The sequence below is a fragment of the Bacillus sp. JHAA genome, assembly GCF_036961585.1.
Lineage (GTDB): Bacteria > Bacillota > Bacilli > Bacillales > Bacillaceae > Bacillus > Bacillus velezensis.
On the sequence record NZ_JBAMDE010000004.1, the window covers coordinates 57,672 to 114,833 of the forward strand.

Here is a 57,162-nt window from a genome sequence, read left to right on the forward strand (position 1 = left end):
GAGCGCGAAAGATTTGAAGTACTCGATTTTGTACTCAGGCATAAGATGTGTTAGGCCGGACTAAGAAAAGCGAAGGGAGTGCATCTGTTGATTGATGAATTGGATTTTGCGTTCGGTGTTCTGCCGCTTTGTATCATCATCTTGTCAGTCGCCGGAACGTACCTGTTTAAAAACGCGTTCATTATGCCGGCTGCCGCTTTGGCCGTTTGCCTTATATGCACCTTTACCGTATTGAATTTCTCGTTTATCGGGTGGGCCGTCGTGTATACGCTTGTCTCTTTCGCGTTATCGCATATTACGATGGTGGTGATCAGCCAAAATAAAAAATAGGATCGGCGGCAGCCGATCCAGCTATCATAAGCAGAGATGCGCTCTCTGCTTTGTTTTATTTATGAATGTGCAGGAATTCCTTGATGACCGCGGTCTGTTCTTCTTTCGGATAGCTTCTGTACAGATGGCTGGTTAAGCGGACGGGGTCACCGAAGAAGTACCGCTCATATTGTGTCTGTCTTGTTCCGAAGGGGCTCATGGTCAAATCCCATGCGAGGCGGAACACTTTTACCCGGTCCTCAGCGTTCAATTCGGCCGCCTGCAAATATTGGTCAAGGTCTCCTCTGATGTCAGAACGGAACGCTTTTTCAGTCGGCAAAGTCACCATTCCGCTTGCCCCGATCAGCTGAATGATTTCCGTGAAGCGCGGGTAGATGTCGGGAAAAATCGCGCTGACCACACGAAGCGGAGTGACACTCGGACGCATATAACCCCATTCATCTGTTTCCGCATCATTCTCCGACTTTTCCAAAAGGGCTTTCATCGTTTCCAGACCGGTGATGATTTCAGCCATCTTAGCCTGAATATGCTGATATTCGCCCACATCTATCGCTTCGACAAGCGTTTGGGCGAGGCCCAGGAGAAACTCCGTCTTTACAATTTGTCTCGTGATGACTTGATGAAATGCGAAGGCGTTAAAAGAGCTTTTCATATTAAAATCAAAAGCCGCCTCGTAATTATTATAAAAAAATACGCGTTCCCAAGGGACCAAAACGTGATCAAATACAACGATAGAATCCATTTCTTCATATCTTGAGCTGAGCGGATAATCAAACGATGATTTTCCGAGTACGAAAGATTCCCTGCAGATGAATTTTACTCCCTTTGTATTGGAAGGGATTGAAAAAGCGAACGCTTCATCCGATTCAAAATACATTTTAGGCAGAGAAACCACGAGCACTTCATCCGTCAGGCCGCCTTGTGTGGCTAAAATCCGGGCGCCGTGTATGATGAGGCCTTTTTCATTTTTATCGACGACTTTTGCCGAGATAGGTGTCGGCGATACGTTTACACCCATTTGTGAACGATTCACCTGAGGGGTGATAAACGTGTGCGTAAAAGAAAGATCCTGTGCAGCAGCGCGTTCGTACAGCGCTTGAACATGTTCCGGAAAACAATGATCGCGGTCTTTCAAAAGCGCGGCAGAGGAGGCGAAGCTCATCAGCACGGTATTCATATAATCCGGGCTTCGTCCCATCATTCCGTGCGTGTGTCTGGCCCAATGTTCGAACATGTTTCTTCTTCTTTTTACGTCTTCTTTCGTTTTCGGCTGCAGGTATGAAAGCCCGGCCCGTTCTTTTTTACCGGGAAGACTGTAAGTCATTTGATCTTTCATGTCCGGTTTCGTTTGCAAATCATAAAGAGAGCGCTTCGTTTCCAGAAGGCCCTTAAATGCGGGATGTTCAGAAATCTGTCCCTCGATCTTTTCACCATCAAGCCAAATCTCATTTCCAAGCTGATTTAATCGGTCAATGAACATTTTTCCATTAATGATACCCATCATGTCGCCCTTCTTTCTTTGCAGATCCACTACCTCATTATATTGAAAACGAAATTGGGTGTTCCGGTTATTTCCAAAGGGGAAGAGCCTTTTTTGATAAGGGGGGTGACGGGATTTCATAATAAAAAAACCCCTTAAGCAGAGGGGTTTTTAACTGATCATGTCTTTGTATCGTTGTTCGAGGACAAAGTCTATCATTCCGGTGATACGGGTGTTTTCAGATTTTTGTCTGAAACGGTCAGACACTTGGATTTTTCTTGAAAACGGAAATACAGCAATAACCCAAACAAGGCCGGCCAGGCCGAAAACCATCTGCAGAGCCATTTCAATCAAATCATTAAAATGAGTGCTGAAAAAAAAGATATATAACGTGATGAATGTGACTGTACATACGATTTTGACAGTATGTTGGAAGGTGAGGGGCGGTTCAGTGAAACACATTTTCATTTGATTCAGTGTGAGCGAATCTTGTTTCATTAAGTATGTAAGCAGTTCTTTGTCATTTTGACTTCGCGGAATCAAATCGGTTTCTATTTTTTGAACGGTTTCCTTGTATGTCTGCATATCAATCTTCATGCGAATCCTCCTTTAGAAATAACTCCAAGAACACTCATTGAGCATTCCTGGAGCAAGGAGCTGCCTGTTCAATTATAGAAATAGTGATAAAACCGTGCTGAACAAGGCTGCAGCTCCTCCTAATTCAGGTGCTAAAACGACTAGAGCACCGATCCCTACAATAACAATAATTCCTGCGCCTGCAATAGCCATGGTATTCACGACAGAATCCCAATCCGGAGAGTACACTTTTTCGGAATCCGGCAACCTGAAGCTCTTTTGTTTTATTTTAAATGTAATGGTAGTTGTTAGTCCAGTTGTAGCACTGTCACCGACCGGAATATCAGTATAAATTTTAAATTGAATATTCAGCGATCCCGCAGCCGGATTGACATACACTTCTAAATAACCGTTGCGGACTGACAAGCTCAGACTGTTAAGCAGGTTTTGATAGGAATCAATTTGTGATGCTGTAAAAGAGACTTGTGAATCCCCCATCAGACCGGTAATATAAGCTCCCGGTTTGCCATTTGTAATGGTAACTGTGTTGGGAGAACCTTCGCTTGGCACTGTTGCCAAAAGTGAAGTAGATAAAAGAATATCCATTTCAGGTGATGCATAAATGGTTTCTGTCTTGTCGAATTCAAACATGGCATTCGCAAGATTCGATATATTTTCTAAAGCAGGAATGGTTGTTAAAATATCCGTCAGTGTGCGCAGTCTTGCATCATACACAGGATCAGAAGGCGGATGGACGCTGCTTGCACCCGAGTCTTTCCCGGAGTATCCGTCTTTGTCAATGGCGACTTTTCCCGCTCCGCTTCCGATCGTTCCTTCATAAAATTGATCAAAAGCCCAGTTTTTCGGCATCGGGTATCCGAGGTTGCCGCTGAATCCGGTCGACATGTTAGCCGTAAAGCTATATTTGGTCAGACCTGCTTCTGACGTCCGGATACAAATGTTTCTCGGTCCGTATACCCCGATTTCATATTTCGGCGCAGTTGAGAACGCCTGCATTTTCATAAAAGCTGACTTGATTTCTTGGAAGTAAGGAATGATTTTATCCGTGACTTCATAATCATACGCATCGAAATCGACCGCAAAGTAAATGGTCGTTCCTGACGGAAAACCTAATCTTCGGGCGGCTGATGCAGCGCTGTACGCATCTCTCGTTCCTTGGTCTTTTACAAAATAAGAAGATTCATAGCCGCCGTCCTGATAAATCGGAAACACGCTTAAGCCGGCATTGAAAATCGTGGAAAGTTCTTTTGACGTTAACGCTTTCGATGTCAGTCCGCTGCTTGTCCGCACATTCCCGGTCAGATATCTTCCCACGATCTTATAGCCATTCTCACGCAAAGTTTTAGCCGTATCTGCCGTCAAAATGGTAGCGGTGTCACAAGCTGAAGCAGCCCGCGTTGTGTCGCCTGAGCTTGATAATAAAGCTTTAATCGTCGGCATGTCCGCATAACCGGTCTGCGGCAGGCACATAAACTTTTGGAAAGCTTTCACTGCCGATACAACTCCGACGCCGTATTTTCCGTCGAATTCACCGGGATCAAACGCTTCCCCATTACAGTAAAGCGCGTATTGGACAATCAAAACAAAGCCTGTCCGTGAATCGCCGGGAGTCAAGGTAGGGCATAAGCTGGTCGTGCCGTTTCCGAAAAATCCATTGGCGACGCTTGTGCTCATGCCTTCTTCTTTTTGCAGGGCATAAATGAGAGCCTTGTTTGTATCGCGGGCGTATAAGCCGTCACAAGGCATCAAGCCGATGTAGTCATTGTAATCCCGGTTCAGGTTCTGCTGGATTTGGCGGATTCTTTTGTCGCCTCCCGCTACTAATCGAAAAGCGCTCATATCCAGCAAGGCTTTCATAATGAGTGCCGTGACGATGCCGTCTTGCTTAGTGAGCCCGGCCGCTTTTTGAAACTCTTTTACAGCCCTTTCGGTATTTTCATAGAAAACGCCTGAAAATCCGCCGGGGTTAAAACCTTTACACCACAGCGCCCCCTGCAGAATGTAATTCATGTTTGTCGGCTTAGAATCGGGAGCCTGCTTTTTCAACGGCTTAAACAATCTTTGTGTCGTCGGTCCGAAGTTATCGGCAGGTTCTGAAATACCAAGCTCAATTTGAAGCGCCCGTGTCAGACCGTAAATGGTATCCCAGCCCGTTTTTCCGTTTTCCGGCACTTTGTTGTACCCGTGTCTGCCTTTGTACGTCTCATTCAGCCATTGTTGTGTTTCCAGGACCATTTCGTCCATTGCAATCCCTCCATTATGTGTATTGTGCGTTCATTCATAGGTGGCAAACGTATGACAGTTTGTCATGGGTGCAGGGGTTTATCCAAGGAGAGCCCCATCACGGCAGCAGAACAAACGCCGAAAGAGAGGCATTGATAGGAAAAGACCTCGCTATGACAATTGATACAAAAACAACAAAATGAATAGCGGTTTAAAGTAACTTTATCACTTAATCAAAAATGACAAGAATCATAAGTAGTAGTCATATAGTCATTTTAAGGGCTGTTCACATCTCCTCCTGCGGTCAAAATGGTTAGTTGGACGGATTTATGATTGGCTATATTGTCATTAACATAAATAGGGTAAATAGTTACAGGAAGGAAGGATTTTCTCGATGAAAAGCAAAAAGATTTTTAAGTCGCTCATCATTATTTTTACTCTTTTAATCAGCGGAATTGGTTTTATGGGTTTTTCTTCTCCGCAAAAAGCAGAGGCTAAAGACTGGCTTCATACTTATAAAAGCGGGTATTTCACTAACTATGTGATCAATACATATCACCCTAAATTCACTAAAACGACAAAAAAGTACACCTTGAGAGCCGTGACTTTTAAATCCAACAGTAAAGGGAAGGGCACGTATAAAATATACGTCCAAAAGCAAGTCAACGGCAAAGGTGCCTGGAAAACAATCAAAACCGCCAATGCAAAGAAAAATGGAACGACTTATTTTGAAACACCTTCGTTGAAAAAAGGAGATTCATACAGATTTAAATTGGTCAATCAGGGTTCGAAAAAACGTGTCAATTATAGTGCAAGATGGATTGTATTCGCTTCATAATGCTGATCTTCCGGTCTATAAAGTTTTAGCTGCTGCAGCTGCGGCAGCTTTTTATTTTGTCCGGAGCTCAACCGCCAGGGAGCCAGCACCTGTCTCTTCGGGCGTGCGTTTGTATTTCACCGCATCATTCTGGATTATGCGGAAAGGTACATTGCTTCAATGATAAGCCAATCCAGGGTTCTTTTGATTCGTTTGAAAATGTTCTGATATAAAAAAGGCGTGCCGCGGTGTAAAATGGCTATATTGATAAATATGGAGGTTGAGATGGATCAAGATTATATGACTGAGCTTGTCTCAGTCCAGCTGAAGAAAATCCGGTCGGAGAGAGGCTACACACAGGAGAAAATGGCGGATGTGATCGGTCTTTCTAAAAAGTCGCTGGTGCAGATTGAGAAAGGGCGGGCGCTTGCGGAATGGCCGCATGTTGTGGCGGTTTGCGCGCTTTTCAGATCAAGTGAAACACTGCAATCCGTATTAGGAGATGATCCGCTGGAGGTCATTGAAACGGTTGCTCACCGCACAATTGACAGGCCGAAGGGGAAGACGATGGGCGGCAAGGTGTGGTGGAAAGCCATCGAGAAAAAAGGCGAGTTCCGCTTGCAGCAGCATTTGATTTCCCACCATTACCGCATCCTTGATTCTTATGATGATCTGTGGTTCAGCAGTTTTGAAAAGGCAGAGGCTTTGGAGCGGCTTGATGAGCTGTTTTTGGAGGCGGAAGAAACGAAGCGCTAAGCACCTCCGGTTGATGTATTTTCTGACAAGTGGGAAAATATATATAAATTCCAGCCAAAGGAGAGATTCGAATGAAGCCTGAAGATATCGTCCGAAGCGGCCCGAATCAGTACATATGCAAGGAAGGAATCGCAAAAGAACTTCCGGGGCTGCTGGAGACATTCAGAAAACCCGTTATTGTGACCGGAATCAAATCCTATCAGGCGTTCTCCGATTACGGCGGCGGTTCTTCCTGGGATGTGATTCAGCATAAAGGATACTGTTCACCTGAGGCGGTGCGTAAGGTCTGTGAGCAGGCGGAAGACGCGGATGTGATCATCGGTATCGGAGGCGGCACGATATTGGATTTGGCAAAAGCGGCGGCAGACCGGCTTGATATTGAAGCTGTGATGGTTCCTTCCATTGCGGGGACGTGTGCGGCAAGTACGCCGTTGAGTGTCATATATGATGAGAGCGGCAATTTTATCAGAGTTGATTATCATAAGCGTTCAAGCTATTTGACGCTTGTTGATCCGCTGTTTTTGCTTTCCTCTCCCATTGAATATATGAAAAGCGGGATCGGTGATACGCTGGCGAAATGGTATGAGGCCGAGGCGGTCATCAGAAATACGGAGGCGGCGCCGCTGATGGCGCAGGCGGGTCTGAGACAGGCGGAATATATCCGTAATCTGTTATTGCGTTACAGTGAAGCGGCCGTCGGAAGCATGGAGAAAGGCGAGCTGTCCGTGCCGTTCATCCATACGGCGGAAACGATCATTATGCTTGCGGGGACGGTCGGCGGGTATGGCGGCCGTTTGTGCAGGATGGCAGGGGCGCATGCGGTCCACAACGGACTCAGTTTTCTTCAGGAGACACATCAGGTGCTGCATGGCCAGAAGGTTGCTTACGGCATATTGGTGCAACTCGCGCTTGAGAATCGGAGACCTGAGATTGAAGAGCTGCTTCCGTTTTACCGCCGGCTCGGTTTCCCCGTCAGTCTCTGTGATCTCGGTATCCTTGACAACCATGAGGAAGCCAAGCGCCGCATTGCTTCTCACGCCTGCCGGGCGGAAGAATCGTTATGCTTAATGGGGCAATATCGCGAGAAGGATGTGTCAGCTGCGATTGAATCGCTCGAATCAGCGCAAAAGACAGGATAGAGCTTGTTATCTATCTTGTCTTTATTTTTTGAATATTTCCGTTATAATGAGTGGGGTATAGAAAGGGAGGGGCCAAAGGACATGTATCAGGCGAAGAAGATGTTGTTATTAGGATCAGGCGAGCTGGGGAAAGAAGTCGTCATTGAAGCGCAGCGGCTCGGGGTTGTCACTGTAGCCGTTGACAGCTATGAGCATGCTCCCGCCATGCAGGCCGCGCACAAAAGCTATGTGATTGATATGCTTGATAAAGCGCAGGTCAGAGAAGTCATTGAGAAAGAAAAACCGGACTTGATCGTGCCGGAAGTGGAAGCCATTGCGACGGATGAGCTGCTGAAGCTTGAGGAAGAAGGTTTTCACGTCATTCCGAATGCGCGTGCGGCAAAGCTGACGATGGACCGTGAAGGCATCAGACGGCTTGCGGCAGAGACGCTTCATCTTCCGACTGCCGGCTATGAATTCGCGAATACATATGAAGAATTTAAAGAAGCGGCGGAAACAATCGGCTTTCCGTGCGTGGTAAAACCGCTGATGAGCTCTTCCGGAAAAGGGCAAAGCGTGTGCCGCTCGGCTTCCGGGCTGAAAAGCTGCTGGGACATGGCGATGGAAGGCGGCCGGGTGAAAAACGGCCGGGTCATCGTTGAGGAATTCATTCCGTTTGAATCAGAAATCACTCTTCTGACAGTGCGCGCGGCGAACGGTACGTCCTTTTGCGCGCCGATCGGACATGAACAAAAAGACGGTGACTATATTGAATCATGGCAGCCTCATCATATGACGGAACAGCAGATCAAAGAGGCGAAACACATTGCGAAAAGCATAACGGACGAGCTCGGCGGATACGGTTTGTTCGGGGTGGAGCTTTTCCTTACTGAAGATAAAGTATATTTCAGCGAGGTGTCTCCCCGTCCGCATGATACGGGGCTCGTTACGCTTGTAACGCAAAATTTGTCAGAGTTTGCGCTGCATGTCCGCGCGGTATTGGGATTCCCGATTCCGGAAATCACTCAGCTGTCGCCGGGGGCAAGCCGTCCGCTGAAGGCGCCAAAAGAGCTTGCTGATTATGCGGTTGAAGGTTTGGAAAAGGCTTTGGGGGTAAAAAGCACTCAGGTCCGCGTATTCGGTAAACCCGTCACGAAAGTAGGACGCCGTATGGCGGTTGCGCTTTCTGCAGCTGAGACCGTTGAAGAAGCCAGAGAAAGAGCGGCCGAAGCACTCAGTCATTTATCAATTACATAAAATGATCTTAAAAGGCGTTTTTACCGTAATGGTAAGGCGCCTTTTTTGTTTGGCAGACTATATACTGGAAAACGGGGTTGTGAGATAATGTATGAGGCCGTTTTGTGCCGGCTTTTTAATTCATGAAACTTTTTATGTCCGCAATCGTTATATGTAATGTTCTCATTTCACGGAGAAGGAAATAACAATACATCATACGGCTTTTCATTCATCAAGAACGGACAATCCGGATCGCGGCATGGAATATTTAAGCAGGGTAATCCGGAATAGAGGAATCCATGATTGCTTACCTTAATATGAACGGCGAAAAAACAAAAATCACCAGATTAGATTGTTCAAATAACACCAAATGCTGTATAATAAAAGAATTTGAATGATAGCATTGAAAGAATTTCATTTTATGTTTCCGTAAAATGGAGCCTTTATGTATACGCAGTCCGATTTGATATGGTTTTAATTGGAGGTTTGTGTAAACTGTGAATTATATACCTAGTATGATTACAATTGGAAATTTTATTTGCGGGCTCTTATCGATTCATTCCCTTTTGTATCATAATATACACTCTGCGGTGATCTTTATTTTCACCGGGATGTTTCTTGACTTCTTTGATGGTTTGGCCGCCCGTAAGCTGAACGCGGTATCGGAGATGGGAAGGGAGCTTGACTCTTTTGCTGATCTCGTGACGTTCGGCGTTGCGCCGTCCATGCTCGCTTACAGTGTTTCACTATATACGATTCCGTTCATCGGAATTTTAATCGCGCTTTCCTACAGTATCTGCGGGATGATCCGTCTTTCCAGATTTAATATTGAACAAAGCAAGCTGCCGACGTTTATCGGGATGCCGATTCCGTTTGCGGGTATGTGTCTTGTCATTTTGAGCTTTATCAATAACGCTTTTCTTCTGGGGGCGGGAACGATCGCGCTCGGTTATTTAATGGTCAGCAACATTAAATTTCCGCACTTTAAAAAACAGGCGCCTGAAAACCTGGAGAGCAGAAGATGGAATTAGTTCAGCAATTAATATCCGATTACGGATATATCGCGATTTTTCTTATGCTGACACTCGGTATTATCGGATTGCCTATTCCGGATGAAGTCATGATGACGCTTGTGGGCTACTTCGCTCATTTAAACGTGCTGAATTACGGGCTCTCCATTCTGATCAGCTTTATCGGAGCGCTTCTGGGGATGATTATCAGCTACTTCATCGGCAGAAAAGCCGGCCGGCCGTTTATTAATAAGTTCGGGAAATGGGTCGGCCTGAAGGAAAAGAGGATGGAGAAAGTAGACAGGTGGATGAAGAAGTACGGGCCGTACACCATTATTTTAGGTTATTTCATCCCCGGCATCAGACACGTGACCTGCTACTTTTCCGGAATCGGCAGAATGGAATTCAAAACCTACTTATGCTTCGCCGCCATCGGAGCGTTTTTATGGTGTTTTATTTTTATTACTATAGGAAAATTCATAGGAGTAATCAATGTTTAATACTGCCGCTAAAGTTCTCTACCGTTCATTGATTGAACTGACTAATAATCGATTGACGTCTTATCTCATTAAAAACTTCTGTGAATCGAAACTGAGCAAGCCGATGATTCCGCTGTTTTCCAAACACTATCGCATCAACTGGAATGAAACGGAACGTACGGCTTCTGACTTTGATTCACTGGCGTCATTTTTCATTCGTGATATTAATTTAAATCTCCGCCCCGTGGCAAAAGAAAAGAACGCCATCGTCAGCCCGGTGGACGGTGTCGTTCAGACGGTTGGCATGATTAAACCCAATCAAACTTTCATGGTAAAAGGGAAGGATTATTCGTTCGCCGAACTGACGGGGTTTAAAAGCGCCGATCACAAGTATAACGGCGGGTGTTTTGCCGTGCTTTATCTGAGCCCGAGACATTACCACCGCTTCCATTCTCCCGTCAGCTGCACGTATCAGAAGCTGGCCGAGCTGGGGAAACGCTCCTATCCCGTTAATACGATGGGGTTAAAGTACGGGAAAGACGTGCTCTCAAAAAATTACCGTTATGTGTACGAGCTGACCCGTGCTGACCAGCAGATGCTCATGATTCCGGTAGGTGCGATGAATATTAACTCGATCGTTCAGACAAACACCGGAAACAGGCTTGAGACGGGGGAAGAGCTGGGCTATTTTTCATTTGGATCGACCGTTATTTTAGTATTCGAGAAAGATATGTTTACCCCTTCGGATAACCTGACTGAAGGCCGTGAATTACAGGTCGGCCAGATCATCGGTTATGCGGAGTCACAGGAGGAGGCGTCCGCTTTATAAAAGCTGCTCCTCTTTTTTATATGGTGTAAGGAAGTGAACATTATGGAAGAAAAGGATTTGGCAAAGCTGATAGAGCAGTACCAGCATACAGGGGATCAGCAAATTCTTGAAGCCGTGCGGGACGCATGCCGGCCTGTCGTTGAGGCGCTCATCTCAGAACTGGCTGAAGACAGCGCCGATCTTTTGCGGGCAAAAGGCCGTGACCGTTTTCCGTTTATTATCGGCAAGTATCAGACCGCGGCCGGCCTTTCGCTTGAGACCTTTTTGCGCAATACGTATCGGTTTTATTTTCAGCAGGTTTTAAAAGGCGAAGCGTGACTGGAAGAAAGAGTACGGACGGAAATGTTCATCTTTCGCCCGTTTTCCTGTATGATATAGTAGAGTGTGCGATCATTAATATAATTGAACAGGGTGTATAAATCATGGAAAAACAATATAGAGTTTTACTTTATTATAAATATGTAAAGATTGATGAGCCTGAGGAGTTCACGGCTCAGCATTTGAAGTTTTGTAAGGAGCTCGGTCTGTTAGGCCGTATTTTGATTTCTGAGGAAGGCATTAACGGTACGGTGTCCGGAACGGTTGAACAGACGGAACAATACATGAATGCGATGAAAGCTGATCCGCGCTTTGCCGACATGCCGATCAAAATTGACGAGGCTGACGGACATGCATTCCGCAAAATGTTTGTGCGCCATAAAAAAGAATTGGTGACGCTTCGTCTCGAAGATGATGTTGATCCGAATGTCACGACGGGCAAGCATTTGAAACCGAAAGACTTTTATGAGCAAATGCAGGATCCTGACACGATCGTGATTGACGCCAGAAACGACTATGAGTATGATCTCGGTCATTTCCGCGGAGCGGTCAGACCTGATATTGAGGCGTTCCGTGAGCTGCCGGACTGGATTGAAGAGCATAAAGACATGCTTGAAGGCAAAAAAATACTCACGTACTGCACAGGCGGCGTACGCTGTGAAAAATTTTCCGGCTGGCTGCTGAAGAAGGGCTTTGAAGACGTGTCCCAGCTTGACGGCGGTATCGTCACTTACGGTAAAGATCCTGAAGTGAAAGGGCAACTGTGGGACGGACAGTGCTACGTGTTTGACGAAAGAATCAGCGTACCGGTCAACCGTGTAGAGCACGTTATCATCGGAAAAGATTATTTCACGGGCGAGCCGTGCGAGCGTTATGTGAACTGCGCAAATCCGGCATGTAATAAAAAAATGATCTGCACACCTGAGAATGAATACAAATACATGCGCAGCTGCAGTCACGAATGCCGTACGAACGAACGCAACATGTATGTGAAAGAGCACGAAATGACTCAGGAAGAAATCAATGAACGCCTTGCTTTGATTGAACAAGAGGATCATGCGGCGATTGATTAATAGAAAAGACCACCAATAAGGTGGTCTTTTTTGTGTTTACATACTTTCTGTCCGGGCGGTCTGGTCTGCCGTGACGGGTCCTTTATATTTGAATGCTTTTTCCCACTTGGACACGACAATGCAGGCGACCGCATGGCCGGGCACGTTAACGCCGGTTCTCGCCATGTCCATGACGCGGTCGACACCGGCAATGATGGCGACGCCTTCCGCGGGGAGACCGACGGCATTCGCTGTCGCCAGAAGCACGACGAGTGAGCCTGACGGGACGGCGGCAATGCCTTTGCTTGTCATGACGAGCACAAGCATCATCAGAAGCTGCTGAGAAAGCGGCATTTCCACATGAAACGCCTGTGCCAGAAAAATACAGGACACCGATAAATAGAGGCTTGAGCCGTCACAGTTCAGCGATAAACCTGACGGAACCACAAAGGAGACGACCCGCTTCGGACAGCCGTATTTCTCCATCCGATCCATAAGCTGAGGCAGAATGGTTTCTGTGCTTGTCGTGGAGAAAGCGATCAAAAACAGATCCCAAATCATTTTCAGCACTTCAAAGTATTTGATTTTAAAGATAAGCCCCACGATCGGAAACAGAACGAAGAGTATCAGGAACAGCCCGAGGAACACAGTGCCGATCAGCTTCAGCATCGGAAGCAAAAGCGCGATTCCGAATTGCCCGACAGAGGCGGCCATCAGGGCGAGAACGCCGATCGGAGCGGTGACCATTACCATTTGCGTCAGCTTGAACATAATATTTGCCGTGGATTCGAAGAAACTCATGACAGGTGCGGAGGCTTTGCCGATGCCGGCTGCGGCAACACCGAATAAAATCGCGAAAAAAATGACGGCGAGAAGATCGTTTTTCGCCATGACGTCAATGATGTTAACGGGGATAATATCAAGAAGCATTTGTTTCAGGTCGACTACTTTTTCCGTATAGCCGGAAAGCTCGTGAATATCTTTTTTAGCAAGATGAGAGAGGTTAAGTCCGACTCCCGGCTTCAGCACGTTCGCCAATAACAGACCGAGCGCCAGAACAAGCGTCGTAATCACTTCAAACCAAATAATCGTTTTGATGCCGAGACTGCCCATCTTTTTCATACTGCCGCTGCCGGCGGCTCCGATAACAATGGTCGAAAACACAATCGGCACGACAATCATTTTAATCAGGCGGATAAATCCGTCTCCGACGGGCCGCAGCGCCATCCCGAAATCCGGGAAGAAGTGGCCGATCAATGCTCCGATGGCTAAAGCGATCAAAATCTGGAATGCGATAAATTTTTTCAAGCGAATCCCCCTTTTACTTGCGCATTTCATACGTAATTCGTGAAGCAGGCGGCAACCACCTTCCTATTCGCCATAAATTTGTCACATGATTGACTGTGCGAAAGAAAGGATTGCTTTACATTATGTAAGCGCAATCATTTAATATGACAGAAAGTCCTCATTGAAAAAAATCAAGCAGAATAAAATAAAGTTAGATTTTCGCTTGAAAATATCAAAAATTTTGATAATTATCCTCTTATAAGTGGTATATTTGATATGATACGGTCAACTGCATCCTCATATATCTGTGCATACACGATTCAGGCAGAGAAAACAGGCAGCTTACAAAAGACTGAAAATTTGAACAATTACAAGAAAGGTGTGCTTTTGTTGAATCAACTGATTGAAAGACGTAAGGTCACAGCAAGAAAAGAAAAACCGGACTCCGCTTCATTGGGGTTTGGCAAGTACTTCACAGATTACATGTTTGTCATGGATTACGAAGAGGAGAGAGGGTGGCATGATCCGAGAATCACCCCTTATGAACCGGTCCATCTGGATCCTTCCGCATCGGTTTTCCATTACGGGCAGGCCGTATTTGAAGGGCTGAAGGCTTACAGGTCAGAAGACGGCCGGGTATTGATGTTCCGTCCTGACCAAAATATAAAACGGCTGAATAAATCGTTACGGCGGATGAGCATGCCGCCTCTTGACGAGAAGCTGGCGCTGGAGGCATTGATACAATTGGTGGAGCTGGAGCAGGAATGGATACCGATAGAAAAAGGAACCTCTTTATATATCCGTCCGTTTGTAATTGCGACTGAGCCTTCTTTAGGCGTCCGGCCGTCAAAGCGTTACAAGTTCATGGTAGTTCTGACGCCTGTCGGTTCGTACTACGGCGATCAGCTGAAACCGATCCGTATTTATGTGGAGGATGAGTATGTGCGTGCCGTCACCGGCGGAGTGGGCGACGTCAAAACGTCCGGAAATTATGCGGCCAGCTTACAGGCTCAGCGGAAAGCCGAAGAACTGGGGTATGATCAGGTGCTTTGGCTCGACGGGGTGGAAAAGAAATATGCCGAAGAGGTAGGGAGTATGAATATCTTTTTCATCATAAACGGAGAGGCCGTAACGCCGGCGTTAAACGGAAGCATTCTCGGGGGCATCACACGCGCATCTGTGATAGAGCTGTTAAAAAGCTGGGGCATCCGCGTCAGGGAAGAACAGGTCGCCATTGATGACATCTATGAGGCTGCGATGAGAGGCGAGGTGTCAGAGGTATTCGGTACAGGAACCGCGGCCGTCATCTCGCCGGTCGGCGCGCTGCACATTCACGGAGCAACGATTGAACTGAATAACGGTTTGATCGGTGAAGTGTCAGAAAGGCTCTATGAAACGATTGCCGGCATCCAAGTCGGGAAGGTGCGGGATTCGTTCAGATGGGTGGTTGAAGTATAAATGAAAAAAGAACCCTTGCGCTGCAGGGTTCTTTTTTTGGTTATTGGGATTTTACGGCTTGCACGCGGGCTCTGCTTTTCCGGTTTTTCAAGTAATAAGCGGTGTAGCAAACGGCCATAAATGCAATTCCGCAATAAAGGGCGATGGCCTGGTTCGGATCAAAAGCGATGCCGATACAGGAGGCGAGGCATAGGAGAAAGGCCGCTATCGGTACGGCCGGATATCCCGGTGTCCTGTATTTCAAGTCTGAAAGCTGGTGCCCTTCTGTAAGAAACCGTCTTCGGAACAAAAATTGCGATGCGGCAATGCTCATCCACACAGCAACTACCGCAAATCCTGAGACGGAGACGAGAACAAGATAGACTGTATCCGCTGCAAATACGCTTGACAACAACGACAGAATGCCGCCGATCATACTGAAGATCAGAGCGTTAAAAGGAATGCCTTTTGAGGTCAGCCTGGCAAAGGCGGGATGAAGCTCCCCTTCTTTAGACAGGGACCACAGCATACGTGATGACGCGTACAGCCCTGAATTGGCCGCAGACAGAAGCGCCGTTAAAATGACGAAATTCATCAGATCGGCCGCATAAGGCACGCCGACTCTGTCAAATACCGTGACAAACGGGCTTTCAATCACACCGGCTTCCTTGATGGAGATCATCCCTGACAGCACAAAAATCGTTCCGATAAAGAAAAGCGCCAGCCGCCAGACTGTAGTCTTAATGGCGCGCGGAACGGTTTTTTCCGGATCGGCGCTTTCCCCTGCGGCGATTCCGATCAATTCCGTCCCTGAAAAAGCGAAGTTTACTGAAAGCATCGTCATCAGTATCGGGAAAAAGCCATTTGGAAAAAGGCTGCCGCCATCCGTAAAGTTCGACAGCATAGGTGCGGCCTCACCGCTTTTCATCGGGACGATGCCGAACATCGCCGCTCCGCCCAATAAAATAAACAGTAAGATGGCTAAGACTTTAATGCTTGAGAACCAAAACTCCGATTCAGCAAAAAATTTCACGGAGAAGGCGTTTAATAAAAAGATGAAAAGAGCGAATACCGCACTCCACATCCAAACTGAAGTATGCGGGAACCAGCGCTGCATGAAAAGCCCGGCCGCCGTGAATTCAGAGCCCAGCGCCACCGCCCACGTCAGCCAGTACAGCCATGCGACCGTAAAGCCCGTCGCGGGCCCGATATAGGTCTTCGCATAGGTGTGGAATGCGCCCGTCACCGGCATGGCCACTGACAGTTCACCGAGGCAAAGCATGACAAGATAGACGATGCCCGCGCCCAAAAGGTAAGCGAAAATGGTGCCCGCCGGACCCGCCTGATGAATGGTATACCCAGAGCTTAAAAACAGCCCCGTTCCGATCACACCTCCGAGTGATAGCATAAAGAGGTGTCTGCTTTTCATACTTCTCTGAAAATTCGTCTCGTTCTTGTTGTTCATTGTTTTCCAACTTTCTGCGAGAGCCGTTCTAATAAAAAATCTCATGCCGGCGAACGGCACGAGATTCCGGCGAACCGGCTTTTTGAATAGAATATACAAACTATTCCGATTAGTCAAGTTGTTTTTAAGGTCTTGGCCCAATCGGCAATGGCTTGGATGTCCGCGGGTTTCGTCCGGCAGCAGCCTCCGATCAGGCTCACGCCGTTTTCGTACCAGCTTTGCGCGCTTTTTCCGAAATGGTTTTCGCACGCTGCGCCTTTCCAGGTTTTTGTCACTGGGTCATATTGTTCGCCGGAGTTCGGATAGGCGATAATCGGTTTGGACGTTGCCCGTTTGATTTCTTCTATCAGCGGCGGAATATGTTCAATCGGTGTGCAGTTGATGCCGATCGCTGCGATTTGGCTGCAGGAGTCAAGCAGGGCCGCACATTCGGAAATAGGCGTGCCTTCGCTGATATGCCGTCCGTCTTTGGCGCTGAAGCTCATCCATGCATAAGTGCCGGGGAATTCCTCCAGCAGCCTTGTGATCGCTTTTGCTTCTGACAGACACGGAATGGTCTCACAGGCCAAAAGATCGGCGCCGGATTCTATAAGGGCTTTCATCCGGGGGCGGTGAAAGCTGATCAGCTCATCCTCCGTCAGTCCGTAATGCCCGCGATATTCTGAGCCGTCAGCGAGGCTCGCGCCGTAAGGTCCGATAGAAGCGGCGACCAAAGGTTTGGGCCGGTGTAAACGGTTTTCTTCATGCGCCCAAAATTCATCGCGTGCTTGTGCGGCAAGTTCAACAGATGTCTGAATGAGACGTATCGCATCGGTTTCCGGGATGCCGCGCGCTGCAAATCCTTCGATTGTCGATTGATAACTGGCGGTGATCGCGCAATCAGCGCCGGCGGCAAAATATTCTGCATGCACCTGTTTGATCAGTTCTGGCCTCTCCAAAAGAATTTTGGCCGACCACAGATCGTCATGTAAATCACAGCCCATCCGCTCAAGCTCGGTTGCCATCGCGCCGTCTATGATCATAACCGGGTATTCATTTAATATTTGTGTAATGGGATTCATAGGCCTTCCTTTCTGACTTTACTGAAAATATATAAAAAGGGTAATGGATGCTATTCTCTTTGTCAATGAACCGGCAGAAAAAAGGTGTTCAGGACGCTGCCCGAACACCTTTTGTTTAGGAAATGTGTTTGCCTTTCGCACTTTTCGCGATGTCTGAATACTCCCAGCAGTCGATCCCGTCATCATCAGGGAGCACATCTCTGTAAAAGACGGGGTCCTTTCCGGCTTTCTTTTGCCGGACATAATCGCTCAAAGCGGCAAACGCTTTTTTCGACAGAAGGAAAATCGCGATTAAGTTCACGACCACCATTAAGCCCATGAACAAGTCAGCCATATCCCACACAAGCTGGACTTTGGAAATACAGCCGAACAGTACCATTCCGAGCACGCAGATGCGGTAAATGAACAGCCATTTTTTGTTCTGGCTTAAAAATCCGATATTGGTTTCTCCGTAATAATAGTTGCCCATCAGAGCGCTGAAGCCGAACAAAAGCATTAAGACGGCAAGGAAACCTGACGCCCATGCGCCGACATGATCGCTCAAGGCGGCCTGAGAAAGCGCGATGCCGCTCAGTCCCGGCTGGTGATACGCGTCTGAAAATAAAATGATAAGCGCCGTGCTTGTACAAATGACGAGCGTATCCGTCAGGACGCCGAATGCCTGAATGAGCCCCTGTTTCACCGGGTGGCTCGTCGTAGCTGTCGCCGCCGCGTTCGGAGCGCTTCCCATACCCGCTTCATTTGAGAAAATCCCGCGTCTTACACCTTGCATCAAGGCCGCACCTAAAGCGCCGCCCGCTGCCTGATCAATGCCGAACGCATTTTTTACGATTAGCGACAGAACGCCGGGCAATTGGGTGATGTTCGTCAGAATGACAAAGAAAGCGACACCGATATATAAAACGGCCAAGACGACTACGATGTATTCCGCCATTTTCGCAATTCGTTTGACGCCGCCGAAAATCACGCCGCCGAAAACCACGATTAAAATAATGCCCAATGTAAGCCGGCTGGTGCCGAATGCGTTTTGAAAGGCGACGCTGATCGTATTGGATTGAACGGAATTAAAAACAACCCCGAATGACAGTGTGATTAATACGGCGAACAGCGCGCCCATCCAGCGTTTCTTCAGGCCCTTTTCCATGTAATAGGCCGGGCCCCCGCGGAATCCGTTTTGATCTTTTACTTTATAAATTTGGGCCAGCGTGCTTTCAACAAAGCTTGAAGCCGAACCGATGACTGCGATAATCCACATCCAGAAAATAGCGCCCGGACCGCCGAGTGAGATCGCAATGGCGATTCCGGTAATATTCCCGGTTCCGACACGCGCCGCCATACTGATGCAAAATGCCTGAAACGGGGAAATGCTGTTTTTTGTCCGGGCGGCCGCGCCTTCCTTCAAAACCCGGATCATTTCCTTCAGCATGCGGACTTGCAGACCCTTTGATCTGAACGTAAAAAACAGTCCCAGAGAAAGAAGCAGTACGATTAACAGTTTTGACCATAAAAAATCATTTGCCGAGCCGATTACATTTTCAAGGAATTCCTGCATCCAATCACCTCTTGGTTCGTTTGATTAAAAAATACTGAGCTCCCACTCCTGTGCGATATGTTTCAGCAGCATGCCGCCGGTCAGGCTGTTGCCGTATTCATCAATGGCCGGACCGTAAATGCCGATGCCGCAGCCGTTATGAAAAGGCTGTTCTCTTCTGGCGCTTGGGGGAACCAATGCCATAATGCCGCCGGATACCCCGCTTTTGGCCGGGACGCCGACGAAAGCCGCATATTTGCCTGACGCATTGTACATTCCGCACGTCAGCATCAGGGCTTTGGCGAGTTTCGCGACATCTTTCGGAATGACCTGTTCCCGTCGGATCGGATGGTATCCGTCATGCGCAAGTATCAATCCGATTAAAGCGATGTCCTCGGTTGTACCCTCCATGGCGCACTGCTTTAAATACACTTCAAGCGTTTCTTCCACATCCGCCTCGAGAAAGTTCGTTTCTTTTAAATAGTAGGCGAGCGCTCGGTTCCGATGCGCGGTCTGCCATTCAGAACGGAAGACCTCCTCGTGAATGTGTGGGCGTTTTCCTATTAATTTTTCAAAAACGGAAAAGAGATATTCTAATTTATCATGCGCCGTTTCACCCGGAAGCAGCGAGGCGACGGTAATGGCGCCGGCATTGATCATCGGGTTGAAGGGCTTCCCGGGTTTATGGATTTCAAGCCGGATGATAGAATTAAACGCATCACCCGTCGGTTCCACGTCCACACGATCCAGCACGTAAGAAATGCCTCTGTTCATGCAGGCGGCAATAAAGCTGATGACTTTTGAGATGCTCTGCAATGTGAACGGGACATTCCATTCACCGGCATGAATCATTGAGCCATCCGGCTCTAATATGCAAATGCCCAGCTGAGAGTCGTTGATTTCTCCGAGGGCGGGTATATAATTTGCGCTTTTTCCATTGACGGAAAACGGTCGGTAATGCTCGACCCAATCTTGTAAAAGTGAAGCCAGTTCCTCTTTTTCAAGGCGCTCTCTGACCATATCTTTCATAACATTCCTCCTCTATTGCAAGCCTGTCCGAAGCGGAAACCGGTCTTGGAAAACGTTTTCAAAAATAGCGTGTTCCATGTTAATGTATAATGACATCTACAGAATCATACAAAATACGACAAAATCATTCTTAAAATAAGCCGATAGATTTATAAATCAGCCGGAGCGTCCCGTCATTCGGGTCTAAAGAAATTTGCGGACTGTATCGGTCTTGTTCAAAATAGACAGAAGAAGGAAGTGATTATGATCAGGCTCGACTATTTACTGAAAAAAGACGGCTATCTTTTCGCCCTTATGCTGATCACCGTGCCGCTGGCGGGGGAACTGAAATTTTACCCCCTGAATGAGGTATATCGGATCAGCTTCGGCGCCCCGGCTTTTTTCTTTTTTCTGCTGCTGCTTCGGCATGTGCCGGCAGTATTGTCAGGGCTGTTGACAGGTGCAGCCGTTGTGGCATTCCGGATCGGCCTGGCGTGCTGGGGAGGAGAGCATGCCGGCTTTACGGAGGTTTTTTTCAGCCAATATCCCAGTTTCTTTTTTTACTTTACATATGCCTGCTTGTTTTATGTGCTGAAGGTCAGGCTTTTTTGGGATCGGCCGCTGATGATCGGGTTTCTCGGTTTTCTCATTGAAATTGCGTCCGATGTCGTTGAAATGACGGTTCAGTTTTCCGGCGGCCGGCAGATTATGATGCCGGACAAGCTGGCGGATATTGCGGTTATCGCTGTTTCTCACACATTTATTGTGCTGAGTTTTTTCAACGTGATGAAGCTGCACGAATCTCAGGTCAGGGAAAAACAAACGAGAAAGCAGCATGAGCATATGCTGATGATTGTGTCTAACTTATATGAAGAAACGATTCATTTGAAAAAAACGCTGAAAACGACGGAGCATGTGACGAAAGAATCCTATCAGCTATATCGGGAAATGAGCGGGAACGACCGGGAGCTCGGGAGCCGAATGCTGCGACTTGCGGGAGAAATTCATGAAGTGAAAAAAGACAATCAGCGAATATTCGCCGGTTTGTCGAAGCTGATTTCCAATGAGAGATTCCGGGATTACATGAATGCCGCCGCTCTGGTCGGCATCGTCATCCGAATCAATGAAAAATACGCCGAATCTTTAGGAAAGGACATTCAATTCCGGAGCGTGATTGAAGGAGAGCATCCCGATTATCACGTCTTTACCGTCTTGTCGATTTTAAATAACCTGACCGCCAATGCCGTCGAAGCCATGGGTGACAGGGGTGAGATCCGCCTCGCGCTGCGCAGGGCGGAGGGGGAGATGGCCGAATTTCAGGCGGAAGATGACGGTCCCGGCATTCCGGAAAAAATCGGAGAGGTCGTTTATGATCCCGGGTTTACATCCAAATACGATGAATTCGGCACACCTTCAACGGGCATCGGGCTTACTTACGTGAAGGAAATCGTAACTGAACTTGACGGAGACATTTCCTTTCATAACAAGCCAAAAGGCGTCATATTTACGATTAAACTGCCGGTGAAGCATTTGATTGCAGAAAGGATGAACTCATAATATGCGTTTTTTTATAGCTGATGATGACCGGGCGATCCGTTCCATTTTAAAACAGATGATCGAGGACGAGGATTTAGGCGAAGTCGTCGGTGAGGCAGAGGACGGAAGCCAGATTGAAGGGCATTATCTCCATTTTAAACAAGTCGATATTTTATTAATTGATCTGCTGATGCCGGGTCGGGACGGGATTGAGACGATCCGGCATCTTCAGGGGTCGTACAACGGAAAAGCGGTGATGATATCGCAGGTGGAGGCAAAGGAAATGGTGGGAGAAGCTTATTCTCTCGGCATCGAATACTTTATCCACAAACCGATCAACAAAATCGAGATTGTCACCGTTTTGCGAAAAGTAAAAGAGCGGATTGAACTGGAAACCTCGATCGGCGACATCCAACACTCGTTAAGCCGTCTTATTCAGCGGAATGAGCCAAAAAAAAGCGGGCCGGGGGGGATGCACGAGAAATCAATCAAAGAAACAGGAAAATTTCTTTTATCGGAATTAGGCATCGTGGGAGAAAGCGGGGCGCATGACCTCATGGCCGTCCTTCACTATTTATTTGAGGATGAACAGGCGGAAAGAAACATCCCGTCTTTAAAGCAGATGTTTACAAACGTCGCCATCCGGAAGCTGGGGCCTGCGGCGGCACAAGCCGAGGTTAACAGGGAAATCAAAGCCTCGGAACAGCGGATCAGAAGGGCCGTCATTCATTCGTTAAACCATTTCGCTTCATTGGGCACAACTGATTTTTCAAACCCCAAATTTGAATATTACGCCTCGAAATTCTTTGATTTCCCCGCTGTCAGCAAGAGAATGAAAGAAATGCAGGCTAAGGAAACCGTGCCGCTTTCTCGGGTTAAAGTGAATATGAAAAAATTCATTCACGTCTTCTTTTTGGAGGCGAAAGATTTACGCGAAGGATCAAAATTTGTCAGCGGAGGCAGCCGGTAAGCTGGCATTGGAAAAGATGGCAAACGTGGATAAATGACAGCTCGTACTGGCTTGATTTTTTCCGCGCTGATCCATGGCTTGCACCCTCCGCATATTTTTGTAAACGAAAATCAGCATGTGACAGAATGGCAGGCCGCTTACCCTGTGGAAACGGCGAAGTTCGCGCTTCAGACGGGGCAAGAGGAGCATATGCAAATGGCGCGGGACATGCTCGGCCTGACCGATCCGAAAGGTTATTGACTTCCGCCGGATGACAGCGTATGATACATTTTAAAATAAAAGAACGGATGAACAATGCTGAGGAAGAGTAAGTACGCATCAGCGCGCGGGGTTCAGAGAGTCGGTGGCCGCTGTGAACCGATCCCCGTCCGGTGCCGAATGGGCTTCTGAATTGCTGCGCTGAAATGACAGTAGGCGGTGCCGGGATTCTTTCCCCGTTATCAAGAAAGGAGTATTGAAACCGTGTGTTTCTGTACTTTTTGAGAGAATGGCTTATCAGCCGTTAATAAAGGTGGCACCGCGAAAACCTCGTCCTTTGATGGACGGGGTTTTTTTGTATTGTTAAGGAGGTGATGGCCATGGAAAGTGACTGGAGACGGGCAGACAATCAAAAAAGGAGGGATATTCATGGTGATCGCAACCGACGATCTTGAGCTCACGTGTCCGCATTGTGAAGGAACCGGCGAGGAGAAGGAAGGGACGCCCTGTCCGAAGTGCGGCGCGAAGGGCGTCATATTGACCGCTCAAGGAAACACGCTGCTGCATTTTATCAGAAAGCATATTGATCAGTGAAATCAAACGAAAAAGGCCGTTATCCGGCCTTCATGCTGTCGAGAAAATCTCGACAGCCTTTATTTTTCCCTTGTCATAAAATAAAAGAAAGACTGAAAAAAACGGTTTCTTTCTCATGTTCCACACAAGAAATTTTTCTCAAAACAGAGCCGAATTCGTTCTGTTTGACCAACTCGTCGAAGAGGATCACCTTCTTCGAAAAATTGATAAATACATAGACTTCTCTTTCATTGTTGAAAAGGTCAAGCCTTACTGCAACGAAAATAAAGACCGCCCCTCACTTGATCCGCTGACCTTATTCAAAATGATGTTGAAGATTGCCACATACCCAGCCAAGCAAAGCTAGGCATGTGGGAGTGCTTTTTCTGCACCTGAAATCAAATGAATATGTAAAGAAACAGCACAAAACAAAAAAGCTTGCAGAAAAAACATCGTTTTCTCTACAAGCTGCTTTTTCATTCTTCAAAATAAGGATTCACATGGATGAGCACTTCTTCAACATCTGAAAAGTGTCTTTGGATTTCATTTCGGATTTCGCGGGCAATATCGTGTCCCTGCTTAATCGTCAAATCATGATCCAAAGATAACCGGACATCAAGCAATTTATAGTGGCCGTGTTCTCTTGCTCGGATTTTATCGAGCCGTTTGACTTGAGGGCAGTGCAAAATAACGGCTTTATATTCCTCTATCAGTTCGGGATCAACACTTTTTTCCATGAGAACGTCAACAGACGGCCTGATTAATTCCATTGAAATCTTAAAAATGAGGTACGCCACGATGACACTGGCAATTGCATCGGCGTACAACAGATAGGACCATCCGCGTGTGTTCCCGATAATCGCCAATAGGACGCCGATAAAAGCGGCAAGAGAGGCAACGATATCGCCTTTATGATCGTATGCAATCGCTATAATCGCTTTACTGTTCCATTTTTCCCCTTGTTTGATCGAATAACGATATAAGATCTGCTTAGCCGCGTAGGATATCAGAGCCGCAAACAATGCGCTGTATTGCGGGATGCTTGGACCTTCAACAAAGGACGAAATCGCTTCTATCAGAATATACACGGAAACGAGCACTAATATGATTCCTACAATCGCTTCGCTGATGACCTCAGCTTTGCCATGCCCGAAAGGATGGTCTTGATCGGGCGGCTTATTAGAAATGCCGATGACGGCCAGGACAGCAATTGAAGCCACGACATCCGCTGCAGAATGTATACCGTCGGCAAAAACTGCTTCACTATCGCCTATCAGTCCAAAAAAGATCTTTCCTGCCATTAAGATCAGATTGGCTATCAATGCAATCAAAGCAACTTTTTTGCTTATTTGTTCTCTTTCACTTGTCATTTTTTCCTCCTATAAAACTGCACAAAAAAATAGAGGCGCTTTTGATTCGCTCTCCGTATCCTTTCTTGTGTAATCACTTTGCTTATCGTACCAATTCAGTTTCGAGTGGGTCTATAGCAAGGTTTTTTCCTGTTTACTAATAAATAAGGTGACAGAAAAAAAGTTGGAGCAGGGCTAAACAGTACACAGACAAAATGGGGCTGAATTAAAAAAAGAACTGTTGACATTTGAGTATTTATCTTTTATTATTATCTCGAATTCAAGATTTTTTAATTCAAGATAATTTAATTAGAGTGCAGGATAAGAACCTGCTGATCGTTTGAATCACGAAAAGATCAGTGAAGAGAACGTTTCGTTTTTTGATCATATGTTATTTGGTTTTTTATACTATAATATCTCGAATTCGAGATAAAGGGGGTACGAGAGAAATGGCTGAATTTGTACAGCTAGTGAATGAAAGAAGATCTGCAAGCAATTTTCTTCCAGAACATCCAATCACAAGAGATGAACTCAACGAAATGTTTGAATTGGTTGCGTTGGCTCCATCAGCTTTTAATTTGCAGCACACAAAATATGTGACGGTTCTTGACCCGGATGTAAAAGAAAAGCTGAAGCAGGCCGCAAACGGACAATATAAAGTGTTTAGCTCATCAGCTGTTCTTTTGGTTTTAGGGGATAAGCAGGCATATCAGCAAGCGGCTGACATCTATGAAGGATTGAAGATGCTGGGGGTATTAAATAAACAAGAGTATGATCACATGGTTCAAGACACCGTTTCGTTTTATGAAAACAGGGGAGAACCATTTAAGAGAGATGAGGCGATAAGAAATGCTTCACTTTCTGCGATGATGTTTATGCTGAGTGCTAAGGAAAAAGGCTGGGACACCTGTCCGATGATAGGGTTTGATGCTGAAGCCGTGAAACAGATTTTGAATATAGATGATCAATTTGAGGTCGTCATGATGATTACAATCGGGAAAGAAAAAATAGAAAGCAGAAGGCCGCGCGGCTACCGAAAGCCTGTGAATGAGTTTGTGGAGTATATTTAACTATTTGTAAAGGAGCGAATAAAAATGGCGAAAAAAACGATGGGCATCCATCATATTACGGCGATTGTCGGTCACCCTCAAGAGAATGCTGATTTCTACGCTGGAGTGCTGGGGCTGCGATTGGTCAAGCAAACGGTCAATTTTGATGATCCGGGTACGTATCACCTTTATTTTGGGGATGAAGGCGGGAAGCCGGGAACAATCATCACATTCTTTCCATGGGCGGGCGCCCGCCAAGGCATCATTGGAGACGGACAGGTTGGCGTGACATCTTACGCCGTGCCGAAGGGTGCCGTGGCGTTTTGGGAAAAGAGACTTGAAAAGTTCAACATTCCATACACAAAAATTGAGCGTTTTGGAGAACAGTATATAGAATTTGATGACCCGCACGGTCTGCACTTAGAAATCGTGGAAAGAGAAGAAGGAGAAGCCAATACGTGGACGTTCGGAGACGTAACCCCGGATGTTGCCATTAAAGGCTTTGGCGGTGCGACCCTGTTATCAGCACAGCCTGAAAAAACAGGTAAACTGCTGGAAAACATCATGGGACTTGAGCGAGTCGGTAAAGAAGGCGACTTCGTTCGTTATCGTTCTGCCGGTGATATCGGAAATGTGATTGATCTTAAATTAACGCCTATCGGCCGCGGGCAAATGGGTGTCGGCACGGTCCATCACATCGCTTGGCGGGCTCAGGATGACGAAGATCAATTAGATTGGCAAAGGTTCATTGCTGCGCACGGATATGGTGTGACTCCTGTTCAGGATAGAAACTATTTTAATGCGGTTTACTTCAGAGAACATGGGGAAATCTTATTTGAGATCGCAACTGATCCGCCTGGCTTTGCCCATGATGAGTCACAAGAAACAATGGGCGGAAAACTGATGCTCCCTGAGCAGTATGAACCGCACCGGGCACAAATTGAACAAGGGCTGCTGCCGTTTGAAGTGAGAGAATTAGATTGATTGATAGATGAACGTGAAGCATGAAGAAAAATAACAAGACATACATTTAACAGATGTTTGCTGGAAGCGACTGTTGGTAAACAGCTGCCTTGCAGACATCATATAATATGAAAAATAAGGAGAGATAAAAATGGAAGATGCAGGACTATTACTTATTCGAATCATGATTGGTGTGGTGTTTCTGTTTTATGGATCACAAAAATTATTCGGCTGGTTTGGCGGATACGGAATTAAAGGAACCGGACAATGGTTCGAGTCAATTGGAGTTAAACCAGGCAATGCCGCGGCCGCTTTATCAGGTCTCGGGGAACTCGCAAGCGGAATTCTATTTATTTTAGGTGTTTTCCTCCCGCTCGGAGCTGCTATTATAACGATTATTATGTTAGGTGCCATCGTAAAAGTCCATGGAGCGAAAGGATTTGCCAACGGTGCCGGCGGTTTTGAATATAACTTGGTGCTGATTGCAGTCTCCATCGGAGTTGCACTCATCGGTTCAGGGGCGTACGCTTTGCATTTTTAATATAAGTATCTAAGAACAGTTACTGAAAAGCGGTAACTGTTCTTTTATTTTTTAAGCAAAACGTTCAGGTGCTCTGAATATCAAAAAAGCGGATATGATCAATATAAATGTGTATAGTGAATGTACGAGTATTGATGAGCTTGGTCATGAAAGACGAGCCGATTTGAAGGAGGATTTTGATGAAAGAGCTGACAGACTTACATTCATTAGATTCTATCGAGAATTTTATTAAGCAGCATCAATTCAGTTTTATCTACATTTCAAGACCCGCCTGTACAGTATGTCACGCTGTTCTGCCGCAGCTCAGAAAAGTATTGGATCAGTTTCCGAATATCAAATTGGGGCATATCAATGCTGACGAGGTAGAAGAGGTGGCCGGCAGATTTTCAGTCTTCACTGTTCCCGTGCTTCTTTTGTTCATTGATGGGACTGAGTTTCTGAGAGAAGCCCGCTTTGTTCATTTTGAACAGCTCGAAGAAAGGCTGAAAAGGGTTTATCAGTTATATCAAGATGTATAAAGCGTTTATACTTTACAAATAAAAAGCCCCCTTTAAAGGGGCTTTTATCCGGCCTTTTTTACGTTATTCGGACCGGGGTTCTAAAAAACGGGACCCGCCCAAGTCTTTTCTCATCAGATAGATATGGAAAAAATATTCTCCGACGGCGATGATGACGGCGGAAATAAGAGCGGCAAACGCCAGTCTTCCTCCGGAAATGCCCATGGACAGCGGCATTCCCATCAGCCAGACAACAAGAAACGCGATTCCGAAATCAGCGGATGCCGCCGTGATATTATTCCATCTCGGAAGCACGTACAGGTCGCCCGTAAAGTAAGAAACGGCTCCCAGCACAATGGTCATCAGCAGCACGTCGCCGAATGTAAAGCGAAAACCTAAGCCGAGTATCAGATACAGAATAATGATGGTCATAATGCCTTTAATGGCAAGCGCTTTAATGTGTTCCATGCGAATTCCTCCTTATGGAAATCATGTTAGTATGTTTCCTCATAACGTGAAATATAAACCCTTTTTTCGTGAACATTTGTTTTCTGGCTTTTGTCTGTCATCACTGGGCCGCGGCTGAATATGATGAAGGGAGAAAATACGGGAGGTGTCATGATGGCAGTCGTAAAAGCGTCGAGCGCCGATCTGGATCTAATGGCAAGGCTGCTCAGGGCGGAAGCGGAAGGCGAAGGGAAGCAGGGAATGCTTTTGGTCGGCAATGTGGGAATCAATCGGGTGCGGGCGAATTGTTCTGATTTTAAAGGCCTGCGCACCATCAGGCAGATGGTGTTTCAGCCGCACGCGTTTGAAGCGGTGACTCACGGATACTTTTACCAGAGACCGCGTGAATCCGAGCGGAGGCTTGCCCGCCGGACGATTAACGGAGAACGGTTTTGGCCGGCTAAGTTCAGTTTGTGGTATTTTAAGCCGCCGGGAAACTGCCCGCCGACTTGGTATGATCAGCCGTTTGTCGCGAGATTCAAATCCCACTGCTTCTATCAGCCGACAGGTGAAACGTGCGAAAACGTGTACAATACATTTTAATCCCGGGCGCACCGTTCTGAGAATGAACGGTGTTTTTTTAATTTTTTGTGAAGAAAAACAGGAAAAAAGTTCGCTTGACGGATGACAAGCCAAAAAGAAACAGAGGGGGTTTTCTCCCGGCGGGGCAAGGTTTGTCGAAACAATGTGAAAAATGTCTCCCGCCGTCCATTTTTCAGCCTTACAAACCCTTCACAGTTCTTCATAGCGGTTTAACATTTCTTTTTTATAATAAGGGCGATCAATGAGACGAAAGGGGAACTGACATGACACATGACGGCCGTTTAGATGAATGGATCAAGGAATTGGAGAACAAAAGCTTTCAGAACAATACGTTTGACCGCCGCGCATTTATACAGGGCGCCGGTAAAATCGCCGGTCTTTCCCTCGGGTTAGCGATCGCGCAATCCATCGGCGCGTTTGAAGTGAATGCCGCTCCGAAATTTTCAAACTATCCGTTCACCCTCGGCGTAGCTTCCGGCGACCCGCTGTCTGACAGCGTCATTCTCTGGACGCGTCTTGCCCCTGACCCGCTGAATGGGGGCGGCATGCCGAAGCAGGCCGTGCCGGTAAAATGGGAAATCGCCGCTGATGAACATTTTCGTCACATCGTCAAACGCGGAACGGAAATGGCCAAGCCGAATCTCGGACACTCCGTCCATGTCGAGGCGGACGGGCTCAAGCCCAATAAAGTGTACTATTACCGGTTTAAAAGCGGGCATGAGCTCAGTCCCGTCGGCCGGACGAAAACGCTGCCCGCTCCCGGCGCTGACGTATCCGCCATGACGTTTGCATTTGCCTCATGCCAGCAGTATGAACACGGCTATTATACGGCATATAAACATATGGCGAAGGAAAAGCTTGATCTCGTATTCCATCTCGGAGATTACATTTATGAATACGGACCGAACGAATATGTGTCAAAAACGGGAAATGTCAGGACGCACAGCAGCGCTGAAGTGTATACACTGTCAGATTACCGCAACCGTCATGCCCAATACCGCTCTGATGCCAATCTGAAAGCCGCCCACGCCGCATTTCCGTGGGTCGTGACGTGGGACGATCATGAGGTGGAAAACAATTATGCCAATGTTATCCCTGAAAAAGGCCAATCCGTTGAAGCGTTTGTGCTCAGGAGGGCCGCAGCTTACCAGGCTTATTATGAACACATGCCGCTCAGGCGAATGTCATTGCCGAACGGTCCTGATATGCGGCTGTACAGGCAATTTTCTTATGGCAATTTAGCATCGTTCAATGTGCTTGATACAAGACAGTACAGAGATGATCAGGCCAACGGCGACGGGAATAAGCCGCCTTCTGATGAGTGGAGTGATCCGAAGCGTACATTGATGGGGACAGAACAGGAGCAATGGCTCTTCGGAAATTTAGCCGCCTCAAAAGCGAAGTGGAATGTGCTGGCGCAGCAAATCTTTTTCGCGCAATGGAATTTCGGAACAACCGCCAATCCGATATACAGCATGGATTCATGGGACGGCTACCCGGCTCAGCGGGAGCGGGTCATCAATTTTATAAAAAGCAAAAACCTGAACAATGTCATCGTGCTGACGGGTGATGTTCACGCAAGCTGGGCGTCAAACCTGCATACCGATTTTAATCAAACGAATTCAAAGATTTTCGGAGCCGAATTCGTCGGGACCTCCATTACATCTGGAGGAAACGGGGCGGATAAACGGGCCGATACGGATCAGATCTTAAAACAAAACCCGCATATTAAGTTTTTCAACGATTACCGCGGCTATGTCCGCTGTACGGTGACCCCTGCCCAATGGAGAGCGGATTACAGAGTGGTGCCGTACGTGACGGAGCCGGGGGCTGAGGTATCCACGCGGGCTTCATTCATTTATCAGAAAGACCAGACGGGGATTCGGAAGGTCTCTCAAGCTGCGGTTGCAGGCGGTGTAAAGCAGTCAAAAGAGGTGGAAGAGGATCGTTTCTTCGCCCATAACAATGCGCATGAAAAGCAAATGAGAAAGAAACGGGCCAAAATCTCACAATAAGGAGGCACACTCATGTTTTCTAATATCGGCATTCCCGGGTTGATCCTGATCTTCGTCATCGCTCTCATCATTTTCGGGCCTTCAAAGCTTCCGGAAATCGGCCGTGCCGCCGGCCGCACGCTGCTTGAATTTAAAAGCGCCGCAAAAACACTGGTCTCAAATGAAGAGCCGGACAAGCAGACGGCTGAGAAAGACAAAACGGCAGGCTGAATCCTGACATGGGGGCAGACGAATCCGCTTCTGCCTCTTTCTCTATAAGGAGGATGTACGATTGGATAAAAAAGAAACCCACTTGATCGGGCATTTAGAGGAGATTCGGCAGCGTCTCATTAAAACCGTTATCGCCTTTCTCGTGTTTTTTATCGGCGCCTGCTGGTTTGTGCAGGATATTTATGACTGGCTGATCAAGGATTTGGATGGCAGGCTGGCCGTTTTAGGGCCGAGTGAGATTTTATGGGTGTATATGATGATTGCGGGAATATGCGCCCTTACGGCAACGATTCCGGTTGCCGCTTTTCAGCTCTGGCGTTTTACGGCGCCGGCTTTGACCCCGTTTGAACGCCGCGCCGCTTTGCTTTACATTCCGGGGCTTTCGGTTTTGTTTATTATCGGAATTTCCTTCGGGTATTTTGTGCTGTTTCCGATTGTGCTCGGCTTTTTAACACAATTATCCGCCGGCCATTTTGACATGGTATTTACGGCGGACAAGTATTTTACCTTTATGCTGAATCTTACATTGCCGTTCGGATTTTTGTTTGAAATGCCTCTGGCCGTCATGTTTCTGACACGGCTCGGAATCGTGAATCCAACCCGGCTGGCAAAGGCGCGGAAGCTTTCGTATTTTGTGCTGATCGTCGTCTCGGTGCTGATTACGCCTCCGGATTTTATGTCTGACTTTCTCGTCATGATTCCGCTGCTCGTCCTCTATGAAATCAGTGTGACGCTGTCCCGCATCGTTTACCGGAAGAAATGGGCCGAGGCGCCGTCTGCAGCTTAGTGAAGTTCGCCTCCGCCGGTCTCAGTATCGTCCTCATGCGCCGCGGCGGTCACCGCGGCGATTTTGAGCGCTTTTGTCACGAGATCCAGGCTGAGGCTCGGCGCAGACTTCTGCAAGGTTTGCTCCGGAATGTACGGGATGTGTATAAACCCGCCGCGGATGTGCGGATGATGGCGGCTGATTTCATCCATCAGCCCGTAAAAGAGATGATTGCATACAAACGTCCCCGCCGTGTAGGATACAGCCGCGGGAATGCCTTCCTTTTTGATTTCCTCAACGATCCGTTTGATCGGAAGGCCGGTCCAATAGGCCGCGGGACCGTCTTGAGAAATGTTTTCCCCGACAGGCTGGTTTCCTTCGTTATCCGGTATGCGCGCCTCATTGAGATTGATCGCGACCCGTTCCGGCGTGATCTGCATTCTGCCGCCTGCCTGTCCGACACAGATGATAATGTCAGGCTGATGCTTTTTGATCGCCTCGCGCAGCACGGCAAGAGACTTATAAAAAACGGTCGGCACTTGTTCAGATACGATAGAGGCAGGGCCATCAGCGGCACCATTCAGCCGTTTGACCGCTTCCCATGAAGGATTGACCGTTTCCCCGCCGAAGGGGTCAAAGCCTGTCAGCAATACTTTTTTCTCCATATAAAACCCTCCTTTTCTTTTTACCATACTCTATAATGGACATATATTCCTGCCGAAGGGGGAAACACGTCTTGAACTCGCCTCTGGTGCAATACCGATCTTTATTTCCGGCGCTCCGCACACATACGATGCTCGCCAGCTGCTCTCAAAGCGCTCTTGCCCTGCCGGTTTCAAAAGCGATCAATGACTATCAGGAAAGCCTGCTTCAGCATGGCGGAAACTGGGAAGAAGCCATTGGACGAACGGAGCGGGCAAGGTGTGAATTTGCGAAATTGATCGGCGCCCATCCTGAAGAAATCGCCGTTTTACCTTCAGTAACGGCTGCTGTCTCTGCCGCCGTTTCTGCTTTACCGGATTGCCGAAAGAAACAGGCGGTGTATACGGAATTGGATTTTCCGGCGATCGCCCACATTTTGAAGGCACAGACTGAGATGGAGCTTTCAGTCGTGCCGTCTGAAGATGGAATGATCCCGTTAGAGCGGTATGAGACGTACATATCGGAACAGACGCTTTTCACCTGTGTGCCCCATGTGTCCTATACGTCCGGTTTTGTCCAGGATATGAAGCGCATTGCCGAGATATCCGCAAAGAAGGGATCGCTTCTTTTTGTCGATGCTTATCAATCAGCGGGGCACATCCCGATTGATGTAAAAGAATGGGGAGTTGATATGCTGGCCGCGGGTGCGAGAAAGTATATGCTCGGCATACCGGGAACGGCGTTTCTTTATGTCAGAAAGGAACTTGCCGAACGGCTGAAGCCGAAAGTCACCGGATGGTTCGGGCAGCAGCGGGCGTCGATGCTGGATTTAACCCGTTTTTCTTATGCGGACGGAGCCAAACGCTTTGAGACCGGAACCCCGGCATTTATCAGCATATATGCGGCACAGGCGGCATTATCTCTATTAAATGATGCCGGCACAGACCGCATTCACCGGGAAGTAAAAAAACTCAGCACATTTGCGTATGAATACGCTTCTGAAAAAGGGTTGCACCTCACAGGGCCTCCGTCTGCCGATGACAGACCCGGCATGATTTCCATACGGGATGAAAAAGCGGCGGAAACGGCTGCGCTGTTGAGGCGGAAAAACATCGTATGCGCACCCAGCGGACATATCATCCGGCTGGCGCCTCATTTCTATAACACGGCTGACGATCTGATCTATGCGATTGATGAACTGGCTGAAGCGCGCGGTATATAAAAAAACAGCAGACTCACGGGGAGCCTGCTGTTTTCTTATGAGTGATTCACTTTGACCCGTTTCATAAAGAAGGCGCTGATCAAACCGATAGCGGCGACAATCATCGCGAAGATAAAGGCGTGCTGGACGCCCGCAATCAGCGCGTGAGAGTATGCGGAAGGATCATTCGGGTTTTTCACGGTGCTCATATAATTCTTCTGCCCGGCTGCCATGATGCTGACCGCCACCGCAGTGCCGATTGCGCCGGCCATCTGCTGGAGCGTATTCATAATGGCCGTTCCGTCCGGGTAAAATTCCGGCGGCAGCTGGTTTAAGCCATTCGTTTGCGCCGGCATCATGATCATGGAAATGCCGATCATCAGGCATGTGTGGAGCACGACGATGAGAATGGCCGTTGAAGTGCCGGTAATGTTTGAGAAAAACCAAAGTACGGCGGCCGTGATGACAAACCCGGGAATGACAAGCCACTTCGGTCCGTATTTGTCAAACAGGCGCCCCGTCACCGGAGACATAAAGCCGTTTAAAATACCGCCCGGCAACAGGATGAGCCCGGACGTAAACGCCGTCAGCATCAGTCCGCTTTGTAAATACATTGGCAATAGAAGCATTGTCGATAAGATAACCATCATACAGATAAACACAATCACGACACCGAGAACAAACATCGGATAGCGGAAAGCGCGCAGATTCATCATCGGCTGCTTCATTGTCAGCTGCCTGATGGAAAATAAGATGAGCGCGATCGCACCGACAGTGAGCGAACCGATAACCGTCGGGCTTGACCAGCCGTCTGATCCTTCGCCCGCATTGCTGAATCCGAAGACGATGCCGCCAAACCCGATCGTAGACAGAATAATGGAAAGCACGTCAATTTTCGGTTTTGTAATGTCAGACACGTTCTGCATGTAGGCGATGCCGAATAAAAGAGCCAACACAAGAAACGGCAGGGAAATCCAGAAAATCCAATGCCAGTTCAAATGCTCTAACACGAGCCCTGAAAATGTCGGACCGATCGCAGGAGCGAACATGATGACAAGCCCGATCGTCCCCATCGCCGCTCCGCGCTTATGCGGCGGAAAGATGACGAGGATTGTATTAAACATCAGCGGCAGCAGCAGCCCGGTTCCTAAAGCCTGCACGATTCTCGCCGCCAAAAGAAACGGAAAGCTCGGCGCAAGCGCTGCAATCAGCGTGCCGATAATGGAAAAAGCAAGTGAAACGATAAACAGCTGTCTCGTCGTAAACCATTGCAAAAGCAGACCCGATACCGGGACAAGAATACCGAGAACGAGCAGATAGCCCGTCGTCAGCCACTGGACGGTCGCAGGAGTGATATGTAACTCCTTCATCAGGTCAGTCAGGGCGATATTCAGCGCCGTTTCACTGAACATGCCGATAAACCCTGCCGTCAGTAAAGAAATCATGATCGGCATGACTTTATATTGTTTGGAAGGCTGAGCGTTTTCCAAAATCATTCTCCTCTCTTTCTATACGTACATGTCTCTCGTATTTTATGTCTTCAGCAGGTTCGGGATTTGTTTAGAAATATGGAGGATCGGCATTTTGTCTTTTTTGGCTAAGGACACAATGATGCCGCCTTCTATCATGGCATTTAAAACAGTGCTGATTTCCGCCGCTTTCTCATCAGAAAAACCGGCTGATCTCAATTTGCCCGCGAACAGATTCTCCCATTCCTGATAAGCGCTTTGACAGGCCTGCTGGAGCTTTTCGCTCTTTAAAGCAGTCTCGGCAGCCAGTAAACCGACAGGAAACCCTTCAAAGTTCTCCGGACATGTGAATTGGCTTGATAAGTCCTGTAAAAACGCTTGAATGCTTTCCGCAGGATCAGGATGGGCATCAAGGCTTTCTTTTATTTTCATACGGATATAATGGCTCATTTCATTGACAGCCTCAATGGCGAGCTGCTCTTTGCCGTCCGGAAAATGATAGTAAAGAGAACCTTTCGGCGCACCGCTTTCTTTAATAATCTGATTCAGCCCCGTGCCGTAATACCCCTGAAGCTGAAACAGCCTGGTTGCCGCGGCGAGGATTTTTTCACGAGAATCTCCATAGCTCATAATGTTCCCACCTTACTGATTTTTGACAAATTTAAAATATAGTGACTGGTCTATTATCTTGATTTCACATGACGGTGTCAAGGTTTTTTAACGGTTATTTTCTTCGGGAGGTTGCCTGACAAGCGCGTTGACCGGTGCGAGGAAAATCTTCATAAATAAAGAAAAGGAGAGAAAAGAATGAAAAAACAATTTATGCCCTTCATTACATTTATCACGGCTCTGCTCTTCATCGCGGCCGGCTGCTCCCAATCTCCTCAAGCGAAAGAAACACCGCCCCGGATGGCAGCCGCAGCCCCAGCGAAAAAAGACGGACTTCCGAATGTTAAAATTCTTGCCACCGGCGGCACAATTGCAGGCGCTGCTCCTTCAAAGACGTCCGCTACGGAGTACACGGCGGGGGCAATCGGAGTTGATGCCCTGATTCAGGCCGTTCCGGAGATAAAAGAGGTCGCGCATGTGAGCGGAGAACAGGTTGTGAATATCGGCAGCCAGAATATGAATAACGAGACACTGCTGAAACTTGCAAAACGGGTAAACAAGCTGCTCAAGTCTGATGATACAGACGGCATTGTCATTACACATGGAACAGACACACTTGAGGAAACCGCCTACTTTCTCAATCTGACGGTCAAAAGTGACAAGCCCGTTGTTGTCGCCGGGTCAATGAGGCCGTCCACGGCGATCGGAGCGGACGGGCCGTCCAACTTATATAACGCTGTAAAAACAGCGGCTGCGCCTGATGCGAAAGGCAAGGGGACGCTTGTCGTATTAAATGACAGAATCGCTTCGGCGCGCTATGTGACAAAAACCAATACAACCGCGGCCGACACATTCAAATCGGAAGAAATGGGTTATATCGGAACAATTGCTGATGACATCTATTTTAATAACATCATGACCCGAAAGCATACGAAGGATACAGATTTCAAGATAGATAAACTTGATAAACTGCCGCAGGTCGATATTATATACGGCTATCAAAATGACGGAAGCTATCTCTTTGAAGCTGCCGTAAAATCAGGGGCGCAAGGCATTATTTTTGCAGGCTCGGGAAACGGCTCAATGTCTGATGCGGCGCAAAAAGGCGCCGTAAAGTCGGTCAAAAGCGGGCTGGCGGTCGTCCGCTCCACAAGGACGGGAAACGGAACGGTAACACCTAATCGAGAGTATGAAAAAGACCATTTGACAGCTTCAAACTCTCTCAACCCTCAAAAAGCGCGGATTCTTCTGATGCTTGCGCTGACAAAAACGCATGACCCTAAGCGGATTCAAACCTATTTCAATGAGTACTAGGAGAAGAGAACTGGGTGTTCTCTCCTTTTTTGTTATGCCGTATTAAAGCATAAGCGTGCTTTCGGGAAAGGGGCGTCTTTCTCATTTTTCCGCTCTTTTTTTAATTGTTGAAAACAGTAAAAAATACACTATTTTTTCCTTTTCTTCTCTAATAGAATGAAAACTGCAAAAATATTACATAGCAGGAGGAAAGTTCATGAAACATATAAAAAACAAAATTCTAGTTGTCCTTACAGTTTGTATGCTGTCCGTCATTTCCGTATTTGCCTTCCAGCCGACCGTATCGAAAGCCTCCTCAGGGCATAACCCCGTTGTCATGGTCCACGGAATCGGCGGGGCGTCCTTTAACTTCGCGGGAATCAAAACATACTTGGCATCCCAAGGCTGGTCAAGAAAAGAGATGTACGCCATCGATTTCTTAGACAAAACCGGAAACAACAGACACAATGCGCCGAGACTGTCCAATTACGTGAAAAAAGTGCTCAGCGAAACAGGTGCGAAAAAAGTCGATATCGTCGCGCACAGCATGGGCGGAGCCAACACGCTCTATTACATTAAAAATCTTGACGGCGGAGACAAAATCGCAAACGTCGTCACACTCGGCGGAGCGAACGGCCTTGTGACCAACCGGGCGCTTCCGGGGACTGATCCGAACCAAAAGATTTTATATACATCGATTTACAGCTCAGCGGACTTAATCGTCCTGAACCCGCTGTCACGGCTGATCGGCGGGAAAAACGTGCAGATTCACGGTGTCGGACACATCGGACTTTTGATGAACAGCCAAGTAAACGGGCTGATTAAAGAAGGTCTGAACGGCGGCGGACAAAATACAAATTAACAGTTTCAAAGCCCCGGAGAATGAGAATATCCCGGGGTCTTTTTTTCTTCCATATTCTTTTTTCGCCGTAAACCAAGCCCTCTGAAGTTATTTTTGTTAAAATAATAAAGTTATATCAGAATTCGGAGGGTTTATTGTGGGAAAAGTGAAAAGAAATGCCCCTTGCCCATGCGGCAGCGGGAAGAAATATAAAAAATGCTGCGGAAGCAAAGAAGCTGCCATTCCGGCAGACATCGCGGCAAAAGAAGCGAAACAGATTCAGGAAAGCCTAATGGAGTACGCCTTTACAGCACATAGAGACGGCATATCATCATTTATTAACCAGCACGGGTTCATTACGGAGCTGGACAGACAGACAAAAGACATCGGAGTCTTCAACCTCGGCATCTGGGGAATTTTCTTCCGTCCGCTGGCAGGCAGCAAGACGATTTTTGAAGAATATCTTCAGAAAAAAGCCGGCGGCATCAACCGCCCGAAAACACGGGAAATCGTTGAATCATGGAAAAGCATGACACCTGCCGTTATGGTGCTTGAAGATGTGAAAGAAGGAATGATTCACTTTGAAGATGTGATGACGAAAAAACAATTCAAAGTGGAAATGGACGTCAGCCAGCAGGATCTTCCGCCGGCGGGAAGCCTGATTCTCGGCTATCCGATCCACGAAGCGGAAAAAGCGGAGTTCTTCATGCAATTTACGATCTTCCCTGTGAAGCGGACCGAAGCTCTAATCAGCAAAGTGAAAAAGGCGGCGGCCCCGGCTCTTGCGGAAGGAAAATCGCCTGAGCGCTTTATGCAGGAAAACTTCGACATTGTGCTGGCCGCTCTTTTAGGAACGGCGGAAGAGCCTGAGCAGGCAGCTGAAGAAAAACAGACAGAATGGGCCAACGACATGGAGAAGGAAACGGCAGACGCCATTGAAAAAGGCCTGAGCGGGGATGAATACCCGGCTGAGCTGGTTCCGGCCGTAATTGATCTGTGGAAAACGTTCTGTGTCAAAAAAACACCGACGATCAGAAAGCCTGAAGCTTTCGCGGCGGCGGTCGAATATTACGTAAACAGCATTTCTCTGAACGGCGCGTCCGTTTCTCAAGCCAAGCTGGCGAAGAAGTACGGCGTCAGCGCCTCAACGATTTCCAGCCGCTATAAGGAAATCGAGGGTGCTCTCACGGATGAAGCCGAACGCTTCGCCGCAGCTCTGACATCTTAATACACAGCCAAAAAAACCTTGAAGGGCAAACGCTTTTCAAGGTTTTTTCTGTAGAGAGGCTCTCAGGCAGGATAATTCTTACCGTCTATCTAATACTAAACAGAGCGATAAAAGGAAGGGAGCCTGAGCCATGGATGAGACACGTACGCTGGGCAGGACGGATTTACGGGTAAAGCGTATCGGTTTTGGCGCAAATGCGGTCGGAGGACATAATCTGTTTCCGAATCTTAATGATGAAACGGGAAAAGAACTCATCCGCACAGCATTGGACGGCGGCGTCAATTTTATTGATACGGCGTTTATATACGGTTTGGGGCGTTCCGAAGAGTTAATCGGTGAAGTTGTCGCAGAGCGCGGCGTGCGGGACAGCCTCGTGATTGCGTCAAAAGGCGCGCATAAAGAAGTCAACGGACAAATCGAGCTGGACAACAGCCGTGAATTTCTCCGGAGTGAGGCGGAAAACAGCCTGAAGCGGCTGAAAACAGACGTGATTGATTTGTATTACGTCCACTTCCCTGACGGCAAAACACCGCTCTCCGAAGTGGCGGGCACGCTAAAAGAACTGAAGGACGAAGGGAAAATCAGAGCAATCGGCGCGTCCAATCTCAGCTTCCGGCAATTGCAGGAGTTTAACGCCGACGGCTATTTAGAGGTTTTTCAATCGGAATATTCACTGATTCAGCGTGAGGCGGAGCATGATCTGCTGCCTTATTGTGAAAAGAACGGCATCTCCTTTATTCCTTATTTCCCGCTTGCTTCCGGCTTGCTGACGGGAAAGTTTACAAAAGACACAGTCTTTGAGGACAGCCGAAAGAACAGGCCGCCGTTTCAGGGAGAAGCTTTTCACCAAAATCTGGAGCGAGTGGATAAGCTTCGGGCCGTTGCGGAGGAAAAAGGGGCGCAGACAGCGCATATCGCACTCGCATGGCTTCTGTCGCAGCCGGCGGTGGATGCGATCATTCCCGGAGCCAAACGCCCCGTCCAGCTGAAACACAATCTGGACGCGCTTAATGTGCAGTTAACCGAGGATGAGGTTCAATATATCAGTGACATCTTTAAGTGAAAATAAAAAAAGGAAATAGCCTGCGCTATTTCCTTTCTTGTTGTCAGGACGTTTTCAAAAACGCTTCTGTCAATCCTTCCAGATCGGCGTCTGTATCCAGATACCACTGGCCGCGGGCGTTTTTCTTCATCTCAATTTCTCTTGTAACAGAAGAAGAAGCCGGTTTCAGGCGTATAAACTCTTCCGGATAGACAGAAAGCAGGTGGCTGACAATTTCGTTTTCATCAGCATCAGGGTGCTTTCCGGCATAGTCTTGCACGCGGTCTTGCAGCTGGCCCGCAAGCGGAGACATATCAAGCGGCGTCACTTTTGCTTCAAGGACGGCTTTTTTGCCTGACATGGATTTGGTATGCACCTTGAGCTCTGTGTTATCCCGAAGCGCTGATGACATGGCGTCAATAATAGCGGAAATGGCTTTTGAATCCGCCTGTTCTTGTGAAATGCCTGCAGAAGCGATAAAGCTGGCTTTCGCCGATTCCTGATATGCGGCGGCCGTCATTTTTTCATTTACACCGGTCAGGCGGGTGAAATCTTTATTGTGCTTGCCGTACAGCATCACATCAATGTATGCGGATAATGCGTCCGCTGGGTCAGGTTTTGCGTTGGAGGCTGTGCCTTTGACTTTCAGTTTATAAGATAAAGGCTTCGCGTCTTTTGCCTGCGGCTGATATACCAATTCATAGGATTTGCCTTCGTCAGCCGTGAAGTACAGATTGCCCGTCACTGTCTTACCCGCATGAAGCGTGCCGCTCTGCATCAAGTCTTCCTTATCGGCCTTGGCTGTTTTCGCGTCATCCTGATAAAGCGAGAAGTCGCTGCTTTTGACGGTAAGCGGGTCTTTGCCCGTATTTTTGACGGTGACCGTTACTTTCAGCGCGGCCGGATGTTCAGTATCGTCTGAAGCGGCCCATGCCGTCTCTTTTATTTTCACTTTCGCCGTGCTGCTTTCCTGGCCGCCGCTCGTTTCGCTGCTGCACGCGGCGGTAAATGCCGTGAGAAGCAGAATGAAAAACACGGCGCTCATTTTTTTGATGGACATCTGGTTTACCCCCTGTTGTTAATGATTAATTCGATAGTCATGAAGACAGACAGGTTAATTATACTAGTTTTGTATAAAAGAGTCTTGGTAATCATCAATCTTTTTGGAAGAAAAGGAAGTGTTATGATGAATAAAGAAGAATTGAAACAGCTGGCTCTCCGAATCGGAAACGTACCTGCCCGCTACGAGAGTAATGTGGAAGAATACCGGGAAGATGAGGTTCTGTTTTGGTGGGAAGATAAGAATGATCCGGAAGCCGGCATCATGGTCGAATTAGACCGGGACGGAAAACTGAAATACTTATCCCGTCCGGCTTTCCAGACTGATCTGCCGGCTCTTTCGGAATCGGACATAAAAAAAACGATGCGGGCGTTTTTAGAAACCCATCGTCCTGGGGCATTGGCTGAGTTCGAATTGGAAAACAGCGGCTCCGCCAATGATGGCGATGTGAGATATTCCTATGTTCAGATGGCTGACGGTCTGCCGCTTCCGCTGACCGGGTTTTACATCGACCTGGCTGTGACAGGGGAAGTAACCGGCTTTTCTTACCATGGGAAGGCCGATGATCTGTTAAGACCGGAGACAATTGCGGACAAGCGGGAAGCGTTGGCTCACTTTGTCAAACATATTGAAGCAGAGCTGTTGTTCACCGTCCTGCATCAGTCCGTCTATGTGCAGGGGGATGACAAGCCCCATCTCGTCTATCAAATCGTGTCTCCGACGCGGCCGATATCGGCCGACCTGAAGGAAGAGAATGCAGAATTAGACGAATATGAAGAGCTGGAAGACGACACGCGGCCGTATGTCCCGATTTCACGCCCTGCACCTGAAGCGGAAAAGATGAGCATCAATGACATGATCGGGCTGCACGACGGTTTTTATAAAGAGAGGGAAAGCGACCTTGGAGAGGGCCGTATCGGCATTGCCTGGCGTCCTGAAAAAACAAAATCCGCACGGGAAGATAAAAGCTTTGAAAGTCTGTTTAAAGAACGGAATGAACACGTATTGAAAACAATGCATGATAAAGAATCGGGCCGGCTCACCGGGGCGATGTCATTTATAAAGGTTGAAGGCGAACCGGTGTTTTCCGAGGAAGAATGCCATCACATGGCCATCCGCTTTTTATTCGCCATGTTTCCGGAAGCGGATCAGTATTTCCGGGTTCAATATGATGATCCGGATGATGAAGGAGAAAACGTGGGACTTACATATAAGGCTTGTTCGGGCGGCGTTGATTTGCGATTCGGAGAGGGAAGAATCTGTGTCAGCAAAAAGACGAGTCTTGTCACTTTTTATATGCCGCCGGAAATTGATCCGAAAGAGCTCCAGGAAATCGATCCCGTTCCTTCATTGACAATGGAAGAGGCGAAGGACGCGATCCGCCGGGCCATCAAAGCCGAGCTCGCTTGGGATCGTTGTTACGATGACGACAGCTGCGGAAAAGTGTACAGGCTCGTATACAAGCCGGTTTTCCCGCGGTTTATTGAGGCTCATACAGGGGAAGCGATCACGAGTTTAATAGGCTGAAGGTCATGGGCGTTCGTCCCGGGGCTTTCACGGGGAATGTGACATTTGTATGAAAAAGTGCCGCTCTGAATACGGCTCTTTTCCCTCTTTGCTAAAAATAGACACATAAAAGGCACTTTCTTCCCTTTAAAAGGATAAGGACGTTTTTATATAATAAAAAACAGTTCTTTTTTATACACTCTTCTGAAAGGATGACCCCATTGCTGAAAGAACATCTGAGAAAAAAAGCGCTGGAAATCGGGAACATACCGCCGGACTATGAGCTTGAAATAGAAGATTATGATGAAAAACAAAAAACGAAAGCCTATTATATATGGAAAGATCGTAACCATCCGGATAAAACGGTCACGATTGAGCTGGGCGACGACGGATCTTTGCTTACCTATTCACGCAACGACTGTCCGAGTTCAGACATGCAGCTGTCAGACGCCGAATTAAAGCTGACGGCTCTTCGGTTTGCGGCGAGACACCGCCCGCTAACTTTTATGAATTTCATCTTTCAGGCGAGGGAAGAACGCAATGGGTGCATCCGATTTATCTATACAAAAAAAGTGCTCGGCCGGCCGCTTCCCGATTCAGGTTTTTTCGTTGATGTAACCAGGAGCGGCTTCGTCGTGCAGTTTATCTATTACGGTTATAAGGGTGAAGCGCCCGTTCCGGAAACATTCGTCGATCGGGAAAAAGTCGTCTCGCATTACATGAGTGTGCTGACATTCAGTCTCGTCTATGATGTGGTCAATTTTGAGAAAATACCGCGTCTCGTCTATGAACCGATTCTGCCGGCTTACAGCTATCCGGCCGGTGAAGATGATATCGTGCCGGATCAGCAGCTTTGCGAAGACAGGAATGAGCCGGCAAAACCGCTTCCCGCGTTTGAACATAAACGGGAAATCAGCCTGGATGAATTAATGGGGTTTACCTCGGATATGGTTCAGACGCGCCGGCGCGATCTCGGGGATGAGATCGGAACGACATGGCGGAAAGGGTCGGTTCCGGAACGGAAAGATTTGAGTATCGAAAGCTATTTTGAAAGCAGCAACAAAAATACAATGAAGATGAAAACGGACAAAAAGACAGGGAAAATGACAGCCTTTAAATCTTTTATTGAGCATCAGGGCCCGGCCTTTTATTCTGCGGAAGAGTGTGAGGCCGTCGCGCTTCAATTTTTATACAAGCTTTATCCGAGAGCGGACGAGTTTTTTAAAATGAACCCGCTGAAAACGGACGGAAGGGGCAGGTTCCGCTTCCATTTTTCCATATGGCATCAGGATATTCCGCTGCGGTTCGGCGCTGCGAGAATACTTGTCAGTCCCGTAACGGGGCTTGTGGAAGCTTACATGGCGCCTGACATTGACCCGGAGCAGCTGGAGAAGATCAATCCGGTGCCGGCCGTTACTCCCGAAGAAGCAAAGGCCGCTTTTTTATCCGATTTCCATCTGCGGCTGGAGTGGCAGCGCGATTTTACGCCGTCCGGCAATGAAGGATATAAGCTTGTGTACAGGCCTGTCTATCCTCCGTACATTGATGCGCAAAAGCGAAAAAAGAAAAGGTTTTATTAGCCAGGGATCATTTGTAAATGAGGATAATCTTTAAAGCCTCTCCAATCGCCTCCCCAATCAAAACCGAGCGTTTTGGCAATCGATACGACCTCAAGCCAATCGGGCGTGCCGTTTCGGTTTCCGTCGTACGTCATATCCCAAATCAGGCTTCCATCCTTTTTTTGCAGGGCGAAGTCGATCGCAAGGCCGTAATTGTGGTAAGATTCCCCGCCTTTTGCGTAGGTGACGATATTTCCTTTTTTTGAACGTCCTTGACGGTACAATTCGTTTTGTTCCTCAATTGATCTGAAACCCTCTGTGATAACGACGGTGATGCCTTTTTTCAGAGCGGCCGTCTGCAATAGCTCCGCATTCTGTTTCACGAGCGGATGAAGAGCGCTTGGAATGGCTCTGTCTTGTAATGCCGTCTGCGGCCTCAATTCTTTCTGCACATAGGAAAAACATAGGTCTGCGGAAAAGAAGAGGATCAAAAGCAGTGCAATTCTGACTGGTCGTTTCATGGTGAATTCTCTCTTTCTTTAATTGATTAAAATCTTTGTTTGCTCACTGCCATAAATTTGCTATGATAAAATATAACATAATTAGTAGCCGGAGGAAGGAGGCAAATCTATGAAATCCAAGATTCCATCTGAAGAAGTGGCCGTAAAGATGAATGAATGGTATAAGCTGATCCGCGCGTTTGAAGCCGATCAAGCTGAAGCGCTGAAGCGGGAGATTCAATATGAACTCGAAGATATGGAAGAGAACCAGGATTTATTGTTGTATTTTTCATTGATGGAATTTCGGCACCGCATCATGCTGGATAAATTAAAACCCATGAAAGACGGCGACTGCCAGCCTCCGTTCTCTGAAATGCTCACTGAGATTGAGATGAACCAGCAAAAGCTGACCGGCTTACTGGAATATTATTTTTACTATTTCAGGGGAATGTATGAATTTAAGCAGAAAAACTTCATCTCAGCGATTTCTCATTATAAGCGGGCTGAGGAAAAGCTTGAATATGTGGAAGATGACATAGAGAAAGCCGAGTTTCTGTATAAAATTTCTGAGGTGTACTATCACATCAAGCAGACTTTCTTTTCGATGAATTACGCGGGGCAGGCGCTTGATATTTACAAGAAATATGAATTATACGGAATGAGAAGGGTGCAGTGCAAATTTATCATTGCCGGAAATCTGATGGACGCCCAGCAGCATAAAAAAGCGCTGGAATACCTCGAATGCGCCTTGGAGCACGCGGAGCGGCTTGATGATCAATATATGATTGCTGCGGCCTATTATAATATCGGGCACTGTATGTACAGTCTGGGTGACTTTTGCAAGGCGGCGGAGGATTTTGAACGGGCGGCTGCCGGATTTGAAGCACACAGCTTCCGGCAGGTCATCCAGGCTGTTTTTTCACTCACGCATATCTACTTTAAAACGGAAAAATACAGTGAAGCCGCCGCCAGCTGCGCGCGGGGCATGAGAAGCGCGGCGGAGTGGGAAGATGAGATCTATATGACGAAATTCCGTCTGATTAAAGAGCTTTATCAGGGGGAAGGCGGACAGGATTCACTCAAAGAGTATTTTGACATTCTGGAATCAAAAGAGCTGTTGGCTGACACAGAGGAACTGCTTCAGGACGCGGCTCATTTCTTTCATAAACGGGAGAACTACAAAGCGGCATCTTATTTTTTCAGCAGGCTTGTCGGCGTGCAAAAAAGGCTGCAAATGAACAACTACGCATAATGAAAAAAAGAACGAGGGAGCTTCGGCTTCATCGTTCTTTTTATGATCTCTTTTGTTTTCGGCCGATCAAAACCGGGTACATGCTCTGTATTAACATCAGGGAGGAAATGAGACAATGTATCAGGATTTACAGGGAAAAACAGCAATCGTAACAGGTTCTTCGAAAGGAATCGGAAAAGCCATTGCCGAACGCTTCGGCAAGGAGCGGATGAATGTGGTTGTGAACTACCTCGGTGATTCCGCCGGAGCGGAAGAAGCGGCGGACATCATTGAGAAAGCGGGAGGCCGAGCCGTCACCGTAAAAGCCGATGTATCCTCAGAAGAAGGGATTCAGGCGCTGTTTGATGCCGCCCAGGAGCATTTCGGGGGTGTGGACGTGATGGTCAACAATTCCGGCTTTAACGGGGCCGAAGCGATGCCCCATGAAATGAGCCTGGAGGATTGGCAAAGGGTCATCGACGTCAACGTGACCGGCACCTTTTTGGGGGCGAAAGCGGCACTGAAACATATGCTCGAGCGCGGCAAAAAAGGAACTGTCTTAAACATATCGAGCGTTCATCAGCAAATCCCGCGTCCTGAAAACGTGCAGTACTCGGCATCCAAAGGCGGGATCAAAATGATGACGGAAACGATGGCGCTCAATTACGCAGACAAAGGCATCCGGGTGAATGCCATCGCTCCCGGCACGATCGCCACGGAGTCCAATAAGGATCTGGAAGATGAAACACATAAACAGGCCCAGCTGAAAAAAATTCCGATGAACGCCTTCGGAAAACCGGAAGAAGTCGCCGCGGCCGCCGCATGGATGGTGTCGGAAGAAGCGAGTTACGTAACCGGAACGACACTTTTCGTCGACGGAGGCATGACGCTTTATCCGTCTCAGCTGGACAGATAAAAGAGAGGGGGAAACCTTCTCTTTTTTGTTTAGGGAAGGATCATAAAGGAAATGGTTCTCTAAAAAACAGGAGGGCCGCAAGATGAATGACTGGTGGAAAGACGCCGTTGTCTATCAAATCTATCCGCGAAGCTTTCAAGATACGAACGGCGACGGTATAGGCGACCTGCGGGGGATTATCGCGCGTCTCGATTATATAAAAGAACTTGGCGCTGATGTGATATGGATCTGCCCGATTTACCCGTCGCCAAACGTCGATAACGGCTACGATGTGACGGATCATCAAGCGATTATGGAATCTTACGGAACGATGGAGGACTTTCACGATCTGCTTACAGAATGCCGCAGCCGCGGATTAAAGCTTGTGATGGATTTCGTCTTAAATCATACCTCCACGGAGCATCCTTGGTTCAAAGAGGCGGAAATGAATCCGGACAGCAAATACCGCGATTATTATATTTGGCGGCCGGGCACCGCGGACGGCCCGCCGACCGATTGGGTGTCGGATTACGGACAATCCGTCTGGCAGTACGAAGAACATACGGGCGAATATTACCTGCATATGAACGCCGTCAAACAAGCCGACCTGAATTGGGAAAATCCCGAGGTTCGGCAATCCGTGTACGAGATGATGAGATTTTGGCTCGATAAAGGCGTGGACGGATTGCGAATAGACCAGCTCCATCTTCTGTCAAAAAAAGAATACTTGCCGCCATATGAAGATTACATCGCCCGCCGGGCCGATCCGAAGCCTTTCCGGCCAAACGGAGCACGGATACATGATTACTTAAAAGAAATGACGAAAGAGGTATTTTCCAAATATGACGTGATGTCGGTCGGCGAGGCCGGATCAGTGACGCCTGAGGAAGGGCTGGTCTACACGGGAACCGATGAGCATGAACTGAATATGATTTTTCATTTTCAGCATATGGAGCTTGATCAAAAGCCGGGCCAAGAGCATTGGGATGTAAAACCGCTTGAGCTGTCCGATTTGAAGAAAGTGCTCACAGACTGGCAGGAAAAACTGGAACATCAAGGCTGGAATACGCTGTATTGGTGCAATCATGACCAGCCCCGGATCGTATCCCGTTTCGGAGACGAAGGCACATACCGCAAAGCATCCGCCAAAATGCTTGCCGCTCTGCTTTATTTCATGAAAGGCACGCCGTACATTTACCAGGGGGAAGAAATCGGCATGACAAACGCTCCGTTTGACAGAATAGAGGATTATCAAGATATTCAGACCATCAATATGTATCATAAAAGGGTATTTGAAATGGGCCGGAACAGGGAAGAAGTCATGGCGTCCATTATGGCGAAAAGCCGGGACCATGCCCGTACACCGATGCAGTGGGACGGCAGCAAGAATGCCGGATTTACGGAGGGCGAACCGTGGCTCGCGGTCAATTCCAATTACAAAACCGTCAATGCGGCCGAGGCTCAGGATGATCCCGATTCTATATTGAACTTTTACAAAAAACTGATCCGCCTGCGAAAACAGTATGCTGATATCATAAAAGGCAGCTACACGCTGCTGCTTCCTGATGACCCGCAGCTGTTCGTGTATGAAAGACAGGCAAACGGACAAAAACTCATGTCCATCAGCAACGTATCGAAAGAAGAAGCCGCTTTTTATTGGCCGGACGGTTCCGAACCTGAAAGGGCCGAGCTGCTTCTCAGCAACTATGATAATGACAGCGGCACGGAATCCCGCATCACATTCCGCCCATACGAAACAAGAGTTTATCTGCTTGCCTGATATGTGATAGGACTCCCCCGTCCATACATGGCGGGGGCTTTTTAGGTAAATTGGATATTAATTTAGAAAAAAATATCTTGCAAAACGTAATTACTTCGTTTTATTATGGTATAGGTAACAAATGAACGAGAAAGAACGCTTTGGAAATCGTCATCATTCTGATTTACAGAACAGGGGGAAACGGCTTGTTTAAAAAATGGAGCGGAATCATTGTCATTGCGGCATGCTTTTTAATTGCGGCGGGCTGCGGCAATTCATCTTCAAAAGGTTCGTCAGGTTCTTCAAAAAGCGGCAAACTGCACGTCGTGACGACCTTTTATCCTATGTACGAATTCACGAAACAAATTGTCAAAGACAAAGGCGATGTAGACATTCTCATCCCGTCTTCGGTCGAACCCCATGATTGGGAGCCGACGCCGAAGGATATCGCCGGCATTCAAAACGCCGATCTTTTCGTATACAACAGCGAATATATGGAGACATGGGTTCCTTCAGCGGAAAAAAGCATGGGCTCTGATCATGCGAAGTTTGTAAAGGCGTCGAAAGGAATTGACTTACTCGAAGGTTCGGATGAAGAGGAAGAGGAACATGGACACGGCGGTCATGACCACAGCCACAGCATGGACCCTCACGTGTGGCTCAGCCCGGTTCTTGCGCAAAAAGAGGTCAAAACCATTACGGCGCAGATCGTAAAACAGGACCCGAAGAATAAAGAATACTATGAGAAAAATAGTAAAGAATATATTGCAAAACTGCAGGATCTTGATAAACTATACCGTACAACATTAAATAAAGCGGCGAAAAAAGAATTGATCACACAGCACGCGGCATTCAGCTATCTCGCCAAAGAATACGGCTTAAAACAAGTCGCGATTGCAGGCCTTTCTCCTGAAGAAGAGCCGAGTGCGGCCAAACTGGCGGATCTCAAAACGTTTGCCAAAAAGCATGATGTGAAGATCATCTACTTTGAAGAAGTTGCATCGCCTAAAGTTGCAGATACGCTTGCCGGTGAAATCGGCGCGAAAACGGAAGTGCTCAATACACTGGAAGGTTTAAGCCAAAAAGAACGGGATAAAGGCATCGGTTATATCGACATTATGGAGAAAAACCTTGATGCACTGAAAGATTCGCTATTGGTTAAATAACATAGTGTGCGCCGCGGGGTGCACACTATTTCTATGCGGGAAAGGAAGGTCAGCATGAATCTCGTTACATTACAGGATATCGTTTTTGGTTATTCGCATACACCCGTGCTTGACGGCGTGTCGCTGGAAATCAAAAGCGGCGAATTCGTCGGCATTACAGGACCGAACGGCGCGTCAAAATCGACGCTGATGAAAGTCATGCTCGGCATGCTCAGACCTTGGGAAGGAACGGCCGAGATCAGTAAAAAAAACGCAGCCGGAAAACGCCTGACAATCGGCTATGTTCCGCAGCAGATTTCTTCATTTAACGCAGGATTCCCAAGCACGGTTCTGGAGCTTGTGCAATCAGGCCGTTATACGAAGGGAAAATGGTTTAAACGATTGAACGAAACGGATCACCACGAGGTGGAAAACGCGCTGAAGATGGTGGAAATGTGGGATTTCCGCCACCGGAAAATCGGCGATTTATCCGGCGGACAGAAGCAGAAAATCTGCATTGCGAGAATGCTTGCGAGCAATCCGGATCTGCTGATGCTTGATGAGCCGACAACCGCGGTTGATTATGAAAGCAGGCAGGGTTTCTACGAATTTATGCACCATCAGGTGAAAAATCACAACCGCACCGTCGTCATGGTGACACACGAACAAAACGAAGTACAGCAGTATCTGGATAAAGTCATACGGCTTGAAAGGGGGGAAAAAGGCGGATGGAAATGTTTGACTTGGAATTCATGCGACGAGCTTTTCTAGCGGGAAGCATGATCGGAATTATGGCGCCGATATTAGGCGTATATCTCGTGCTGAGAAGACAGGCGCTGATGGCGGATACGCTGTCTCATATTTCATTGTCGGGCGTGGCCATCGGTTTTTTTCTCAGTACCAATATTACGGCGGCGAGCATCGTTGTCGTCACGATCGGAGCGATCGGCATTGAATACATGCGGCGGGCGTACCGTACATATTCCGAGGTATCTATCGCAATCTTAATGGCGGCCGGGCTGTCGTTTGCGATGTTTCTGATCAGCCTGTCAAAAGGCGGCGCGTCGATGAGCATCGATCAATATTTATTTGGATCGCTTGTCACGGTCAGCCAGCAGCAGGTCTATATTATCGGAGGCATTACCCTGCTGATTCTGCTTTATTTCATTATATTAAACAGACCGCTCTATCTGCTTACTTTTGACGAGGCGACGGCGAAGACATCAGGCATTAACACAAACCTGCTGTCAATGTCATTCAGCATCGTGACGGGGCTGGCGATTTCGGTCATTATTCCGATTATCGGCGTGCTGCTCGTTTCCGCGCTCCTCGTACTGCCCGCGGCTTTTGCAATCCGTATCGCCAAAGGGTTTAAATGGGTGTTTGCGGCAGCCATTATTATTTCTCTTTTCAGTGTGTTCATGGGGCTGACGTCTTCGTACCAGCTCGGAACGCCTCCGGGGCCGTCAATCACTTTACTGTTAATCATTCTGCTTCTGCTCGGGTTTATGCTGCAGGGGATTTGGAATGCGTTTAAAAAAGGAAAAGAACGAAAAAACCGCCGTTAAGCGGTGCAGCAGTCTCATCTGCTGCTCCGTTTGACGGCTTTTTTTACAGAAATATATCAGCAAGACGCTCATATGACTCTTTTTTTGCTTCGAAATCAAAGACGTTGCACAGCACCATCATCTCTTTTGTCTGATACCGCTCGGAAAGTTCAAGCAGACGGCGTTTCACTGCGGCAGGAGAGCCGATCACCATCCGCTTCCTGTTTTCTTCTATCTGTTTACGATCCTCCGGCGAATACGGATAAGCCTGCGCTTCTTCCACACTCGGCACGCGGCTGTCGGCGCCTTTTCCGACACGAAGAAGCCATAAATCCTGGCTTAAGGCGAGTTCTTCCGCTTTCTCATCCGTAGCCGCGCATATGACGAAAATGGCACAGAGCGAGGCGGGAGCGGAAAAATGGGCGGAGGCCCGGAAATGGTCCCGATAGATCTGAAAAGCTTTTTCCCCGCGTTCCGGATTAATGAAATGGCCGAAGACATAGCCCGCACCTTGAAGAGCGGCGCGTCTGGCGCTGTTTTCCCCGAGGCCGAGCACCCAAAGCTGCGGGGCTGTTTCAATCAAAGGCGCTGTTTTTATTCCTGCATAAGCATGGTCCGAGGGAACCGAATCTGTCAGAAAGGATGATAAATCCTGAAGCTGCCTGTTGAACTCGGTCATGCTTTTCTTTACCCCGTCTGTGAGGGCGAGCCGGATTTTCGTTGTACCGCCCGGCGAGCGTCCGACCCCAAGGTCAATCCGGTTCGGGTGCAGCGCCTCAAGCTGACGGAAAGTTTCCGCGACTTTATAAGGGCTGTACTGCGGCAGCAGCACGCCGCCTGATCCGACACGGATGGACGTTGTGGCTGCGGCGGTATGAGCGATCATAATTTCCGGCGAAACGCTTGTGAGCCCTCTTGTGCCGTGATGCTCGGCAAACCAGTACCGCTTATAGCCCCATCCTTCACTGAGGCGGGCGAGCTCCGCTGAACGGCGGAGCGTCTCGTGCGGCCCGTTTCCTTTGGATACGGGCGCCTGATCAAGTATGCTTAAATCAATCACTCGTCTGCCCCTTTCCTGACATGTATTGATACAAGGATAGGAAAAATGTTCAGTCTTCGTCAATTTCTTTGTTTTCTCTATTCTCTCCGGAAAGAAGGAGAATATAGGAAGTAATTTTTCGCCGTTTTTCGCCAAAAATTCTTATGTTTTATGAAACTTTGATATAATAAAAGACGTATATCTTAATAAACACCGGGATTCTTGTCCCGGAATTTAGTAAAAATGCGCACTTGCGGCGTGCTTAGCGGCACCCTTACAGAATAGGAGTGAATCATATGGCGATCTCTTTACAAAAAGGACAGCGGATTGATTTAACAAAAGGAAAAGCCGGTCTGTCAAAACTGCTGGTCGGACTCGGCTGGGACCCTGTATCATCCGGGGGCTTTTTCGGAAAGCTGTTCGGCGGAGGCGGTGCCAATATCGACTGTGACGCTTCCGTACTGATGCTTGAAAATGATAAAATGACAGACAGTAAAAACGTCATCTATTTCGGCAATCTGAAAAGCCGATGCGGCGGTGTCGTACACACGGGTGACAACCTGACGGGAGAAGGCGACGGCGATGATGAACAAATTCTCGTCGATTTGGCGAAAGTCCCCGCTCAGATTAATAAACTTGTGTTTGTCGTCAATATTTACGACTGCGTCAGACGAAAACAGGACTTCGGCATGATTCAAAACGCGTTTATCCGCGTCGTTGATCAGGCTAACCGCGAAGAACTGGTGACTTACAATTTAAGAGATAACTATTCAGGCAGAACGAGCCTGATCGCGGCTGAAATCTACCGCGAGGACGGCGAGTGGAAATTCGCTGCGATAGGTGAAGGCACAAACGATACGAAAATCGGCGATATCGTTAACCGATACGCCTAAACGAAAAAAAGGAGAGTGCACACATGGCAATTTCATTGGCAAAAGGACAAAAAGTAGATTTGACTAAAACAAATCCGGGTCTTTCTAAAGTCGTTGTCGGCCTTGGCTGGGATACAAACAAATACGACGGCGGACATGATTTTGATTTAGATTCCAGCGTCTTTCTATTAAATGAAGCAGGAAAATGCGCGTCGCCTGATGATTTCATTTTCTATAATCAGCTTGAAGGCGGAAACGGCTCTGTCGCACATTCAGGCGACAACCTGACAGGCCAGGGCGAAGGCGATGACGAAAGCGTAAGAGTCAACCTGAGCGCGGTGCCCGCGGCTATTGACAAAATTTCATTCGTCATCACGATTCATGAAGCGGAAGCGCGCGGCCAAAACTTCGGACAAGTTTCCAACGCGTTCGTGCGCATTGTCAATGAAGAAACAAATGAAGAGCTGATCCGCTACGATCTGGCTGAAGATTTCTCAATTGAAACAGCCATTATCGCAGGGGAGCTTTACAGACATAACGGCGAATGGAAATTTTCCGCGATCGGCTCAGGCTACCAAGGCGGACTGGCCCGTATTGCGACAGATTACGGCCTGCAAATCGGCTGAACCATATCAAACACAGAAGGGAGAGACGGCACATGGCTATTCAATTGGCGAAAGGACAGCGTGTTGATCTGACAAAAACGAACCCCGGCCTTACAAAAGCGGTGATCGGCTTAGGCTGGGATACGAACAAGTACTCCGGAGGGCATGACTTTGACCTTGACGCGTCGGCTTTTCTTGTCGATGCCCATGACAACTGTGTAAATGATCTTGATTTTGTTTTCTACAATAACCTTGAACACCCGAGCGGGGGCGTCATCCATACGGGAGACAACCGGACGGGCGAGGGCGAGGGAGACGATGAACAAATTATCGTCGACTTCTCAAAAATACCCGCAAATATTGAAAAGATCGGCATCACCGTCACGATTCATGATGCGGAAGCGCGCGGCCAAAATTTCGGACAAGTTTCGAACGCGTTCGTGCGCGTCGTCGATGAAAACAGCCAGAATGAACTGCTTCGTTTCGATTTAGGAGAAGACTTCTCGATTGAAACGGCGGTTGTCGTTTGTGAGCTTTACCGCCATGGGGCTGAGTGGAAGTTTAACGCCATCGGCAGCGGGTTTTCCGGCGGTCTGGCATCACTTTGCCGGAATTACGGCTTGCAGGTGTAAGCAGGAAATTACCGTTTTACTAAATAGGAGGAAAAAACTTGGATTTTCTACATCATATTATGTCGACCTACGCTTCCTTTTTTGATTGGAAAATGTGGGGTGAGGTGCTGACTGACCCTGTATCATGGGGGCTGATCGGTTCCTTGGTTCTGCTGGAAGGGCTGCTGTCGGCCGACAATGCGTTAGTGCTTGCGGTGATGGTAAGGCATCTGCCTGAAAAACAGCGGAAGAAAGCATTAACATACGGATTGTTCGGGGCATATATTTTCCGTTTTATCTTTATCGGGATCGGAATGCTGCTCATTAAGTTCTGGTGGATCAAAGTGCTTGGCGCGCTGTACCTGGCTTGGCTCGTCATTAAGCATTTCTGGATCGGAGAAGGTGATGACGATACGGAAGGCATGAAGAAAAATTCATGGATGGTCCGTACGTTCGGAATTTTCTGGGCCACTGTCGTTTCAGTTGAGTTAATGGATTTGGCCTTCTCTGTTGACAGCATTCTGGCCGCGTTTGCGGTATCGGAAAAAGTGTGGGTGCTCTTGATCGGCGGTATGCTTGGCATTCTCATGATGCGTACAGTCGCAAAAGTATTCCTTGTTTTAATTGATAAAATCCCTGAGCTTGAAAATACGGCTTTTGTGCTGATCGGGATTATCGCCGTGAAAATGGCGGCGAGCGCCTTTGATTATGAAATGCCGCACGTTGTGTTCTTCGGAATCATCATCGCTGCGTTTGTGGTAACGTTTATTATCCACTATTTCAACAAACAAAAGCAGGTTCAGGAGCAAACGGCTGCATCTAAAGAAGAATAAAACAAAAAAGGAGGGAGAGTTCATTTCCTTCCTTTTTTGTACCGATCATCATGAAGAGAAAGGAGGAAAATGATGAGGCAGGAAGAATTGGTGATCCGAAAGGCAGAGCCGGAAAACGATGACTGGGAAACGTTTCTGCTGCGGCCGCTGCCGGAACGTCCCGGTTACGAGCGGGAAAACGGGCTGGCGTTTACCCGGCTTGCCGTCCGGATTTTGGGCACTCCTTATGATGAGACGGAGTATTACAATAAGCTTTTCGAGCTGTCTTCTCATGAAAACATCCATGTGTTAAGCGAGACGCTGGATAAGACCATCGCGCCTGAAACGTTTCAGGCGCTCCAGCACATCCATTCGGTCAATCAAAAAGAGAAAGGGCTTTCGGTTTCCAGGTTTGTCGCGTTTCTCGATGGGGGCAGGCTGCTTGCCAAACACGCTGATCCGCTTATGCACCGCCGGCTGAGAACCGCGTTTATGACGCTTTTGGAAACCTTTGCGGACCGGCATGAAAACGGGCTGAATCATCCCGATTTCCGGCGTGTGCTCTTGGATGTGTCAAAGTTTTCGCTGAACCACCTGAATCCATGGCTTGAACAAGCCGATATAGAGCGTGAGATGCCGAAGGTGGTGTGGTATGGAGACGCTACCAAAAGCCAGCTCTATTTTCTCTATTATCTCATGCTGATCGGCTGTGACGTCCTATTGTTTCATCCGGCTGCGGAAGATCCGTTCAGCTTGATTGATCCGGATGAGGAACTCAGCTTTGTGATAAAGCTCCCCGCAACAGGCGGCCTTGAGCCATTCCCGAAAGAAAAGCCGGACAGAACGTCCACGACGGCCTACCGGTCAACGAAAGAAATTGAGCATGTGCTGAACCATGAGGAATCTATGATGTATAAGCCTTGGCAGTTCAGGGATCATACCCCGCAGTCCGTGACATTAAAAACGACGTATGATGAGTTATTTCTCATTGCGAAGGAGCGGGCGTTTATCCGGCCGCAATTTAAAGCGGACAGGGAGCGGGTGGCCGTTCCGAACCTTTTTGCGAAAGTGATGGGGGTTTCCAAAGATACGAAAGAATATTGGAATAGACTCCATACCGCCGCAGACTATCAGGAGACACACATGATCCGCAGTTTTCCGTTTACGGAAGAGCTGAAAGCCAACTACCAGTATCACTACAGTCAGGTTTTGAACGAAGAAGGAGCGATTGACGCGGACAGGCTGAAAAGAAGCAACATCTGGCAGTACAAGCATCTCCCGTCAGGCGTGCAGAACGCCATCGCCAATGTGATTTCTGACATGTGCAGAAACCCAGGGCTGAAGGCTTTGCCCGGGGAGCAGGCAAGGGATGCCGCAATCTATTTGTTCCGCCAGGCGACGAACCTGCCCGCTTCGCTGCTGCAATTGATTCAGACGTTTGATTACGCCCAAACCGTTCCGAAACTCGTTTTATATCATACGGAACAAAATGGCGAACTCACACGTTCTGACGCCGCCGCTCTGTTGTTTTTAAATAAATTCGGCGTCGATATCATCTTGTATAATCCGCCGGGGCATCAAGACATTGAGCATTATATTGAAGAAAGCCAATTTGATGTCCATTGGCTGGAGGACATGGTATTTCGGCAGGAATATAAGGAGCCGTCACTCGTAAGAAAGCTGTTTAGAACCATTACGCAAAAGCAGGGAGAGTAAATAAACATGACAGAAAATCAAAATCCGCTTGTTCTTGATAAAAATGAAGAGATTTCTGAACAAAAAGCAGATGACATCAGGGTGCAGCTGCGCCAAGACCCTGAGGTGCAGCGCATTTCACAGCAGATTGACGTGAAAAACCAAATGGAGCTGCTTGAGTACGGAAAAGAACCGGCAGTTGAAATCTCGAAGTTCTCCGACCGCATCTTAAATATGATGAAAACAACAA

Annotated in this window: 57 protein-coding genes, 2 pseudogenes and 1 other annotated feature (1 of these 60 cut by a window edge); of the genes and pseudogenes, 43 read left to right on the top strand and 16 right to left on the bottom strand. The window is 47.8% G+C overall.

The window, feature by feature from the left end:
- Positions 1–87: 87 nt before the first annotated feature.
- The gene (locus V7728_RS10505) at positions 88–330 is read left to right on the top strand and encodes a DUF2651 family protein (RefSeq protein ID WP_007408994.1); all 243 of its coding nucleotides are present in this window, start codon (positions 88–90) and stop codon (positions 328–330) included.
- Positions 331–385: 55 nt separating this feature from the next.
- On the opposite strand, the gene hpaB is transcribed toward V7728_RS10505, so the two are convergent.
- From hpaB to V7728_RS10520, 3 genes are all read right to left on the bottom strand, one after another.
- Entirely contained in the window at positions 386–1,831 is a 1,446-nt protein-coding gene (gene hpaB / locus V7728_RS10510) for a 4-hydroxyphenylacetate 3-monooxygenase, oxygenase component (protein WP_025284162.1), read from the bottom strand.
- Positions 1,832–1,981: 150 nt separating this feature from the next.
- A complete protein-coding gene (locus V7728_RS10515) occupies positions 1,982–2,407 on the bottom strand; it encodes a hypothetical protein (protein WP_072588752.1) in 426 nt (141 codons plus the stop codon).
- Positions 2,408–2,479: 72 nt separating this feature from the next.
- On the bottom strand, positions 2,480–4,651 hold the full coding sequence (locus V7728_RS10520) for a glycoside hydrolase domain-containing protein (RefSeq protein ID WP_082998922.1): 2,172 nt from the start codon (positions 4,649–4,651) through the stop codon (positions 2,480–2,482).
- A 373-nt stretch (positions 4,652–5,024) separates the two neighbouring features.
- Between V7728_RS10520 and V7728_RS10525 the strand changes: the two genes are divergently transcribed.
- The 9 genes from V7728_RS10525 (at position 5,025) to trhO (ending at position 12,266) form a co-directional block, all read left to right on the top strand.
- Positions 5,025–5,468, top strand: a complete 444-nt coding sequence (locus V7728_RS10525; RefSeq protein ID WP_025284165.1) for a hypothetical protein — start codon at positions 5,025–5,027, stop codon at positions 5,466–5,468.
- 264 nt (positions 5,469–5,732) lie between these two features.
- Positions 5,733–6,203, top strand: a complete 471-nt coding sequence (locus tag V7728_RS10530) for a helix-turn-helix transcriptional regulator (protein WP_025284166.1) — start codon at positions 5,733–5,735, stop codon at positions 6,201–6,203.
- 71 nt (positions 6,204–6,274) lie between these two features.
- Positions 6,275–7,342, top strand: a complete 1,068-nt coding sequence (locus tag V7728_RS10535) for an iron-containing alcohol dehydrogenase family protein (protein WP_082998923.1) — start codon at positions 6,275–6,277, stop codon at positions 7,340–7,342.
- Positions 7,343–7,423: 81 nt separating this feature from the next.
- Positions 7,424–8,578 (top strand): phosphoribosylglycinamide formyltransferase 2, encoded by a 1,155-nt coding sequence (gene purT / locus V7728_RS10540; protein WP_032870218.1) that lies wholly within the window; start codon positions 7,424–7,426, stop codon positions 8,576–8,578.
- Between the two features lie 476 nt (positions 8,579–9,054).
- Entirely contained in the window at positions 9,055–9,588 is a 534-nt protein-coding gene (gene pssA, locus V7728_RS10545; protein WP_007409002.1) for a CDP-diacylglycerol--serine O-phosphatidyltransferase, read from the top strand.
- A complete protein-coding gene (locus tag V7728_RS10550) occupies positions 9,579–10,067 on the top strand; it encodes a DedA family protein (RefSeq protein WP_003156711.1) in 489 nt (162 codons plus the stop codon). Before pssA ends, V7728_RS10550 begins: the two co-directional genes overlap by 10 nt.
- On the top strand, positions 10,060–10,875 hold the full coding sequence (locus tag V7728_RS10555; RefSeq protein WP_007409003.1) for a phosphatidylserine decarboxylase: 816 nt from the start codon (positions 10,060–10,062) through the stop codon (positions 10,873–10,875). Before V7728_RS10550 ends, V7728_RS10555 begins: the two co-directional genes overlap by 8 nt.
- Positions 10,876–10,917: 42 nt before the next feature.
- Positions 10,918–11,193, top strand: a complete 276-nt coding sequence (locus V7728_RS10560) for a hypothetical protein (RefSeq protein ID WP_007409004.1) — start codon at positions 10,918–10,920, stop codon at positions 11,191–11,193.
- A gap of 104 nt (positions 11,194–11,297) precedes the next feature.
- Positions 11,298–12,266 carry an oxygen-dependent tRNA uridine(34) hydroxylase TrhO gene (trhO, locus tag V7728_RS10565; protein WP_099566367.1) on the top strand — a complete coding sequence of 323 codons (969 nt, stop codon included), beginning with the start codon at positions 11,298–11,300 and terminating at the stop codon, positions 12,264–12,266.
- Positions 12,267–12,302: 36 nt separating this feature from the next.
- Here the strand turns inward: trhO and gltP are convergent, their stop codons facing one another.
- Complete coding sequence (gltP, locus tag V7728_RS10570) at positions 12,303–13,553, bottom strand: glutamate-aspartate/proton symporter GltP (RefSeq protein ID WP_007409006.1); 1,251 nt, start codon at positions 13,551–13,553, stop codon at positions 12,303–12,305.
- Positions 13,554–13,922: 369 nt separating this feature from the next.
- Between gltP and V7728_RS10575 the strand changes: the two genes are divergently transcribed.
- Complete coding sequence (locus V7728_RS10575; protein ID WP_099567256.1) at positions 13,923–14,990, top strand: branched-chain amino acid aminotransferase; 1,068 nt, start codon at positions 13,923–13,925, stop codon at positions 14,988–14,990.
- A 40-nt stretch (positions 14,991–15,030) separates the two neighbouring features.
- Here the strand turns inward: V7728_RS10575 and V7728_RS10580 are convergent, their stop codons facing one another.
- The 4 genes from V7728_RS10580 to V7728_RS10595 all read right to left on the bottom strand — a co-directional run bounded on the left by V7728_RS10580 (position 15,031) and on the right by V7728_RS10595 (position 20,055).
- Complete coding sequence (locus V7728_RS10580; protein ID WP_161620106.1) at positions 15,031–16,434, bottom strand: amino acid permease; 1,404 nt, start codon at positions 16,432–16,434, stop codon at positions 15,031–15,033.
- A gap of 113 nt (positions 16,435–16,547) precedes the next feature.
- On the bottom strand, positions 16,548–17,495 hold the full coding sequence (gene mmuM, locus V7728_RS10585) for a homocysteine S-methyltransferase (protein ID WP_094031462.1): 948 nt from the start codon (positions 17,493–17,495) through the stop codon (positions 16,548–16,550).
- 115 nt (positions 17,496–17,610) lie between these two features.
- Positions 17,611–19,047 carry an alanine/glycine:cation symporter family protein gene (locus tag V7728_RS10590; protein WP_076425771.1) on the bottom strand — a complete coding sequence of 479 codons (1,437 nt, stop codon included), beginning with the start codon at positions 19,045–19,047 and terminating at the stop codon, positions 17,611–17,613.
- Positions 19,048–19,071: 24 nt separating this feature from the next.
- Complete coding sequence (locus tag V7728_RS10595; RefSeq protein WP_007409011.1) at positions 19,072–20,055, bottom strand: glutaminase; 984 nt, start codon at positions 20,053–20,055, stop codon at positions 19,072–19,074.
- Between the two features lie 243 nt (positions 20,056–20,298).
- Between V7728_RS10595 and V7728_RS10600 the strand changes: the two genes are divergently transcribed.
- The 5 genes and pseudogenes from V7728_RS10600 to V7728_RS10620 form a co-directional block, all read left to right on the top strand.
- Positions 20,299–21,591: an ATP-binding protein gene (locus tag V7728_RS10600; protein WP_082998927.1), complete on the top strand. Its 1,293-nt coding sequence runs from the start codon at positions 20,299–20,301 to the stop codon at positions 21,589–21,591.
- A 1-nt stretch (position 21,592) separates the two neighbouring features.
- Entirely contained in the window at positions 21,593–22,540 is a 948-nt protein-coding gene (locus tag V7728_RS10605; protein WP_043021512.1) for a DNA-binding domain-containing protein, read from the top strand.
- An 8-nt stretch (positions 22,541–22,548) separates the two neighbouring features.
- A pseudogene (locus V7728_RS10610) lies at positions 22,549–22,780 on the top strand (hypothetical protein); the annotation flags it as partial.
- Between the two features lie 48 nt (positions 22,781–22,828).
- Positions 22,829–23,079, top strand: a binding site (T-box leader).
- Positions 23,080–23,167: 88 nt separating this feature from the next.
- Positions 23,168–23,332 (top strand): tryptophan RNA-binding attenuator protein inhibitory protein, encoded by a 165-nt coding sequence (locus V7728_RS10615; protein WP_007409016.1) that lies wholly within the window; start codon positions 23,168–23,170, stop codon positions 23,330–23,332.
- A 115-nt stretch (positions 23,333–23,447) separates the two neighbouring features.
- Positions 23,448–23,642, top strand: a pseudogene (locus tag V7728_RS10620) (IS5/IS1182 family transposase); the annotation flags it as partial.
- Positions 23,643–23,787: 145 nt separating this feature from the next.
- On the opposite strand, the gene V7728_RS10625 reads toward V7728_RS10620, so the two are convergent.
- Positions 23,788–24,681: a cation diffusion facilitator family transporter gene (locus V7728_RS10625; protein ID WP_015239086.1), complete on the bottom strand. Its 894-nt coding sequence runs from the start codon at positions 24,679–24,681 to the stop codon at positions 23,788–23,790.
- Between the two features lie 428 nt (positions 24,682–25,109).
- Here V7728_RS10625 and V7728_RS10630 point away from each other — a divergent pair, with 428 nt between their 5' ends.
- The 4 genes from V7728_RS10630 to V7728_RS10645 all read left to right on the top strand — a co-directional run bounded on the left by V7728_RS10630 (position 25,110) and on the right by V7728_RS10645 (position 27,731).
- Entirely contained in the window at positions 25,110–25,730 is a 621-nt protein-coding gene (locus V7728_RS10630; RefSeq protein WP_011996264.1) for a nitroreductase family protein, read from the top strand.
- A gap of 24 nt (positions 25,731–25,754) precedes the next feature.
- Positions 25,755–26,693, top strand: a complete 939-nt coding sequence (locus V7728_RS10635; protein WP_064115788.1) for a ring-cleaving dioxygenase — start codon at positions 25,755–25,757, stop codon at positions 26,691–26,693.
- Positions 26,694–26,823: 130 nt separating this feature from the next.
- Positions 26,824–27,213, top strand: a complete 390-nt coding sequence (locus V7728_RS10640) for a DoxX family protein (protein WP_007609195.1) — start codon at positions 26,824–26,826, stop codon at positions 27,211–27,213.
- Between the two features lie 179 nt (positions 27,214–27,392).
- The gene (locus V7728_RS10645; protein WP_011996266.1) at positions 27,393–27,731 is read left to right on the top strand and encodes a thioredoxin family protein; all 339 of its coding nucleotides are present in this window, start codon (positions 27,393–27,395) and stop codon (positions 27,729–27,731) included.
- Between the two features lie 63 nt (positions 27,732–27,794).
- Here the strand turns inward: V7728_RS10645 and V7728_RS10650 are convergent, their stop codons facing one another.
- A complete protein-coding gene (locus tag V7728_RS10650) occupies positions 27,795–28,178 on the bottom strand; it encodes a DUF2512 family protein (RefSeq protein WP_003156684.1) in 384 nt (127 codons plus the stop codon).
- Between the two features lie 153 nt (positions 28,179–28,331).
- Between V7728_RS10650 and V7728_RS10655 the strand changes: the two genes are divergently transcribed.
- The 4 genes from V7728_RS10655 to tatC all read left to right on the top strand — a co-directional run bounded on the left by V7728_RS10655 (position 28,332) and on the right by tatC (position 31,772).
- The gene (locus tag V7728_RS10655; RefSeq protein WP_011996267.1) at positions 28,332–28,760 is read left to right on the top strand and encodes a cell wall hydrolase; all 429 of its coding nucleotides are present in this window, start codon (positions 28,332–28,334) and stop codon (positions 28,758–28,760) included.
- Positions 28,761–29,023: 263 nt separating this feature from the next.
- Positions 29,024–30,775 carry an alkaline phosphatase D family protein gene (locus tag V7728_RS10660; protein ID WP_099566368.1) on the top strand — a complete coding sequence of 584 codons (1,752 nt, stop codon included), beginning with the start codon at positions 29,024–29,026 and terminating at the stop codon, positions 30,773–30,775.
- 12 nt (positions 30,776–30,787) lie between these two features.
- Positions 30,788–30,985, top strand: coding sequence for a twin-arginine translocase TatA/TatE family subunit (locus V7728_RS10665; RefSeq protein WP_003156681.1), 198 nt, complete (start codon positions 30,788–30,790; stop codon positions 30,983–30,985).
- Between the two features lie 61 nt (positions 30,986–31,046).
- Positions 31,047–31,772 carry a twin-arginine translocase subunit TatC gene (tatC, locus tag V7728_RS10670; protein WP_038456868.1) on the top strand — a complete coding sequence of 242 codons (726 nt, stop codon included), beginning with the start codon at positions 31,047–31,049 and terminating at the stop codon, positions 31,770–31,772.
- On the opposite strand, the gene pcp is transcribed toward tatC, so the two are convergent.
- On the bottom strand, positions 31,769–32,416 hold the full coding sequence (gene pcp / locus V7728_RS10675) for a pyroglutamyl-peptidase I (RefSeq protein ID WP_082998931.1): 648 nt from the start codon (positions 32,414–32,416) through the stop codon (positions 31,769–31,771). The two genes, tatC and pcp, sit on opposite strands and share 4 nt — an antisense overlap.
- Before the next feature lie 71 nt (positions 32,417–32,487).
- Here pcp and V7728_RS10680 point away from each other — a divergent pair, with 71 nt between their 5' ends.
- On the top strand, positions 32,488–33,615 hold the full coding sequence (locus tag V7728_RS10680; protein ID WP_082998932.1) for an aminotransferase class V-fold PLP-dependent enzyme: 1,128 nt from the start codon (positions 32,488–32,490) through the stop codon (positions 33,613–33,615).
- 35 nt (positions 33,616–33,650) lie between these two features.
- On the opposite strand, the gene lmr(B) is transcribed toward V7728_RS10680, so the two are convergent.
- Positions 33,651–35,090 (bottom strand): lincomycin efflux MFS transporter Lmr(B), encoded by a 1,440-nt coding sequence (lmr(B), locus tag V7728_RS10685; protein ID WP_038455963.1) that lies wholly within the window; start codon positions 35,088–35,090, stop codon positions 33,651–33,653.
- A 36-nt stretch (positions 35,091–35,126) separates the two neighbouring features.
- Positions 35,127–35,693 (bottom strand): TetR/AcrR family transcriptional regulator, encoded by a 567-nt coding sequence (locus V7728_RS10690; RefSeq protein ID WP_007409030.1) that lies wholly within the window; start codon positions 35,691–35,693, stop codon positions 35,127–35,129.
- A gap of 177 nt (positions 35,694–35,870) precedes the next feature.
- Between V7728_RS10690 and V7728_RS10695 the strand changes: the two genes are divergently transcribed.
- The 4 genes from V7728_RS10695 (at position 35,871) to V7728_RS10710 (ending at position 40,097) form a co-directional block, all read left to right on the top strand.
- Positions 35,871–36,986 carry a type II asparaginase gene (locus V7728_RS10695; RefSeq protein WP_076425776.1) on the top strand — a complete coding sequence of 372 codons (1,116 nt, stop codon included), beginning with the start codon at positions 35,871–35,873 and terminating at the stop codon, positions 36,984–36,986.
- A 196-nt stretch (positions 36,987–37,182) separates the two neighbouring features.
- Entirely contained in the window at positions 37,183–37,827 is a 645-nt protein-coding gene (locus tag V7728_RS10700; protein ID WP_011996275.1) for an esterase/lipase family protein, read from the top strand.
- A gap of 136 nt (positions 37,828–37,963) precedes the next feature.
- Positions 37,964–39,034: a helix-turn-helix domain-containing protein gene (locus tag V7728_RS10705; RefSeq protein WP_082998933.1), complete on the top strand. Its 1,071-nt coding sequence runs from the start codon at positions 37,964–37,966 to the stop codon at positions 39,032–39,034.
- Positions 39,035–39,164: 130 nt separating this feature from the next.
- Entirely contained in the window at positions 39,165–40,097 is a 933-nt protein-coding gene (locus V7728_RS10710) for an aldo/keto reductase (protein ID WP_059366513.1), read from the top strand.
- A 43-nt stretch (positions 40,098–40,140) separates the two neighbouring features.
- Here V7728_RS10710 and V7728_RS10715 read toward each other — a convergent pair whose 3' ends face one another.
- Positions 40,141–41,136, bottom strand: coding sequence for a DUF5105 domain-containing protein (locus V7728_RS10715; protein WP_082998934.1), 996 nt, complete (start codon positions 41,134–41,136; stop codon positions 40,141–40,143).
- A 126-nt stretch (positions 41,137–41,262) separates the two neighbouring features.
- On the opposite strand from V7728_RS10715, the gene V7728_RS10720 reads away from it, so the two are divergent.
- Both V7728_RS10720 and V7728_RS10725 read left to right on the top strand, forming a co-directional pair.
- A complete protein-coding gene (locus V7728_RS10720) occupies positions 41,263–42,663 on the top strand; it encodes a YcdB/YcdC domain-containing protein (RefSeq protein WP_335371364.1) in 1,401 nt (466 codons plus the stop codon).
- A gap of 200 nt (positions 42,664–42,863) precedes the next feature.
- Complete coding sequence (locus V7728_RS10725; protein ID WP_082998936.1) at positions 42,864–44,222, top strand: YcdB/YcdC domain-containing protein; 1,359 nt, start codon at positions 42,864–42,866, stop codon at positions 44,220–44,222.
- On the opposite strand, the gene V7728_RS10730 is transcribed toward V7728_RS10725, so the two are convergent.
- On the bottom strand, positions 44,219–44,722 hold the full coding sequence (locus V7728_RS10730) for a M15 family metallopeptidase (RefSeq protein ID WP_011996280.1): 504 nt from the start codon (positions 44,720–44,722) through the stop codon (positions 44,219–44,221). The genes V7728_RS10725 and V7728_RS10730 overlap by 4 nt on opposite strands.
- Positions 44,723–44,831: 109 nt before the next feature.
- On the opposite strand from V7728_RS10730, the gene V7728_RS10735 reads away from it, so the two are divergent.
- From V7728_RS10735 to V7728_RS10760, 6 genes are all read left to right on the top strand, one after another.
- Positions 44,832–45,953: a response regulator aspartate phosphatase gene (locus V7728_RS10735; protein WP_007409040.1), complete on the top strand. Its 1,122-nt coding sequence runs from the start codon at positions 44,832–44,834 to the stop codon at positions 45,951–45,953.
- A gap of 115 nt (positions 45,954–46,068) precedes the next feature.
- Positions 46,069–46,848 carry a glucose 1-dehydrogenase gene (locus V7728_RS10740; protein ID WP_007409041.1) on the top strand — a complete coding sequence of 260 codons (780 nt, stop codon included), beginning with the start codon at positions 46,069–46,071 and terminating at the stop codon, positions 46,846–46,848.
- Positions 46,849–46,930: 82 nt separating this feature from the next.
- Positions 46,931–48,607 (top strand): glycoside hydrolase family 13 protein, encoded by a 1,677-nt coding sequence (locus V7728_RS10745; protein WP_082998937.1) that lies wholly within the window; start codon positions 46,931–46,933, stop codon positions 48,605–48,607.
- A 185-nt stretch (positions 48,608–48,792) separates the two neighbouring features.
- Positions 48,793–49,752, top strand: coding sequence for a metal ABC transporter substrate-binding protein (locus V7728_RS10750; RefSeq protein ID WP_020955277.1), 960 nt, complete (start codon positions 48,793–48,795; stop codon positions 49,750–49,752).
- Positions 49,753–49,806: 54 nt separating this feature from the next.
- Complete coding sequence (locus V7728_RS10755) at positions 49,807–50,502, top strand: metal ABC transporter ATP-binding protein (RefSeq protein ID WP_003156655.1); 696 nt, start codon at positions 49,807–49,809, stop codon at positions 50,500–50,502.
- Positions 50,460–51,299 (top strand): metal ABC transporter permease, encoded by an 840-nt coding sequence (locus V7728_RS10760; RefSeq protein ID WP_003156653.1) that lies wholly within the window; start codon positions 50,460–50,462, stop codon positions 51,297–51,299. Before V7728_RS10755 ends, V7728_RS10760 begins: the two co-directional genes overlap by 43 nt.
- A 43-nt stretch (positions 51,300–51,342) precedes the next feature.
- Here V7728_RS10760 and V7728_RS10765 read toward each other — a convergent pair whose 3' ends face one another.
- Positions 51,343–52,338 carry an LLM class flavin-dependent oxidoreductase gene (locus V7728_RS10765; RefSeq protein WP_082998938.1) on the bottom strand — a complete coding sequence of 332 codons (996 nt, stop codon included), beginning with the start codon at positions 52,336–52,338 and terminating at the stop codon, positions 51,343–51,345.
- Between the two features lie 275 nt (positions 52,339–52,613).
- Between V7728_RS10765 and V7728_RS10770 the strand changes: the two genes are divergently transcribed.
- From V7728_RS10770 to V7728_RS10795, 6 genes are all read left to right on the top strand, one after another.
- Complete coding sequence (locus V7728_RS10770; RefSeq protein ID WP_043021499.1) at positions 52,614–53,210, top strand: TerD family protein; 597 nt, start codon at positions 52,614–52,616, stop codon at positions 53,208–53,210.
- 23 nt (positions 53,211–53,233) lie between these two features.
- The gene (locus V7728_RS10775) at positions 53,234–53,815 is read left to right on the top strand and encodes a TerD family protein (RefSeq protein WP_007409047.1); all 582 of its coding nucleotides are present in this window, start codon (positions 53,234–53,236) and stop codon (positions 53,813–53,815) included.
- A gap of 32 nt (positions 53,816–53,847) precedes the next feature.
- On the top strand, positions 53,848–54,426 hold the full coding sequence (locus V7728_RS10780; protein ID WP_003156645.1) for a TerD family protein: 579 nt from the start codon (positions 53,848–53,850) through the stop codon (positions 54,424–54,426).
- Positions 54,427–54,464: 38 nt separating this feature from the next.
- Entirely contained in the window at positions 54,465–55,238 is a 774-nt protein-coding gene (locus V7728_RS10785; RefSeq protein ID WP_003156644.1) for a TerC family protein, read from the top strand.
- Positions 55,239–55,310: 72 nt separating this feature from the next.
- Positions 55,311–56,933, top strand: coding sequence for a YceG family protein (locus V7728_RS10790; RefSeq protein ID WP_025284191.1), 1,623 nt, complete (start codon positions 55,311–55,313; stop codon positions 56,931–56,933).
- Positions 56,934–56,939: 6 nt separating this feature from the next.
- On the top strand, positions 56,940–57,162 hold the start of the coding sequence (locus V7728_RS10795) for a toxic anion resistance protein (RefSeq protein WP_007609246.1). The gene runs 866 nt beyond the window's last position; only the first 223 of its 1,089 coding nucleotides appear in the window; its start codon is at positions 56,940–56,942; its stop codon lies beyond the right edge, outside the window.

Excerpts from the sequence above, each read along its gene's own strand:
- hpaB (WP_025284162.1), bottom strand. The coding sequence starts at position 1,831 with ATGGGTATCATTAATGGAAAAATGTTCATTGACCGATTAAATCAGCTT.
- V7728_RS10515 (WP_072588752.1), bottom strand. The coding sequence starts at position 2,407 with ATGAAGATTGATATGCAGACATACAAGGAAACCGTTCAAAAAATAGAA.
- V7728_RS10520 (WP_082998922.1), bottom strand. The coding sequence starts at position 4,651 with ATGGACGAAATGGTCCTGGAAACACAACAATGGCTGAATGAGACGTAC.
- V7728_RS10525 (WP_025284165.1), top strand. The coding sequence starts at position 5,025 with ATGAAAAGCAAAAAGATTTTTAAGTCGCTCATCATTATTTTTACTCTT.
- V7728_RS10530 (WP_025284166.1), top strand. The coding sequence starts at position 5,733 with ATGGATCAAGATTATATGACTGAGCTTGTCTCAGTCCAGCTGAAGAAA.
- V7728_RS10535 (WP_082998923.1), top strand. The coding sequence starts at position 6,275 with ATGAAGCCTGAAGATATCGTCCGAAGCGGCCCGAATCAGTACATATGC.
- purT (WP_032870218.1), top strand. The coding sequence starts at position 7,424 with ATGTATCAGGCGAAGAAGATGTTGTTATTAGGATCAGGCGAGCTGGGG.
- V7728_RS10550 (WP_003156711.1), top strand. The coding sequence starts at position 9,579 with ATGGAATTAGTTCAGCAATTAATATCCGATTACGGATATATCGCGATT.
- V7728_RS10555 (WP_007409003.1), top strand. The coding sequence starts at position 10,060 with ATGTTTAATACTGCCGCTAAAGTTCTCTACCGTTCATTGATTGAACTG.
- V7728_RS10560 (WP_007409004.1), top strand. The coding sequence starts at position 10,918 with ATGGAAGAAAAGGATTTGGCAAAGCTGATAGAGCAGTACCAGCATACA.
- trhO (WP_099566367.1), top strand. The coding sequence starts at position 11,298 with ATGGAAAAACAATATAGAGTTTTACTTTATTATAAATATGTAAAGATT.
- V7728_RS10580 (WP_161620106.1), bottom strand. The coding sequence starts at position 16,434 with ATGAACAACAAGAACGAGACGAATTTTCAGAGAAGTATGAAAAGCAGA.
- mmuM (WP_094031462.1), bottom strand. The coding sequence starts at position 17,495 with ATGAATCCCATTACACAAATATTAAATGAATACCCGGTTATGATCATA.
- V7728_RS10590 (WP_076425771.1), bottom strand. The coding sequence starts at position 19,047 with ATGCAGGAATTCCTTGAAAATGTAATCGGCTCGGCAAATGATTTTTTA.
- V7728_RS10595 (WP_007409011.1), bottom strand. The coding sequence starts at position 20,055 with ATGAAAGATATGGTCAGAGAGCGCCTTGAAAAAGAGGAACTGGCTTCA.
- V7728_RS10600 (WP_082998927.1), top strand. The coding sequence starts at position 20,299 with ATGATCAGGCTCGACTATTTACTGAAAAAAGACGGCTATCTTTTCGCC.
- V7728_RS10605 (WP_043021512.1), top strand. The coding sequence starts at position 21,593 with ATGCGTTTTTTTATAGCTGATGATGACCGGGCGATCCGTTCCATTTTA.
- V7728_RS10615 (WP_007409016.1), top strand. The coding sequence starts at position 23,168 with ATGGTGATCGCAACCGACGATCTTGAGCTCACGTGTCCGCATTGTGAA.
- V7728_RS10625 (WP_015239086.1), bottom strand. The coding sequence starts at position 24,681 with ATGACAAGTGAAAGAGAACAAATAAGCAAAAAAGTTGCTTTGATTGCA.
- V7728_RS10630 (WP_011996264.1), top strand. The coding sequence starts at position 25,110 with ATGGCTGAATTTGTACAGCTAGTGAATGAAAGAAGATCTGCAAGCAAT.
- V7728_RS10635 (WP_064115788.1), top strand. The coding sequence starts at position 25,755 with ATGGCGAAAAAAACGATGGGCATCCATCATATTACGGCGATTGTCGGT.
- V7728_RS10640 (WP_007609195.1), top strand. The coding sequence starts at position 26,824 with ATGGAAGATGCAGGACTATTACTTATTCGAATCATGATTGGTGTGGTG.
- V7728_RS10645 (WP_011996266.1), top strand. The coding sequence starts at position 27,393 with ATGAAAGAGCTGACAGACTTACATTCATTAGATTCTATCGAGAATTTT.
- V7728_RS10650 (WP_003156684.1), bottom strand. The coding sequence starts at position 28,178 with ATGGAACACATTAAAGCGCTTGCCATTAAAGGCATTATGACCATCATT.
- V7728_RS10655 (WP_011996267.1), top strand. The coding sequence starts at position 28,332 with ATGGCAGTCGTAAAAGCGTCGAGCGCCGATCTGGATCTAATGGCAAGG.
- V7728_RS10660 (WP_099566368.1), top strand. The coding sequence starts at position 29,024 with ATGACACATGACGGCCGTTTAGATGAATGGATCAAGGAATTGGAGAAC.
- V7728_RS10665 (WP_003156681.1), top strand. The coding sequence starts at position 30,788 with ATGTTTTCTAATATCGGCATTCCCGGGTTGATCCTGATCTTCGTCATC.
- pcp (WP_082998931.1), bottom strand. The coding sequence starts at position 32,416 with ATGGAGAAAAAAGTATTGCTGACAGGCTTTGACCCCTTCGGCGGGGAA.
- V7728_RS10690 (WP_007409030.1), bottom strand. The coding sequence starts at position 35,693 with ATGAGCTATGGAGATTCTCGTGAAAAAATCCTCGCCGCGGCAACCAGG.
- V7728_RS10695 (WP_076425776.1), top strand. The coding sequence starts at position 35,871 with ATGAAAAAACAATTTATGCCCTTCATTACATTTATCACGGCTCTGCTC.
- V7728_RS10700 (WP_011996275.1), top strand. The coding sequence starts at position 37,183 with ATGAAACATATAAAAAACAAAATTCTAGTTGTCCTTACAGTTTGTATG.
- V7728_RS10710 (WP_059366513.1), top strand. The coding sequence starts at position 39,165 with ATGGATGAGACACGTACGCTGGGCAGGACGGATTTACGGGTAAAGCGT.
- V7728_RS10715 (WP_082998934.1), bottom strand. The coding sequence starts at position 41,136 with ATGTCCATCAAAAAAATGAGCGCCGTGTTTTTCATTCTGCTTCTCACG.
- V7728_RS10720 (WP_335371364.1), top strand. The coding sequence starts at position 41,263 with ATGAATAAAGAAGAATTGAAACAGCTGGCTCTCCGAATCGGAAACGTA.
- V7728_RS10730 (WP_011996280.1), bottom strand. The coding sequence starts at position 44,722 with ATGAAACGACCAGTCAGAATTGCACTGCTTTTGATCCTCTTCTTTTCC.
- V7728_RS10735 (WP_007409040.1), top strand. The coding sequence starts at position 44,832 with ATGAAATCCAAGATTCCATCTGAAGAAGTGGCCGTAAAGATGAATGAA.
- V7728_RS10740 (WP_007409041.1), top strand. The coding sequence starts at position 46,069 with ATGTATCAGGATTTACAGGGAAAAACAGCAATCGTAACAGGTTCTTCG.
- V7728_RS10745 (WP_082998937.1), top strand. The coding sequence starts at position 46,931 with ATGAATGACTGGTGGAAAGACGCCGTTGTCTATCAAATCTATCCGCGA.
- V7728_RS10755 (WP_003156655.1), top strand. The coding sequence starts at position 49,807 with ATGAATCTCGTTACATTACAGGATATCGTTTTTGGTTATTCGCATACA.
- V7728_RS10760 (WP_003156653.1), top strand. The coding sequence starts at position 50,460 with ATGGAAATGTTTGACTTGGAATTCATGCGACGAGCTTTTCTAGCGGGA.
- V7728_RS10770 (WP_043021499.1), top strand. The coding sequence starts at position 52,614 with ATGGCGATCTCTTTACAAAAAGGACAGCGGATTGATTTAACAAAAGGA.
- V7728_RS10775 (WP_007409047.1), top strand. The coding sequence starts at position 53,234 with ATGGCAATTTCATTGGCAAAAGGACAAAAAGTAGATTTGACTAAAACA.
- V7728_RS10780 (WP_003156645.1), top strand. The coding sequence starts at position 53,848 with ATGGCTATTCAATTGGCGAAAGGACAGCGTGTTGATCTGACAAAAACG.
- V7728_RS10790 (WP_025284191.1), top strand. The coding sequence starts at position 55,311 with ATGAGGCAGGAAGAATTGGTGATCCGAAAGGCAGAGCCGGAAAACGAT.